The sequence below is a fragment of the Winslowiella arboricola genome, from assembly GCF_025527015.1.
Lineage (GTDB): Bacteria > Pseudomonadota > Gammaproteobacteria > Enterobacterales > Enterobacteriaceae > Erwinia > Erwinia arboricola.
The window spans coordinates 1-56062 of record NZ_JAODIM010000043.1 but is presented as its reverse complement, the minus strand read 5'-3'; the positions used below and the strand labels follow the sequence as shown (position 1 = coordinate 56062).

Sequence of the window (56062 nt, the reverse complement as noted above, 5' to 3'; positions counted from 1 at the left end):
CACCCCGCCGCAGGTGCTGATATCGCCATCGACGGTTTCGTTAGACCAGCCGCGCAGATGCACCAGATCGCTCATCGCCTGCACCGCCAGCTCACCGCCAGCCATCGACTGTTGCTCCAGACGCTCCAGGCACAGATAGTTGGAACGCCCTTTCAGCAGCGCCATCTGGCCTTTAAATTTCAGGGCGCGCGCCACGGTCGGCAGATCGCGGCTGTAAAGTTGATCCTGCAGCGCTTTTGAGCCGGTAGAAATAATCACTTTCTTACCGCTGCGCAGTGCCGGGGCTAAGTAGGCATAGGTTTTACCGGTGCCGGTACCTGCTTCCACCACCAGTTCACTGCGACTGCTAATCGCTTTGGTTACCGCTTCCGCCATTTGCCGCTGTGCTTCGCGCGGTTTAAAACCCGGTATTTCCCGCGCCAGTGCGCCTTCTGCTGCAAAATCGTCTGCCACACACCCTCACTGCCTGAGTAAAAACACTGTAATTATGTCAGTATTCTGCCACGCTCTCCACAACAGATGACAGCAGGATTATTTTTGTGTCAGGCTAATGTCCAAATTCGATCCCGAGAAGGAAAATGTGATGAGCATTACCCGTATTGATCCGGAACACCGCATGTCGGAAGCAGTGATCCATAACCAGACGGTGTATTACACCAGCGTACCAGAGAATCTGAACGAGGATGCCGAAGCGCAAACCGCCAATGCGCTGGCGGTTATCGATCGTATTCTGACGCGTGTCGGATCCGACAAGAGCCGCATTCTGGATGCCACTCTGTTTCTGGTCAATCTGGAGGATTTCCCGGCGATGAACCGCGCGTGGGATGCATGGGTATCACCGGGTAATGCGCCGGTGCGTTGCACCGTGCAGGCGAATCTGATGAATCCGCAGTATAAAGTTGAAATCAAAATTATCGCCGCACTCTGACCTGACGCGGCGCGTTACTCTTCGTACTCGTCGTCTTCGTCGTCGTAACGCGCCGTACTGCTCTCTTCTTCTTCGTCGTCCTCATCTTCAAAGCGCGCGGTGATCATCTCACCTGTATGGCTTTCGCGGATTTCTCGTGCGACCTGCTGAATCGCCTCACCGCTGCTCATCCCCTTCGACATCAAATCCTGAATGCGCCCGACAGCCTGTTCCTGCTGTGCATGTGACAGTGACGGTAAACCTGTACTCATAGTGACTCCTTACTCGATAGGTGAAAATTATTTCACGACTAACTAACAGATGCCAGCGAGAGAAAAATATGCCAGGCTTGCATCTTTATGCTGTGATGACCTGCTAAACACCATGTCGCCTGTTTACACCCCGATAGAATATACGCCTGACGCCCTGCATAATCTGTTTGCGCGCGTTGCCCACCAACCCTGGGCAATGCTGCTCAGTTCAGGATTTGCCGCGCATGCCGATAATCGCTTCGATATTATGGTCGCCGATCCTTGCACCACGCTGCAAACCCGTGGCGACATTACGCGCTGGCAACAAGGTGACGTTGTCACTGAGTCCACAGCCGACCCGCTTGCGCTGCTGCAACAGGCGCTTGAACAGTTAAATCTGCATGCCACACAGCATCCGGATTTCCCCTTCCAGGGCGGAGCATTAGGGTTGTTTGGCTATGATCTGGGTCGTCGTTTCGAAAAGTTGCCTGTGACCGCACTGGCCGAGCTGAAAACCCCGGATATGGCAGTCGGGCTGTATGACTGGGCACTGATTGCCGATCATCAGCGCCAGACGCTGACGCTGGTGACCCATCAGCCAGCCGCGACACGCCTGAACTGGCTGATGACATTGCCGTCTGATACCCGGCCGAAAAGTTTTGGCCTCACCAGCGAGTGGCACTCCAATATGACGCCAGAGCAGTATGGTGAGAAGTTCGACAGCATACAGCACTATTTGCAGGCAGGCGATTGTTATCAGGTCAATCTCGCCCAGCGCTTTAGCGCCAGCTATCAGGGCGATGAATGGCAGGCCTTCACCCGGCTGAATCAGCAGAACCGGGCGCCATTCAGCGCATTTTTGCGTCTGGAACAGAGCGCGATCCTCAGTCTGTCGCCGGAGCGTTTCCTTAAACTGCAACAGGGCGAAATTGAAACGCGGCCGATTAAAGGCACGTTACCGCGCCTTAAGGATGCAGTAGCCGATCGGCAGCAGGCGAAGAAGCTGGCCAGCTCGGCTAAAGATCGGGCGGAAAACCTGATGATTGTCGATCTGCTGCGTAATGATATTGGTCGTGTCGCACTACCCGGTTCCGTAAACGTGCCGGAACTGTTTGTGGTGGAGCCATTCCCGGCAGTACATCATCTGGTCAGCACTATTCGTGCGCAGCTGAAGCCAGGACTGAGCGCCAGCGATCTGTTGCGCGCCTGTTTTCCGGGTGGTTCGATTACCGGTGCGCCAAAAGTGCGGGCGATGGAAATTATTGAAGAGCTGGAGCCTCAGCGTCGTAACGCCTGGTGCGGCAGCATTGGCTACCTCAGCATCTGTGGCCGTATGGATACCAGCATTAGCATCCGCACCCTGATTGCCGAGCAGGGTAAACTGTTCTGCTGTGCCGGTGGCGGCATTGTCGCCGACAGTCAGCAGCAGGCGGAATATCAGGAAACGTTCGACAAGGTAAACCGTATCTTGCCCTGCCTGCAGGATATCAGTGATGACCGCTAATACACTGACGCTGGCGCAATTTCTCGCGCGCTTTACGCTCCAGCTGCCCGAACGCCCCGCTGTTACCCTGCCCACCCGGCATGCGGCGGTGCTGGTGCCGATTATCGCGCGTCCGCAGCCAACGCTGCTGTTAACCAAACGCGCCAGTTCGCTGCGCAAGCATGCCGGCCAGGTGGCCTTTCCCGGCGGCATGATGGACAGCAGCGATGACTCGCTGATATTTACCGCCCTGCGTGAAGCCGAAGAAGAGGTGGCAATTCCACCAGCGATGGTACAGGTGATCGGCGTGCTGCCTGCGGTGACCAGCAGTACTGGCTTTCAGGTTACCCCAGTGGTCGGCGTGATCCCTGATACCATTACTTATCGCGCCAGCGAAGATGAAGTGGCGGCGGTGTTTGAAATGCCGCTGCAGGAAGCTCTGCGTCTGGGTCGCTATACGCCACTGGATATTCATCGTCACGGCCTGCACCATCGCGTCTGGTTATCATGGTTTGAAGATTATTTTGTCTGGGGCATGACTGCCGGAATTATTCGCCAGCTTAGTCTGCAGATTGCGCCGGATTAGCGCCATTCCTTCCGCGTCTCTTAAGGCGTCTAATTATTGCTCATCACATTATTTTTCACTGGCAAGTTGCCAATTGGCGATCCAAATCACTGCATGATTTGCCCTTTTCATTTATATTCCACTTACTCGTAAAGTCAGTTATGCTATGCGTCCCGCTGCGGCGGCTGGCAATAGTTTTACTGCCGTTTTCGATAACTTTTTTTCATGCGATATGGCTGTCAATTTACCGCATGATGAAGATATAACCCTCTGCTCACCCGAGACCAGCAGCAGAGTGTCTCTATATTAAGGAGTCTGTAGCGTGATTAGCGTTTTCGACATGTTTAAGATCGGCATTGGCCCTTCCAGCTCGCATACGGTTGGCCCGATGAAAGCCGGCAAACAGTTTGTCGATGATCTGGTGACAAATGGCCAGCTTGCTGCGGTGACCCGTGTTGCTGTGGATGTCTACGGCTCACTGTCGCTGACCGGCAAAGGCCACCATACCGATATCGCCATTATTATGGGACTGGCGGGCGCTGCGCCGGATAGCGTCGATATCGACAGCATCCCGGGGTTTATTCGCGACGTTGAGCAGCGTCAGCGTCTGCTGCTGGCCAGCGGTCAGCATGAAGTCGATTTCCCACGTGAAGGCGGCATGGTGTTTCGTAGCGATAACCTGTCGCTGCATGAAAACGGTATGCGTATCCATGCCTTTGCCGGTGACCTGCCGATCTACAGCAAAACCTACTACTCTATCGGCGGCGGTTTTATTGTCGATGAAGAGCATTTTGGTCAGTCAACGCTGGCGGAAGTCAGCGTGCCATATCCGTTTAATTCCGCCAAAGAGATGCTGGCCCACTGCCATCAAACTGGTCTGTCACTCTCCGGCATGATTATGAAAAACGAACGGGCGCTGCACAGCTATCAGGAAATCGAGAGCTACTTTGGCGATATCTGGCAGGCTATGCGTGACTGTATCGATCGCGGCCTGAATACCGAAGGGGTATTACCGGGCCCACTGCGCGTACCGCGTCGCGCGTCGGCGCTGCGCCGCCTGCTGGTCTCGTCCGATAAGCTCTCCAGTGACCCGCTGAACGTGATTGACTGGATCAATATGTTTGCGCTGGCAGTCAATGAAGAGAACGCCGCCGGTGGCCGCGTGGTGACCGCCCCAACTAACGGCGCCTGCGGCATCGTTCCGGCCGTGCTGGCCTACTACGATCACTTTATCGAGCCTGTCAGTCCGGATATCTTTATCCGCTATTTCCTCGCCTCCGGCGCCATTGGTGTTCTGTACAAGATGAATGCATCGATTTCCGGTGCTGAAGTCGGTTGCCAGGGTGAAGTGGGTGTCGCCTGTTCGATGGCGGCGGCCGGGCTGGCTGAATTACTCGGCGCCAGCCCGGAGCAGGTCTGCGTGGCCGCTGAAATTGGGATGGAGCATAACCTCGGCCTGACCTGTGACCCGGTTGCCGGGCAGGTTCAGGTGCCCTGCATCGAACGTAACGCCATTGCTGCGGTAAAAGCGATTAACTCTGCGCGTATGGCGATGCGACGCACCAGCGAGCCGCGCGTCTCGCTGGATAAAGTCATCGAAACTATGTACGAAACTGGCAAAGATATGAACGCCAAATATCGTGAAACCTCACGAGGCGGACTGGCAATAAAAGTGCAGTGTGACTAATTTCCCAGCCGTGTAGTGCCACATCCAAAAATAGTTCATTAGCGGACTATCACCCGTCTGAGTAAACCGATACAGTGGTTTCGCGCGGCCTTATCACAGGCCGCGTTTTCATGTCCTGATTCCGGCGCTTTTTGTTCATTAGTACTAAACTAAGTTTTCCTTTTGTCGATAACTGGTATTCGAAATCTCATTTTGCGCTTTTTTATAGGATGGTTACTGATGCAAGTGTCCCAGCAAATTGTTGGACAGTTTCGTCGCAAGCGGTTGTTTATCGCTTCGATCGTCGCCGCGTTAGTGCTCATTCTTACCCTGACCTTTCGTTTTTTCGAAGAGAAAGGCCGTATTGAGCAGCAGTCGCATAGCTTCGCCAACAACGCCATACAACGTTTTGATCGGATGTTTTCGCCACTTGATGTGTCAGCCAATAATACGCTGGCGCTGGTTGGCTTAACTTGTAACGACGTGCGCTTTCCGCTGGTGGAGAAAATGGCCACCCTGCAAACCGTACGTGCAGTATTGCTGGTCGACAATGATACCGTCTACTGCTCAAGCATTTATGGCGAGCGCGCCCTTGTTTTCAGTGACAAATGGCCGGAACTGGCGGTTAACAATCAGCGCATGATGCTGACAACCGATGATTACCTGTTAAAAGGCTCGCCGGTATTACTGCTGTGGACACCAAAATCGCTGGATAACCGCGCCGGAATTGTGCAGATCATCAATATCGAATTGATGAGCAACTATCTGCTGGAACCGACCCTGCCGTGGGTTGAACGCGCCATTTTTAATGTCGGCGGCAAAAGCCTGGAATATGGCAATCCGATGATTGAGCACGCGCTGCCTTCTGAAGATGAAGTGAGCTACGAAGAGTCATCGCTGCGCTATCCTTTCTCGATTACCCTGTTTGGTCCTTCGCCTGCCCGCCTGGCGCTGATGACTGTTCCTTCTCAGCTGCCACTGGCGCTGCTGCTGAGCCTGCTGATGGGGTATATCGTCTGGCTGGCTACCGCCAACCGCATGAGTATTGCCTGGCAGATTAGCTACGGCTTATCGGCACAGGAGTTTATGGTCTACTGCCAGCCGCTGATTAATGGCCGTACCGGTGCCTGTGACGGGATCGAGCTGCTGCTGCGCTGGCACAACCCGCGTCAGGGTTGGATCCCGCCGGACGTCTTTATTCCGATGGCCGAGCGTCAGAATCTGATCGCGCCGTTGACGCGTTTTGTACTAAATGAGGCGGTCAGACACCTGCCGTTACTGCCAGACTGCCCCACTTTCCATATTGCGATTAATGTTGCGGCCAGCCATTTCCGCGATCGGGCGATTATTGACGATCTGCAACGCCTGTGGTGGCCCGCCAATCCGCGGCCGCAACTGGTGGTGGAGTTAACCGAGCGTGATGCGCTGCCGGTAGTGGATCAACGGGTGGTCTCCCATCTGCATAAGATTGGCGTAAAACTGGCGATTGATGATTTCGGAACCGGCCACAGTTCGCTGGCCTATCTGAAAACTCTCAGTCCTGATGTACTGAAAATCGATAAGATCTTTACCGCCGCCATTGGCACCGATGCGATTAATGCGACGGTGACGGATATGGTGATATCGCTGGCCCAGCGCCTGAATATCGCGCTGGTGGCTGAAGGGGTGGAGACTGCCGAACAGGCGGCTTATCTGCGTGAACGCGGCGTGGATACGTTACAGGGCTATTTCTATGCCCGTCCGATGCCGATTGCCGATTTCCCGGCATGGCTGAATGCCCATCAGCCTGGTTTGAATGCATAAAAAAAGGGCGGCATATCAATGCCGCCCTTTTCTCTGTCCTGAATAAATCAGGCCTCTTCTTCATCCATCCGATCACGGTCTTTGGTTACACGCACCAGGTCGACACGGTAATCTGTCGCTTCAATAATCTGGAAGCGCAATGGCAACAGCTCAATCACTTCGCCCGGTAACGGCAACTGCCCTTTCTGCGCAATCAGCAGTCCGGCCAGTGAAGCGTGGTCATCCTCGGCTTTTACCAGCTGCTGGGTATCCAGCAGTTGCTGCAGCGAGTGCAGATCGGTACCGCCTTTCACCAGCCAGCCATCGCCATCGGCAATAATATCCGGTGTTTCATCCTCATCTGGGAACTCACCGGCAATCGCTTCCAGCACATCCAGCGGGGTAATCAGCCCCTGCACCACACCAAACTCACTGGTGACCACCACAAAGCTGCCCTTGGCGCGACGCAATACACCCAGCAGATTAATTGGGTCAAGCGTCTCAGGCACAATAATCGGCGGTGTCGCCGCGGCGAAGGTCGCCACATCGATCCCATGATCCAGCGCCACCAGCAGCTCTTTGGCGCGCACCACACCGATAATCTCATCCAGTTCACCGCGACAAACCGGGAACAGGCTGTGCGGCGTATCCAGCAGCTGAATGCGCACTTCATCCAGCGGACGTTCGGCATCTACCCAGGAGATCTCGCCACGCGGCGTCATAATGCTGCGTACCGAACGCGATGCCAGCGTCAGTACGCCGTTAATCATAAAGCGCTCTTCATCTTTAAAGGCTTCCTGCGGCATCACTGACGCCACTTCGCTACTGCTTTCACTGCTGGTCTGCTGCGAGCCGCGGCGTCCACCCATCAGACGCAAAATCGCTTCTGCGGTACGTTCACGCATCGGGCGATGGGACTGATGGCGAATAAAGTTGCGCCGGGCAATCTGGTTAAACAGCTCGATCAGAATCGAGAAACCAATCGCCGCGTACAGGTAACCTTTCGGAATATGGAAGCCAAAGCCTTCAGCCACCAGACTCAGACCGATCATTAACAGGAAGCTCAGACAGAGCACCACTACGGTGGGATGTGCGTTAACAAAGTTGGTCAGCGGTTTCGACGCCAGCAACATTACGCCCATCGCAATCACTACCGCGGTCATCATAATCGCCAGATCGTTCACCATTCCGACGGCGGTAATCACCGCATCGAGTGAGAACACCGCATCCAGCACCACAATCTGGATTACTACCGCCCAGAAACTGGCGTAGGCGCGATTGCCATCAGTTTCAAGCTGACGGTTTTCCAGCCGTTCATGCAACTCCATGGTCGCCTTAAACAGCAAGAATACTCCGCCAAACAGCAAAATCAGGTCGCGGCCAGAAAAACTAAAGTCAGCAACGCTGAACAGCGGACGCGTGAGCGTCACCATCCACGAGATCAATGACAGCAGTCCCAGACGCATTAATAACGCCAGCGATAAACCAATCAGGCGCGCTTTGTCACGCTGCTTCGGCGGCAGTTTGTCGGCAAGGATGGCGATAAACACCAGATTATCGATACCCAATACGATCTCAAGAACGATAAGCGTCAGCAGACCGGCCCAAATTGAGGGGTCCAGAAGAAATTCCATTACAGACTCCGGAAAAAGGAACAGGACAACGCCACGACCGGTTTAGCGGACGCGCGACGAGGATAACGACAGGCAATAGTGCGTGATACGCCGAACGGCGTTAGTAAACAAGCCGGATGACCCGGTGGCATGGATAAACTACTTCGGTGACAGTCCATAGGGGGGCTGAAGCCCGTTACTCCGGTAACAAAAAAGGAATCATTACTCTACCAGCAGAAACATTGTCGTCAAAATATTTTCTTACAGTTAACCCTGGTCTTGAGTAAGTAATGCCGTTTTCGTGAGCAGAAAGGTAAATCAGCAGGTTATACCTCACAATTACGGAGCGTCGTCACATAATTTATTTTTTCACAGACTAAAATAATTCGCGGCATGACAGCTTTATAACCTGACACTGCACGAAATCTTATCAGACCCGCGCAGCGTTTAATTTGGGTAAGTTCATTTGAGTTGAGTTGAGCTGAAATGACATCGTTGGCGCATCAGTGCACCCGCCTGAAACGCTCAATATTGTAAAAGGAGGTAGCAAGTGACTATTGCTATTGTAATCGGCACGCACGGTTGGGCAGCGGAGCAGCTTCTTAAGACCGCCGAAATGCTATTAGGTGAACAGCAAAACGTCGGGTGGATCGATTTCGTTCCTGGCGAAAATGCTGAAACTTTAATAGAGAAATACAATGCGCGCCTGACGGAACTGAATACCGCTGATGGCGTGCTCTTCCTCGTTGATACCTGGGGTGGAAGTCCGTTTAATGCCGCCAGCCGAATTGTGGTTGATAAGCAAAACTATGAAGTGGTTGCTGGCGTTAATATTCCGATGCTGGTTGAAACCCTGATGGCACGCGACGATAACCCGTCTTTTGACGAGCTGGTGGCGGTGGCAGTTGAAACCGGTCGTGAAGGGGTCAAGGCGCTGAAGGCGAAGGAGCCGGAAGCGGCGCCGGTTGTCGCCATTAAGCCGGTTGCAGCGGCGGCGCCGTTAAAACCGATGAGCCCTGAAGACCATATGAAGATTGGCCTGGCGCGGATTGATGACCGTCTGATTCATGGCCAGGTTGCAACCCGCTGGACGAAAGAAACCAATGTTACGCGTATTATTGTCGTCAGTGATGAAGTTGCTGCTGACAATGTGCGTAAAACGTTACTTACCCAGGTGGCCCCGCCCGGCGTGACCGCACATGTGGTCGATGTCGCCAAAATGATTCGCGTCTATAACAATCCGAAATATGGTCAGGATAAGGTGATGCTGTTATTCACTAACCCAACCGATGTCGAGCGTGTTGTGGCTGAAGGGGTCAATATTAAATCCGTCAATATCGGTGGTATGGCATTCCGTCAGGGGAAAACTCAGGTCAATAATGCCGTTTCGGTTGATGAAACAGATATTGCAGCCTTTAAAAAACTCAATCAGCGCGGTATTGAACTGGAAGTCAGAAAAGTGTCATCCGACCAGAAGCTTAAAATGATGGACCTGATTGCCAAAGTAAATCAATAAGTTGCTATGTCCACAGGACATAATCTAATTCATTGCCTGACGCGTCAGGTTTAACTCAGATTGCAAATGTCAGAAGGAGTTGTGCAATGGAGATTACCACTCTTCAAATTGTACTGATATTTATAGTGGCCTGTATTGCAGGTATGGGATCGATTCTTGATGAGTTTCAGTTTCACCGTCCGCTGGTGGCCTGTACGTTAATCGGTTTTGTGCTGGGAGATGTTAAAACCGGGATTATCATCGGCGGTACGCTGGAGATGATCGCGCTGGGCTGGATGAACATCGGCGCCGCCGTTGCGCCCGACGCCGCCCTCGCCTCAATTATCTCCACCATTCTGGTTATTGCCGGTGGACAGAGCGTCGGCGCCGGTATTGCGCTGGCTATTCCCCTGGCTGCCGCCGGTCAGGTGCTGACCATTATTGTGCGTACCATTACCGTTGCTTTCCAGCACGCTGCCGATAAGGCCGCCGAGAAAGGCAATTTAAGCGCTATCAGCTGGATCCACGTTTCGGCGTTAGTTCTGCAGGCGATGCGTATTGCTATCCCGGCAGTGATTGTCGCGGTTTCGGTCGGTACCAGCGTGGTGCATAACCTGCTGAGTTCCATCCCGGAAGTGGTCACCAACGGTCTGAATATCGCCGGTGGCATGATTGTGGTGGTAGGTTATGCGATGGTCATTAATATGATGCGTGCCGGTTATCTGATGCCATTCTTCTACCTTGGTTTCGTTACCGCTGCATTTACCAACTTTAACCTGGTTGCCCTTGGCGTGATTGGCGTGGTGATGGCGGTGCTCTATATCCAGCTGAGTCCAAAATACAACCGCGTTGCGGGTGCGCAGGCCGGCCCGTCCAATAACGATCTCGACAACGAATTAGACTAGGAAAAGGTGAGAGAAATGGTTGATACCACTACCACTACTACGACTAACACGGCCGTGCACGCGCATAAAAAACTGACTCCGGCGGATATCCGCGCGGTATTTCTGCGCTCGAACCTTTTCCAGGGGTCGTGGAACTTCGAACGTATGCAGGCGCTGGGTTTCTGTTTTTCGATGGTGCCGGTGATCCGCCGTCTGTACCCGGAAAATAACGAAGACCGTAAGCAGGCGATTAAGCGTCACCTCGAGTTCTTTAATACCCAGCCTTTCGTTGCCGCACCGGTTCTGGGTGTCACGATGGCGATGGAAGAGCAGCGTGCGAACGGCGCGCCGATCGATGATGCCGCCATTAACGGCATCAAAGTCGGTCTGATGGGGCCGCTGGCCGGTGTTGGCGATCCCATCTTCTGGGGCACAGCTCGTCCGGTGTTTGCCGCACTGGGCGCAGGTATCGCGATGAGCGGCAGCCTGCTCGGCCCGATTCTGTTCTTTGTGCTGTTTAACCTGATACGTCTGCTGACCCGCTACTATGGCGTGGCTTATGGCTACAAAAAAGGTGTCGATATCGTTAATGATATGGGCGGCGGCTTCCTGCAGAAAATGACGGAAGGGGCGTCAATCCTCGGCCTGTTTGTGATGGGGGCGCTGGTTAACAAGTGGACGCACGTCAATATCCCGCTGGTGGTGTCAAGGATTACCGACCAGACTGGCGCGACCCACGTCACCACTGTTCAGACCATCCTCGATCAGCTGATGCCGGGACTGGTGCCGTTACTGCTGACCTTTGGTTGTATGTGGCTGCTACGTCGCAAAGTGAATGCGCTGTGGATTATCATGGGCTTCTTTGCCATTGGTATCTTCGGCTACTGGATTGGTTTACTCGGACTGTAATGTGTCAGACCGGGAGCGCAGGCTCCCGGTTTTACTTCAGAGTCGCCTCTTCAGCGCTTATCCTGAGCGCTGACGAAACGACTTTCAGGGAGCTGTAGTATGTCTTTAACCGATTACGTGATCCTCGCCCTTCTCGCCCTTTTCCTGCTGTATGCAATCTATGATGAATTTTTGATGGAGCGTCGGCGTGGCGAAACCCGGCTGAAAGTGCTGCTGCAACGCCGCAACAAACTGGATAGTCTGATCTTTATCGGCCTGATTGCCATTCTGATTTACCACAATATCACCGCCCAGGGTCCGAAAATTACCACACTGCTATTAATGGTACTGGCTTTTATTGCCATCTATACCTTCTGGATTCGTCGGCCAAAATTGATCTTCAAAGTGGAGGGCTTTTTCTTCGCTAACGTCTGGGTTGATTATTCGCGTATTAAGGGCATGAACTTATCCGAAGATGGCGTCCTGGTGCTGCAATTAGAGCACCGCCGGCTGCTTATTCATGTCAAAGAATTAGACGATCTGGAAAAAATTTATAAAGTTATGATTGAAAATCAATGAGATAAAATATAGCACAGGGTATATTAACCACTCATTCTATACATCCACTTATTGTCAGGATATTATTTTCCAACAAAACCATAACAACATTATGCTTAATATTTACGGCTCGTTAAAAATCACATAATTAATGTAAATCGTTATCATTCCCGGCCTGAAATAACGATTTTAATTTTGTCTTAATTTCCTGTTGTGATAATGTAGCCTGCGTCATTAGGGTTGGGGTGGCGCGCAGTTCAATAGATGTCCCGGCCGAGGTTTACGACTTCGATGAACATTTCCGCAACGCTTATTCTGGCCTTAGGTATGTCGATGGACGCTTTTGCCGCGGCTGTCGGAAAAGGCGCTGCCCTGCATAAACCGCGCTTTTCTGAAGCCCTGCGCACCGGGCTGATCTTTGGCGTCATCGAAGCCATTACTCCGCTGATCGGCTGGGGTTTAGGTCAGCTTGCCAGTCAGTATGTGGTGCGCTGGGATCACTGGATCGCCTTTATATTACTGGCGTTCCTTGGTGGCCGGATGGTGCTGGAAGGGCTGCGCGGCGCAAAAGTCGATTGCCCGCCGGTCTACCGTCATGGCTTCTGGTTACTGGTGATGACTGCCATCGCCACCAGCCTTGATGCGATGGCGATCGGCGTCAGTCTGGCTTTCCTGCAGGTGAATATTATTCAGACTGCGCTGATGATCGGTAGCGCGACTTTAGTGATGTCGACCACAGGCATTATGATTGGCCGCTTTATTGGCCCGATGCTCGGCAAACGCGCCGAAATCCTCGGCGGCGTAGTGCTGATCGGCATCGGCTGCAATATTCTCTATTCCGGTCTGCCTTAATCCCGCTGCCACAACGTCAGCACAAAATCGGTCTCACAGACAAAAGCCGTCTCCGCCGCCAGCTGCTGCCACACCTCTTCACGCGCCCGCCAGGCAAATGGCGTCATCTGCAACAATGCCGTTGCCTGTTCACCGTTTAAGGTCATCGGATAACCGAGGCTGCTCTGCTCCACCCGGGTGAAACCCTGCGGATGTTCCTCGCTCTCGTCATGCAATTTTGCCTGCTGATAAATCAGCGCCTTAAATTGCAGTAAATGACGTGGTCCCGGCGCGACAGTTAGCAGATAGCCGCCCTGGCGGATCACGCGCGCCAGTTCGGCGGCTTTGCAGGGAGCATAGATGCGCAGCACAGCGTCCATTGACGCGTCGGCGAAAGGCAAACGATGGCTGGAAGCGACACAGAACGCAATCTGCGGGTAGCGTCTGGCGGCATAGCGGATAGCCACCTTCGCGACGTCAAGACCGTGAACTTCCGTCTCAGCGCGTTGCGATAAGCGCTGATTAACGGCTTCAGTGTAGTAGCCCTCACCACAACCGATATCCAGCAGACGAATGCGCTGCTGCGGCAGCATCCTGTCCAGTAGTTCCGCCACCCGTTGTTGCAGGGGTTGATAGTGACCGGCATCCAGAAACTGACGGCGCGCCTGCATCATATCGACGCTGTCGCCCGGCTGTTTAGAACGTTTATGCTGTACCGGCAGCAGGTTGACGTAACCCTCTTTGGCGCAATCAAACTGATGCTGATTATTGCAGCGCCAGTTGCGCTCGATAAGGGTCAGCGGCTGCTGGCAAAGTGGACAAAGGTACGGCATGCAGGCTCTCCGGCAAAAAATCAGGGCGGCAGTTTACACCTTTCATGCGTGTGACGCGTCAGGAATCCATCAACAATTTTGTATTACGCTGCAGCAGCGGACAAAGAAAAAGCCCCATCACAGCGTGACGGGGCTTTCACTATTCAGATTCAGCGGCGTTATGTATCGCAACATAACGCTGAGGCTGAGATCAAAATCAGATTGCAGTTACGTTAACTGCAGCTGGGCCTTTCTGGCCGTCCTGAATTTCGAACTCAACGTTCTGGCCTTCAGCCAGAGTCTTGAAGCCATTGCCCTGAATTGCAGAGAAGTGTACGAATACATCTTTGCTGCCGTCAGCAGGAGTAATGAAACCAAAACCTTTAGACTCGTTGAACCACTTAACCTGACCTTTAATCTTTGCCATTTTGCAAATTCCTTAGAGTGTTTTATTCGCCCGTAGGCTTACTTACTGAGAAACCAGAGACATTACTGAATGAGGCACTAATTTAAGGTTCGGCAAGGAAGCGGTATTCAACGTCAACGTTTTTACTCAGAACTTCATTACTGAAAATGCCACACATAAACAGAACTGTACCTCGTTTTGCCCAGAAAGCGTTATCACATATCCGTAAATTAATGGCAAGCCATTTTTAAACAGTGATAGACGTGTCGCACATTATTGAAACGACTAATGGCACACTTTGCACATATATGCAGACTTTCGGCTAACGATGACATACAACTATGGCAGCACAGGCTCATCCAGCATCTCTCTAACATCAGGATTACTTTAACCTAAAGAACAGGCTACGTCTAACCCGGCGTTAGCTGAACTCATTACTAATGAGCATAATTATTGCATAAATATTGCAAAAGAAAGGTCATTTTTTTGATTGAGCTCAATACAACATTTGTTAAATGGTTGTGGTGCTAACTTGTACACTAAATGCAGCTCGGTACACATTAGTCATTAAATTGCACCAAAATCAGGAGACTATATTGGCCCTTGCCCCAATTAAATGCAGGAGCCTCAGATTACGTTTTTATTCGATCCATTTGAACTTATCGTTATAAAAAAATATCTTCTCTGAACCGTATCAGATTTTATCTTTCTGTTTAGGATTATTCCTGGTCGATATTATTAATTAACTTTCTGGCGCCTATTCTCCAGGCCTGAAAACGCCGCGCTTCAAGCCCGGCGGCCTGCATCGATTGCGCCAGTTCCCCAGGTGGCGCATCCAGCGATTCATCAGCCAGTTCAAATACGCCCCAGTGGATCGGAATTGATAGCGGACAGCCCAAATCACGATGCAAAGAAACCGCCTGTTGTGGGTCCATGTGTTGTCCGTGCATGAACCATTTTGGTGCATAAGCGCCCACCGGCAACGCCGCTACATTAAACGGCCCCAGCCGGCGCGGAATATCCAACAGATTTTCTGTATAGCCGCTGTCGCCGGTAAACCAAAAACTCAGATTTCCCGCATTAATTGTCCAGCCACACCAAAGTGAGCGGTTACGATCCTGCAAGGAACGCATACTCCAGTGACGTGCAGGCACCGCATGGACTTTCATATCCGCCAGCGATGCGGCTTCCCACCAGTCCAGCTGAATAATATGCCTTGCGCCCTGCTGTTCAAACCACGGCTTCAGGCCAAGTGGCACCACAAACTGCACCGCCGGGAAACGGCGGAGAATCTTTCTGATCGTCGGGCGGTCAAGATGGTCATAGTGATTATGTGAGATCAGCACCGTATCCAGCGCGGGTAAGGCATTGATATCGAGAGGCGCTGGCGTCTTGCGCGCCGGGCCATAAAAGCGCAGCGGTGACGCGCGTTGCGACAGAGCCGGATCGATTAGCGTATAGCGCTGATTAATGCGCAGCATCATGCAGGCATGACCGAGCCACCAGATAGCATCATCACTACCGGAAAGATCGGCAGGCTGCCACCATTGTGCAATAAACGCCTGATAACCGCCTGCTGGCGGAAACGGCAATCCCTGCGCCTTACGTTCCTTTTGCCAGCGTCTTAAATCACCCTGCTGACGCAAATCGGCTTCCGGGTTGCGGAAGCCTTCTGGCGTGTGGTGGGCTTTGGCAGGGTCATACCAGGGGTTTTTCCAGACCATCGGTGAATCTCCTTCATTGCCCGCTGCCAGGTTTAGCGCTCGGGGATCAGACGGGTAAAATCTTTGTCATCGTCATTTTCAGCCGCCGCTTTGCTTTTCTCACCGCCGCTGACCGCGTCGGTCAGGCGACGCAGCATCGCATTTTGTTTTTTCTGCTCGTCCAGCAGTGCTTCCAGCAGACGGATCTGCTCACTGGCGCGTACACTGGCGCGATTGACAAAAAACCAAGCGATCAGGCCAACAATCACCAGCGCAGCAATAAATCCCATCGACGCCAAACCCATCGCGCCATTTGCCATCTCATTCATACATGCCTCAGTCTTGCGCTACTTTCAGTGGTCGCAGCAAAGTGCGCGACGCAACCTGCCAATTTTACCTGCTCAGGCGTGAATTGATAGATAGCTCACACAAATTGATCCCTGATTAGCGCGCCTTTCGGCATCCTCTGATCGACTGGAAGCTTGCTTAACGGCATTCTTCTATCCTCAGATGCGACGTCACACCGGGGAAGTCGTCTTACAAGGAGACAAAAATGAGAACTGTGATACGTATTGTTGCCGTACTGGCGATTATCTGGCTGGGAATGTTACTGACTGGCTATGGCGTACTAACAGGCAGTAGCAAAAATGCTGCCGGACTGGGTTTACAGTGTCAGTATCTGACCGCACGCGGCGTGGTTTCGGCGCAGTATCTGCACACCGACAGTGGCATTGTTGGCGTAACGGATTGTCCGATTCTGAAGAAAAGCAGTGAAGTGGTCGATAACTAAGCGACACAGAAATCAACGGCTGGCGGGTATGAAGACCCGCCAGCCGTATGAACGACATCAGAACGGGTAGTCGTGGAAGCCCATTTGTGATGACAGCTCACGCGCCGCACGGTGCAGCATGGCAACATAGTCGCTTTTACTCTCTTCCGAGAAGCGAATAGTCGGAAACGAGATACTGAGTCCGGCAATCACGACGCCAAAGCGGTCAAACACCGGCACGGCGATACAACGTAAGCCCTCTTCCTGCTCCTCATTGTCTTCACCAAAGCCCTGCGCTTTGACCTTATCCAGCACTGGCAAAAGCTCTTCGGCACTGCCAACGGTGCGTGAGGTGCTGCGCGTAAACTCAACATGCTGCAGGATCTCCTGCACTTCCGCCAGCTCGCGCCACGCCAGCAATACTTTGCCGATAGCGGTACTGTGCAGCGGGTTACGACGACCAATCCGCGAGTACATACGCAGGTTGTACATCGAATCGATCTTATGGATATAAACGATACTCTCTTCTTCCAGTGCGCCCAGGTGAATGGTCTCTTTGGTCAGACGCGACAGTTCACGCATCTGAATATCCGCGCTGCGAATCAGATCAACGTTTTGCAGGGCTTTGGCGCCCAGCTCAAACAATTTCAACGTCAGAGCATATTTTTCTGACTCACCTTCCTGGGAAACGTAGCCCAGGGATTTCATGGTCTGCAGAAAACGGTAAACGGTGCTTTTGGACATCATTACGCGCTGCGACAATTCGGTAATGCCGTGCTCGCGATCTTCGCCCAGCGCCTGCAAAATACCAAATACCTTTAGCACCGAAGAGACGGAGTCGGGCTGTTTATCAAGATCTGCATTGGCCATAAATCACAACCTTTCTGAAATTGTTTTACAAAAAATGGAACACCATTTCCAGTATACGTGTGCAATCACTATTCCCGCAATCAACCAGGCAACTTTTTGCTGAACCATTTGCACAGCATTAAGCGGCTAAATTCAGTGCATTAATGCGCAACAATCATTAGCATGGTCATATTCACACTTATGACTACTCGCCTGCTATGTCACCAACTGCTCAACTTGATGGCTTACCGCTACCGCAACGCTATGGGGCAATCCTTGCTATTGCCTTAGGGATCACTGTGGCGGTGCTGGATGGCGCGATTGCCAATGTCGCCCTGCCGACCATTGCCCACGACCTGCATGCCAGTCCGGCGCAATCAATCTGGATTGTTAACGCCTATCAGCTGGCGATTATAATTTCTCTCCTGTCGCTCTCTTTCCTTGGCGATATCCTCGGCTACCGGCGAGTTTATCAGTGTGGATTAGTGCTGTTTGGCTGCACTTCGCTGTTTTGCGCCCTTTCCGGCTCGCTGGAGATGCTGACCTTTGCCCGTGTGTTACAGGGTTTTGGCGGTGCGGCATTGATGAGCGTTAACACCGCGCTGATACGTATTATCTATCCGCAGCGCCATCTGGGGCGCGGCATGGGGATCAATTCAGTGATTGTCGCCGTCTCCACTGCTGCGGGTCCCACGGTGGCCGCCGCAGTGCTGTCGGTGGCTTCCTGGCAGTGGTTATTCTTTATCAACGTGCCGGTTGCAATCGCGGCACTCTGCCTGGCGATACGTTTTCTGCCGGATAACCAGCAGAAAGCCCAGGGACAACGTTTCGATTTCCCCAGTGCAGTAATGAATGCTCTGACCTTTGGTCTGCTGATATCCGCGCTGAGTGGTGCTGCGCAGGGCCAGCGCTGGGAGATTATTCTGGCGGAAGTGGCGGCGCTGCTGGTGGTTGGTTATCTGTTTATTCGCCGTCAGCTGAGGTTAACCTTTCCATTGTTGCCGGTGGATCTGTTGCGCATTCCGATTTTCTCGCTGTCGATCTGCACCTCAGTTTGCTCATTCTGCGCCCAGATGCTGGCGATGGTTTCGCTGCCGTTTTACTTACAAACGGTGCTGGGGCGGGATGAGGTGGCGACCGGGCTGTTATTAACGCCCTGGCCGCTGGCAACCATGGTGATGGCGCCGATCGCCGGACGGCTGATTGAGCGCTATCACGCCGGCTTGTTAGGTGGTATCGGGCTGGCGATGTTTGCCGCGGGACTGTTTGCACTGGCGTTGCTACCGTCATCACCGGGCAATGTCGATATTATCTGGCGCATGATGCTGTGCGGCGCCGGCTTTGGCCTGTTCCAGTCACCCAACAATCACACGATAATCTCCTCCGCGCCACGCAATCGCAGTGGCGGCGCCAGCGGTATGCTCGGCACGGCGCGCCTGCTGGGACAAACCAGCGGCGCAGCACTGGTGGCGCTGATGTTTAATCTGTTTGGCAGCCACGGCACCCATGCTGCGCTGATTATGGCCGGTTGCTTCTCCAGCATCGCCGCAGTGGTCAGTATGACGCGCATAACGCAGCCCGGCGCCAATAAAAAAGGGAGCCGATAAAAAAAAGGAGCCGATAACGGCTCCCCTACATGGACTCTGACCAGGGGCGGCGTTTTCGCCGCCCGTTGCCTTCGGCGATTACTTCAGATATTCACCGCTACGCAGCGCTTCAATACGTTTATCCAGCGGCGGATGCGACATAAACATCTCACTAAAGGATTTGTTTTTGCCATTGATGCAGAACGCCATCATGCTGCTGGCTTCCTGCGGCTCGTAGCTGGTTTTCAGACGCTGCAACGCGGCAATCATCTTCTCACGACCGACCAGACGCGCAGCGCCGGCGTCGGCGTGGAATTCGCGGTGACGCGAGAACCACATGGTGATAATGCTGGCAAGAATACCAAACACCAGTTCCAGCACCATCGACAGGGCAAAGTAAACCATCGGGTTACCGTTGCTCTCGCCTTCGCCGTCACGGTTGCCTGACAGGAAACCTGAAGCCACCTGCGCGATAATACGCGAGATAAAGATAACGAAGGTGTTCACAACACCCTGAATCAGCGTCATGGTCACCATATCACCGCTGGCGATATGACTGACTTCGTGCGCCAGCACTGCTTCGGCTTCATCGCGGCTCATGTTCTGCAACAGACCGGTGGAAACCGCAACCAGCGAGGCGTCACGACGTGCGCCAGTGGCAAAGGCGTTGATGTCCGGTGCGTGGTAGATAGCAACCTGCGGCATCGCAACGCCCGCCTGCTGAGCCTGACGGCTCACGGTTTCCATCAGCCAGCGTTCAGTCTCATTACGCGGCTGTTCAATCACTTCTCCACCCACCGAGCGCAGCGCCATCCATTTCGACATCAGCAGTGAAACAAACGCACCGCCGAAGCCAAACAGACCTGCCATAATCATCAGGCCCTGAACACTGCTTGACTGGATCCCTGTCAGGCTGAGAATCAGCCCGAAAACCAACATCACGCCAAGGTTGGTTAGCAGGAAAAGAGCAATACGCATCATAAAATTTAATCTTCCTCAGTTAACATAAGTACCGGTATACGGATATACATCGTATGGGTTGCCGGCAGCATTTCAAGCGACCTTAACGTTTAAGTGTCTAAAAAGACATAACTTTACATTTTGTCGCATTTGGCGCGCGGCAGGTGGATGCGGGGCGAGCAAAGCGGAATCAGCGCGACGGCCGGATACTGCGCTCCAAGAAAAAGGCACTGCCTGGGCAGTGCCTTATTGCTTACTTGCTGGCGGCGCTTCTGGCTGCCGGCTGCCCGCTTTCGAGCTTCGCCAAATCGTTGGCCACCTTCACCGTCTCATCGAGATAAGGGTCCGGCTCTTTATAGTCCTTCGGCAGATCTTCGATCTTCGCCAGCGGCTTTTTGCCTTCCAGTTTCAGACGCGCATTGACCCGCTCCAGACGAAGCGCATCTTCCTCATGGTTCTCTTTCTCGCGCTGAGCCAGATTGAGCGACATGCTGTTGCGCTTCTCTTTCATCGCGTTAAAACGGGCGATGTCTTTAATGATGTACTGGAATTCAGGATCGCTGTCGATACGTGTCTGATGGGCTTTCAGCAGCTGCGGTCCCAGCGGTTTGAGATCGCCGGTTTTCACATATGTGGCCGCATTGATGCTATCCCACGGCAGGGCGTTATCTTCGAACTTCTCACCGGTTTCCACTGCTTCCACACCGGTTGGCATCAGCAGATCCGGCGTTACGCCTTTACGCTGAGTACTGCCGCCGTTGATACGGTAGAACTTCTGAATGGTGTACTGGACGGAGCCCAGCGCTGGCCATTCCGGACGCAACATCTGATCGTAGATGCGGTTCAGCGAGCGATACTGCTGAACGGTGCCTTTGCCGAAGGTTGGTTCACCAACCACCAGCGCACGACCATAATCCTGCATCGCCGCCGCGAAGATCTCGGAAGCTGAAGCACTGAAGCGGTCGACCAGCACCACTAACGGGCCTTTGTAGTAAACAATGCCGTCGTTGTCGCTGTCTTCGCGCACTTTGCCGTTGTTATCACGCACCTGCACCACCGGACCGCTCGGAATAAACAGACCGGAAAGCGATACCGCTTCGGTCAGCGCGCCGCCACCGTTAGTACGCAGGTCAATAACAATGCTGTTAACGTTCTGCTTCTGCAGTTTTTGCAGCTGCGCTTTAACATCATCGGTCAGGCCAACATAGAAACCAGGAATATCCAGTACCCCCACTTTCTCTTTGCCAACCTCTTTGACCGACATTTTCACCGCGCGATCTTCCAGACGGATTTTTTCACGCGTCAGGGTGACAATGCGGGTTTTGGTGCCCTTACCTGCCGGCAGGATCTCCAGGCGCACTTTGCTGCCTTTCGGACCTTTAATCTGCGCGACCACGTCGTCCAGACGCCAGCCAATCACATCCACCATCGGCTTATTCGGCTGGCCAACACCAACAATGCGGTCACCGACGGTAATCGATTTGCTTTTCGCTGCCGGGCCACCCGCCACCATCGAGTTGATGACGGTGTAATCTTCATCCATCTGCAACACTGCGCCGATACCTTCCAGAGACAGGCTCATCTCGGTATTAAACTGTTCGGTATTGCGCGGAGAGAGATAGTTAGTGTGTGGATCAATCTCATGGGCGAAAGCGTTCATCGCCAGCTGGAAAACATCTTCACTGTTGCTTTGCGCCAGACGGCGAATCGCAAACTGATAGCGTTTGGTGAGGATCTCGCGAATCTCTTTCTCATCTTTGCCAGTGAGCTTCAGGCTCAGCTCGTCATATTTGACTTTGGCATCCCATAACGCGTTCAGCTCGGCAACGCTCTTCGGCCATGGCGCTTTGCCACGATCGAGATCGATAGTGTCGTTACCGCTAAAGTTCATTGGCTTATTCAGTACCGTGAGGGCGTACTGATAGCGCTCAAACCGACGTTTCTGCGCCAGGTTGTATAAATCGTAAAACACCGGCAACTGGCCGGACTTAAATTCTTCACCCAGGATGGTTTTTTTATCGGCGTATTGCGTCACATCTGAGGCCAGCAGCACGTTATGGCTGTAGTCCAGCATATTCAGATAGCGGTCAAAAATTTTGCCGGAAAAGTCTTTATCCAGATCGAACTGACGATAATGAGAACGGGTGAACCGCGAAGTCACACGCTCACTGACGGTGGCGTGTTGCGGTTCCTGATGGAGCTGTGGGATCTGCTCGGCGCGCGTAATATTCTCGGCGGCGAATGCATGGCCTGCAAAAAGCAGGCCCGCAATAATAGTCGTTCTAAAAATGTTGTTCATGCCCTGGTTGGCCTCCGTTTCAGAACTGCAAATGTTCTGCGCGTACGATCATTGCCAGGCCGGAAACCAGTTGCACACGAACGCCATCTTTGGAAATTTCCAAAATAGTGGCGTCCATAGCACTTTGACCTGCTTTGACTTTAATGTTCTGGCCGACTTGCAGTGCTGAGGTATCGGTAACGGGTTGAGTGCGCGGTTGGCTTTCAGCTGCTGGTGCAGATGCTGCACGCTCCTGAGCAGGGCGTGGCGCCTTCGGGCGCGCCTTACGCGGCTGCTCCCCTTCTGCTACGGGTTTACGTGGCGCAGGTTTACGCGGACGACGTGGTGCGGTCTCTTCACCGGCTTCACGTCTCTTCGCCTGCTGCGCCTCGCGCTGTGCCTGAACACGCGCTTTAGCTTCTTCAAGCTGCTTACGCGCATGCTCTACGTGCTGTTCATCAAGAACACCACAGGCATTGCCATCCAAATCGACACGTGCTGCACCAGCTTTAATACCGTAAAGGTAACGCCAGCTGGAGGTGTACAGGCGCAATGCTGAACGAAGCTGAGTTTTGCTCAGACCCATTTCGCCTTGCACGCGATCGACTAAATCCTGAAAGATACCGATTTTGAGCGGGCGTGCTTCGCCTTCGGCGCTAAAGCATTGTGGGAACCGCTCTGCCAAAAAGGCGATGACTTCTTTACTACTATTCAACTTAGGTTGATTTTCCATGAAATTTCCTGATTACAACGGGTTTGCCAACCAGCGCAGGCATGAACAGGCGACATTATAATGAGCCAGTCGGCAATTGCTACGTGATCCAGCGCTTTAGGTGCGTTTCATGTGAATAAATTTTTTCACATCAGTGTCCGCAAGGACCTCGCACAGCCCGTCAGTAAGGGTTTTCAGGCCAATTTCGTCGATGCTATCGAAACGGTTATAAACCGTGCTGTCGATATCAAGTACGCCGATAACTTCGCCATTTACCACCAGCGGCAGCACAATTTCAGCATTACTGGTGGCGTCACAGGCGATATGACCCGGAAACGCATGCACATCGTCAACACGCTGCACCTGATTATCCGCGACTGCCGTGCCGCATACGCCCTTCCCGACAGGAATGCGCACACAGGCGATTTTGCCCTGAAACGGACCCAGTACCAGCGTGTTCTCTTCCGTGAGCAAATAAAACCCTGCCCAGTTAACGCCATCAAGACGTTCATACAAAAGCGCGCTACAATTGCCCATTACAGCAAGAAAACTGCTCTCACCAGCAATTAATGCGCGCAAATCACGGTTCAGGTCCGCATAAAATTCTTGTTTGTTCATTTATTAACCATTGTAAAAACTATTGAGCGGCACCATTTTTGCGTATCACTCGTAAAATAAGCATTATTTGCCCAGGCCGACAAGATGAATCATGCTGTCAGTTCAGATAACCTTAGGATCTTGTGGACCTGTTTGCAGAACAATTTATTATTGCCAAGCCATTTAACACTGCGGTGACTGATAACATTTTCTGCTTATTATTTGCATTACATGGGCAACGCATCATCATAATATGAAAATACTCGCTATCAGCCATGCTCTGCCCCAAGAACGTTATCAGCGTTGTCCGCAATGCGATACCCTTTTTTCCTTACCAGATGTGAAATCCTCTCAGTCGGCGCACTGTCCGCGCTGTAATGCAAAAATTCTTAACGGTCGTGACTGGTCAATGACGCGCTTAACGGCGATGGCCATCACCATGATCCTGTTGATGCCCTTTGCCTTTGGTCAGTCGCTGGTGGATATCCGTCTGCTGGGCACCAATATCAGCGCCAGTCTTGCCGGTGGCATTCTGCAAATGGCGGAACAGGGTAATGTGATTAGCGCGTCGATGGTGGCGTTCTGCACGATAGGCGCGCCAGTGACCCTGGTCGCCTCGATTATCTATCTGTTTTTTGGTCAGCGCCTCGGCATGAACCTGCGCCCGGTGCTGCTGATGCTGGATCGCCTGAAAGAGTGGGTGATGCTGGATATCTACCTGGTGGGTATCGCCGTCGCCTGCATTAAGGTGCAGGATTATGCCGATCTGCAACCTGGCGCGGGGCTGGTGGCCTATCTGGCGTTAACCCTGTTGAGCCTGGTGACGCTGATTCATCTGAATGTCGAACAGCTGTGGCAGCGCTTCTATCCGCAGCCGCAGGCGCTGGTCGCCGATCACAGTTTGCAGGTCTGCCTCAACTGCCATCATACTGGCTCCGCCGATGAGCGCGGCCGCTGCCCGCGTTGCCATACGCCGCTGCGTCTGCGCCGCCGCCATAGCCTGCAAAAATCCTGGGCGGCGCTGATTGCGTCGATCGTGTTGCTGCTGCCCGCCAATCTGCTGCCGATATCGATCATTTATCTCAATGGCTCGCGCCAGGAAGACACTATCTTTTCCGGTATTCTTTCTCTGGCTTCCGGCAATATCCCGGTAGCAGCGGTAGTATTTATCGCCAGTATTCTGGTGCCTTTTACCAAAGTAATTGTGCTGCTGACGTTACTGCTCAGCATCCATTTCAAGTGCCAGCAGGGTCTGAAGACCCGCATACGCTTATTACGTGTCGTTACCTGGGTCGGGCGCTGGTCGATGCTCGATCTGTTCGTGATTGCGTTGACCATGTCACTGGTTAATCGCGATCAACTGTTAGCTTTTACTATGGGACCGGCAGCCTTCTATTTTGGCTCGGCGGTTGTTCTCACTATTCTTGCCGTCGAGTGGCTGGATAGCCGTTTACTTTGGGATGCACATGCAACAGGAAACGCCGATTATACCGACTAAAGCCCAGGTCAGGACTAAGCGCCGCATATCGCCCTTCTGGCTTCTGCCTTTAATCGCGCTGCTTATTGCCTGCTGGCTGCTCTGGACTAACTATCAGGAGCGTGGCACCACCATCACTATCGATTTCGTATCAGCGGACGGCATTGTGCCCGGCAGAACGCCGATTCGCTATCAGGGAGTCGAGGTGGGACTGGTGCAGGGCATCAGCATGACGGACGATCTGCGCACCATCAAGATCAAAGCCAGTATCAAAAGCGATATGAAAGATGCGTTGCGACAGGATACGCAATTCTGGCTGGTCACGCCGAAAGCGTCACTGGCCGGGGTATCCGGCCTTGATGCGCTGGTTGGCGGTAACTATATCGGCATGATGCCGGGCAAAGGTGAACCGCGCGAGAACTTCGCCGCGCTGGATACCCAGCCGAAATACCGTGTTAATACCGGCGAGATGCTGATTCATCTGCAAACCCCGGATCTTGGCGCACTGAATACAGGTTCGCTGGTCTATTACCGCAAAATTCCGGTCGGCCGCGTTTATGACTACAGCATTAACCCGAATAACCAGGGCGTAACAGTCGATGTGCTGATTGAACGCCGCTTTACCAATCTGGTGAAAAAACAGAGCCGTTTCTGGAACGTCTCCGGAATGAAAGCCGATGTCGGCCTCAGCGGCGCCAAAGTGCAGCTGGAAAGCCTGGCGGCGTTGGTGAATGGCGCGATCGCCTTTGACTCACCGGGCGCCTCCGGGCAGGCATCTTCAGAAGAGAACTACAGGCTCTATCCCGATCTGGCGCACAGCCAGCGCGGCGTGGTGATTGGCCTGGATTTACCCAATGGCAAAAACCTGAAGCAAGGCTCCACGCCGCTGATGTATCAGGGGCTGGAAGTCGGCACCCTGACCGCCATGACCCTGCAACAGGGCGGCAAAGTCAGCGGTGAGCTGACGGTCGATCCTTCAGTGGTCGGTCTGATGCGTCAGGGCACGCGCATTGAAATGCGCAGTCCGAAGGTCAGCCTGACCGATACCAGTCTCAGCAGCCTGCTGACCGGCAATACGCTGGAACTGATTCCGGGTGAAGGCGAGCCGCAGGACCACTTCCAGGTACTGGAAAGCAATCAGTCACTGTTACAACAGCCGGATGTGCTGACGCTGAAACTGAACGCGCCGGAAAGCTACGGTATTGATGGCGGCCAGCCGATTGTGTTGCACGGTATGAAAATTGGTCAGGTCATCGGCCGCAAGCTGGATGCTAAAGGGGTTAACTTTGAAGTGGCTATCGCCCCGGAATATCGTCAGCTGGTGCATGGCGACAGCAAATTTATTATCAACAGTCGCCTGAATGTCAAACTCGGTATCGACGGCATGCAGGTCCTGGGCGCCAGCGCCCGCGAATGGGTGGATGGCGGCATCCGACTGGACCCGGGAAGTAAGGGCAGCGTGAAAACTCACTATCCGCTGTATGCCGATAGCGAAAAAGCCGAGGAAGGCATTACCAGCGATCGTCCACCGACTACCGTAATGCTGACCGCCAACAGCCTTCCGGATATTCAGGCGGGTTCAGTGGTGCTGTATCGCAAATTCCAGGTAGGTGAGATTGTTGATGTGATACCTAAAGCCAATGAATTTGATGTGGCGGTGCATATCAAACCGGAATACCGCAAATTGCTCAGCGACAATAGCGTGTTCTGGGCGGAAGGCGGTGCGCGGGTACAGTTGAATGGCAGCGGACTGACGGTACAGGCTTCGCCGCTTAATCGAGCCTTAAAAGGGGCGATCAGCTTTGATAACCTCAGTGGCGCCGGTATTAGCCGTGATCAGAAACGGGTGTTGTACGCCTCGGAAACCGCCGCACGCGCGGTTGGCAGCCAGATTGCGCTGCATACCTTTGACGCCAGCAAGCTGTCAGCCGGTATGCCAATCCGTTATCTCGGCATTAATGTCGGCCAGGTTGAATCACTGGCGCTGAGCCCGGATAAAAACCAGGTCATCGCTAAAGCGGTACTCTATCCGGAATATGTTAACGATTTTGCCCGCGCAGACAGCCGTTTCTCGGTGGTATCACCGGAAATTTCCGCCACTGGCGTCAACCATCTGGAAACGCTGTTGCAGCCCTATATCAACGTCGACCCGGGTAAAGGCCGCGCCGCGCGCCGCTTTGAGTTACAGGAATCGACCATTACCGACTCGCGCTATCTTGATGGCCTCAGTGTGGTGGTTGATACCCCTGAGGGTGGTTCACTGACCGTCGGCACACCGGTGCTGTTCCGTGGTATTGAGGTCGGCACAGTAACCGGCACCTCGTTAGGCAGCATGGCGGATCGCGTGCAGGTCACACTGCGTATCAGCAAGAAATACCAGCATCTGGTGCGGAATAACTCGGTATTCTGGCTGGCTTCCGGCTACAACCTGGAGTTCGGTCTGATTGGTGGCGTGGTGAAAACCGGTACTTTCCAGCAGTTTATTCGCGGTGGCATTCAGTTTGCCACGCCGCCGACGGTGCCGCTGGCGCCACAGGCGACCTCCAACAAGCATTTCCTGCTGCTTGATGAAGAACCAAAAGAGTGGCGTACATGGGGAACGGCGATCCCACGCTGACCCTGATTGCGGGCGGCGCGCGTCGCCCGCAGCTTTTTCGTGTGATAAACTCCCGGCTTCACTTTTTGTAACGGAACCCTTCAGTGGCTCACTCTTCCCGCGTCTATTTTCCTGAATCCTTTCTCTCTGTCATGCGCGACATGCTGCCTGACAGCGCTGACTTTGATGCCTTTATCGCTATCAGCCAGCAGCCGCTGCGTCGCAGCCTGCGGGTAAATACGCTAAAGATCAGCGTGGCGGATTTTCTCCTGCAAGTGGCGCCCTATAACTGGGCGCTGACGCCGATTCTCTGGTGTGAAGAGGGATTCTGGATCACGCGTGATGACGCCGATACCCTGCCGCTCGGCAGCACCGCCGAACATCTCAGCGGCCTGTTTTATATTCAGGAAGCCAGTTCGATGCTGCCGGTGAGTGCGCTGTTCGATTCAGTGCCGCAACCACAGCGAGTGATGGATGTCGCCGCAGCCCCCGGCTCCAAGACTACCCAGATGGCTGCGCGCATGAATAATCAGGGCGCGATTCTGGCCAATGAATATTCCGCCAGCCGCGTCAAAGTGCTGCATGCCAATCTCAGCCGCTGCGGCGTCAGTAATACCGCCATGACCCATTTTGACGGCCGGGTATTTGGTCCGGCGCTGCCGGAGTGCTTCGATGCCATCCTGCTTGATGCACCCTGTTCCGGCGAAGGCGTTATCCGTAAAGATGCCGATGCGCTGCGTAACTGGTCGCCAGAGAGTACACAACAGATTGCCGCTACCCAGTGCGACCTGATTGACAGCGCCTTCCATGCGCTGAAGCCGGGCGGCACGCTAATTTACTCCACCTGCACGCTAAACCAGACAGAGAATCAGCAGGTGGTAGCCTGGTTGCGGGATCGCTATCCCGATGCCGTTGAAGTGCTGCCGCTAAACGGCCTGTTTGCGGGCGCCGATCAGGCGCTGACCGCGGAAGGATATCTGCACGTCTTTCCGCAACTGTTCGACAGTGAAGGGTTCTTTGTGGCGCGCCTGCGCAAAACCGACTCAGTACCGGCGATGGCCAAGCCTGGCTATAAAGTCGGTAAACTGCCCTTCTCGCCGCTCAGCCGCAAGCTAACTGAAGAAGTGATGGCGGCAGCCAATAAATCCGGGCTGCAGTGGGACAGCTCGCTGGCGTTGTGGCAGCGCGATAAAGAGTTGTGGCTGTTCCCGACCGAAATTGAACCGTTACTTGGCCGCGTGCGTTTTTCGCGTATTGGTCTGAAGCTGGCGGAAACCTTCCCGAAAGGCTATCGCTGGCAGCATGAAGCCACCGTTGCGCTGGCGCGTCCGACGGCGGCTAACAGTGTCGGGCTGACAGAGGATGAAGCCGAAGAGTGGTATCGCGGTCGCGACATCTATCCGGAAGCTGAATTACCGCGTGATGAAGTGATTGTCACCTGGAAGCAACAACCCATTGGACTGGCGAAGAAAGTCAGTAACCGGCTGAAGAACAATTACCCGCGCGATCTGGTGCGCGATGGGAAACTCTTTAAGGCATGAGCAGCGGGAGCCGGTAACGGCTCCCGTCTGACAATTACTGCAACTGTACCAGGGTTAACCGGTTACCGAATACCGCGCCGGTATCAATAAAGTGCTGGTTCCACGCATGTAACGGATTTTTTAGCGGCGTATGACCAAAGTAGAAATCATCGGCGCCGCTGATAACCGCCCCTCTGCCGCGCTGCAACTGATTGATGCGGTCACGACTCCAGACCACTTTATCCGCATCAACCTGCTGCTCCCAGGCGTAATGCTCTGCGGGATAGTCGGCATGGGCCACCACCGCTATGCGATCTTCCAGCGTCAGATGCAGGATCAGCGGTAAATCGCGACACTGGTTCAATGCATGCCGCGCCGTCACCAGTGCGGCACCACTCAGCCGGTAGAACCAGTTGCCACCATTCATTTCCCACAGGTCGCGTTCGCCAGTGGTTATCGCCGCCAGCGCCATCGCCTCATGATTTCCCAGCACGCAACGGAACCATGGCTCATTTAACAATGCCAGGCAAGCCAGACTGTCCGGCCCGCGATCAATCATATCGCCGACAGAAACCAGTAAATCCTGCTCCGTGTCGAAGTGATTTGCGATTAACTGTTGATCTAACAGCCCCCGGCAGCCGTGCAGATCGCCAACAATATAAATATGTCGCCAGTTTTCACCATTAAGATACTGATACATCATGACAACAACCCATACAGCAATATCTGCGATATTGATGCTCCGTTTAAGTGAATGCACTTAAAGTATAGCAATCGCAGGTATACAGCAGAAGGTTTCAGTAATAATGGATGCGCGTATGCAATTTATTCTGACATTGGTATTATTATTTACTGGCAGCCTGCTACTCCTCGAAGTTTTAGCCCGCCTGGTACATTTCATTATTGTTGGTTAATTATTTAGTCAGCATTCGGCTCATATTATAGCCGGTAATCTGGAACTGACAGGCTTCATATAGCGCCTTCGCACGGGGGTTATTTGCCGCCACACGTAACCGGATTTCCACCACTCCCTGCTGCTGCAACGACACCTCAAGATCGCGCAACGCCTGCCGGCCATAGCCTGCACCGCGAAAGGCTGGCAGCACCAGAAAATCCTGAATGTATGCACTCTGCTCATCACGCTGATACCACAAATAACCGACGACCTGCTGCTGCGCTTCAATACACAGCAACACCTGCCGCGCGGTTTCCAGTCCCTGCTCCAGATAATTATCGAGGGTCTGCTGCGCGCGCTGGCGGGCAAACAGATCGCTGTAGCCAGAGTTAGCGCGCAGATCCCCGGCATACTCCTCGATAAACAGTTGTTGCCAGACGGCAAATTCCGCTGGCTGCATCTCCCTTAACATAACAACATCTCCTGATTACTTATTGAATAATCAGTATATTAATCCTCAATTCTGATGATGGACAGCGAATAATCAGAAATGCGTTTCCAGCTGTTCCGCCAGATTATCCATTAACGCATAGCGGCGACGATATTCGGCACGCTTTTTACTGGCAATATCGTCCAGTGATTTACGCCCGATGCTTGCAGGTAACAGGAAATGGTTATCATCCGTCAGCCGGCCATGGAGCGACAGCCAGAACTCATCATAATCCGCAAACAGCTGGCGCTTTTTCTTATGGCGATAGCGCCAGTGTTGATAGATATGGGTCTGATTTCCGGCTGCCAGTATCTGTTCCACCGCCAGATGCGATGCCAGGTGACAGAGTGCTTCAATCAGTAAGCGTTTAGGAAACAGGCCGTGACAGCCTTTGCTTGCACCCTGAATTGCTTCATGTGGTGTCTCCGGACGCGCCCCTTGAACGCCGCCGATAAACAGTGTTCGCCGGTTCTGCCAGTTAAATACGCTGAAAGTAATAATTGCCAGCCGCTCACCATTTGGGCTCTCAAACAACAGCGTCGCCTCACCTTCTTTATCGAGTTGATCCATTGTCAGCAACTTAATCCGATAATGCTCGCCATTTTTGCCTTCCAGCACCGCCAGCGTTGCCCCCGTAGCGGTTAAATAACTTTCAAACAGCATGGCAGGCAGATGCTTTTCCAGCAGAAAATAGTGCTGACTGAGCGCCGTCAACACCGTCTGATGATCAAAGTTGGCTGCAAGATATGGCCGGTAAAGTTTAGCCGGTAAGGATGGCTGCGCCCGCAGGATCATCGCCAGCCGCGCATTCTGCGCCAGACAATTCAGCAATGAATAACTTAATAGCGGTGCTGACAATGCACGTAGCATATATTTAACGCGATAAGCGCCCCTGCTCCAGGCCATGCCCGGTTTCAGCTCACCATTGATCAGGGACGAAAAAAGCTTAAGGCCAGTGGCAGGCGCGGAAAATCCGTACGCCAGAGTTGATTGCGACATAATTGAATCGGTAATTCCTGCTTTTAATCTTGCTGTTATTTAAGCAGACCCAAATTAAACCACGCCTGAATGGTAAAAGAGATTAAAGTCTATTTAAGATGTGTTGTCATAATGTTTAAGTGCGTAAATGGCGACAGCAGATAATGCATGCCATACTAATTATCAGAATAATTTAACAAACCAGGATGAGCGGGGTTAGTCGATTTAAACATATAAACAGACAGGGTAACTAACTAAGACATTGATCAACCCCCACTCCAGTCCATTTTTAGTCATTATTTCCAGGCCGGAGAGACCCGCATTATCATTTTTTTGCGATTTTTTGCAAAAAACACTTAAGTTCGGTGGGTTTCAGCCGTTATCCATAGAAAGGCCGCAGTTAGCTCAGCGCTGGCCCGCTATGCTGCGGATGAAAATATCGACTAAAAAATAGGGAGAATGTCATGCTTACAAAACGCGCCGCATGGAGTCTGGTGTTTATCTGTTGCGCCATCTTCTGGCTGCTGGTGGCCGTCGCATGGATAATGTATGTGTGATTGTTCTGCTTGAGGGTCCCTGTGAGGCGTATTGCACAATAACGGGCGACTGCGGCACAAGAGACATTGCATGCTCCCGGCGCAACTGACACCGGGAGCCTGTTCAGTACCAGCCAGACTAAAGCTAAAACCACCTCAGATATAAGATTTTTTCTTCACACCAAACCGCGGTCTGTTGAACAGGAAATCGGCTTTCCAGCGCTTCAACAGATAAAAAGCAATGACGGGTACAACAATTCCAGCCAGCGTGCCAAATAGCACGTGAATGCTCCAGCTATTGGTGTGCAGCACTTTATTCAGCACAATCCTCATGCCACTCCCTGCCAGAATATGCATTAAATAAATATACATACTCAGCTCACCAAGGACGCGAAATAATTTTATATCCATTTTTGACAGCATCAATGCCAGCACTACAATAAAACCTATCGATATTATCGCCAGCAGCACACTTAAAACGCCGGCATTGGTGTAGGTATATCCCATCCCCCAGTGAAAAAGATACTGAGATAACCCAAACAGCACCGCAACCACGCCTGATATTACCTGATTTGGGCTGGCAGTAATTTTACCTGATACTTTCTGAAAAAGAACGCCGAGCATAAAAAAGAACAGATAATGAGTAATGAAATCCAGATGGAAATTATTGGTCAGTTCCTCCTGGTATACATTAATCACCAGTGACAATATCAGCAGAACAGGGAGATATCGGTTAAAATATTTTCGATGCCACAGCATGGCGGCAACCGCAAAAATCATAAAAAGCGCATAGAGGAACCAGAACTGGGCGCGTGGATAGATCAGAAAAGCCAGCACTTCACCCATGCCAGTTTTACTGTTGGTGTAGTTCGACAGCACAACTTCAATCCCGCCCTGAATCAGTGACCAGACCACATAGGGATAGACGATGGTATCTACCTTACTGACAATAAATTCTTTTTTGCCTTTTCTTTCGATGGACTGCAGGAAAAACAATCCGGCAAGAAAAAAGAATAATGGCATATGAAAACTATAAATAATGCTATCGAGTAATTTGTAAGATCCTTCAGAAAGATAAACTCCGGAACTGTACAGTCCTCTGTTAACATGACCAAAAACCACCAGAGCAATACCAATGCCCTTTGCATAGTCCACCCAGAGATCTCTCATATATCACCTGTAAGATTTGATTGGAATTGTTTTAAAAGGAAAAATAATGATTTCAATCCATGAAAAAAAATAAATTATAAATTTTATAATTTGAAGCTAGCACAATGAAATCGGATTAAAAAGTGATATGAATCACTTCATTCAGCCCTGGGCAAGACCATTATTTAAGACAGAAGATAGCGAATATAAAAACCGAAATGGAAATAGAGTTCAACGTCTCTTTACTGAATCTTATTGATATTCATTCAGAAAGCAATCGAAACTACAGCGGTATGGCAGTATGAAAAATTGAGAAAAGTAGTGTAAATCTTCTGTAAGTTGCGCCCACCACAGGATTGTATGGTTCGCAAACTAACTAAATTGGCGGCAATTTTCAGATTATCGCCATAGACGTGTGCTGAGTCTGGAAGTGACTGGCACTAAATCCTGGGCGTTCGTATGAGCGATGGGCCTGAATTTGCGCTACTGCGCCCGGTTTTCGCTCTCTGCCGGCTTCAGCGGGATTACAGCAGCGATCGGCTGTTATACACCTCATGTAATGCTTACCACCCAGACAAAAAGACCGGCCACAAGGTCCGGTCTTTCATTCATCGGGAAAAGTGTCCCGATGACCCAACACTGCCACAGCGATATTGCGATAGTAGACTTTTAGTTAAATACGCAGCTTCTGCCGGATGGAGAACCAATCTCTCGTGACATACGCTCACAAACAATCACCACCTGCTTGCCTTTTTTAAGCGTCAGAGCGGTGCTTTTTTTAAGGGATTACTTCTACGGCAGATGACTCAAAGATCATACTCAGCAAGTATCTTTTCTAACTGCTGATTACCAGGGTACTTCTCCTTTAACATCTTTTGTTGCTGGAGTGCTAACCCACAGTACCTGTCGACTGCAGCTTCAATTTCTTTTTGGCGATGGTGTGAAATTGAGCTATCCCATTCACCGCTGAAATGCTGACAATTCTCAGCATTCTCCTGGAAGGCTTTGACCTCAGGTTGTAATGCCTTCGCTGGCGCCGCAGCGCAATTTAGGGTTAGCAGTAGCGATACCAGTGCAGGAAGGGTTTTGTGCATTTGATCTCTTATCAGCCAGGATTATTCTTTTTAACAGGATGACACGATGCCGCTTCTGTGTGCCGGACAGACCTCAGTACTCGCTTCATTTTTCGTGATGTTAGATCATCACTCAAAAGAAGAAAAATACGCCAGTATCATACTCTATCGCTTTATCTACCATAGTTAACAACTGGACTATATTATTATCCTCACCCAGCCCCTCCGCCTCAAGGCTAATAATTTCTCTGGCTACTCTCAAATTAGCGGCTTCAGTGATCCTCTCATCTTCGTAATCATCAATATTAATATCAAGTGCACCATTCAGACGTTCAAATATTCCACGATGACACATTTCGTCAAAGGATTCGCTATCTAAAATAGCCTCAATCAAATCCCCCTCAATAGTGCGTTCTAAATCAAGACGAGACATAGCATCCGTGCTGACAGGTACAATAATTTTTTTCATTATTACTCTCCTTTGATCCTGAAGTATGTTACCTGAGTGTATTCACTCTGACCGCGACCAGCCAGAGCGCCACTTTCCAAAATTTTATTATCAGGAGTATTACCAAAGTGTTGTTTGCAGACCTTGTGTTTCTTTCAGAATATTTCTGTTGCTGCTTTAAGCATACCCATAAGCACAGAAGATACTATAATAGCAGCACCAGTCATCTGCTCATTTAACACCTGGTTAAAGCATTATCCCGCTTCGCGCCCAGCTTTAGCGCGGTCTCTGCAAATATTTCCGCGTTCTGGTTATACACTCCTCCAGCTACGAGCAGATTCTCCGCCATTTACTCTTTATCGCTCTGAAGGCTTCCGTTTCGTAACTTCGCGAGCAAACAGATCTGACGTATTCAGCTGATCGGAACCAAATCTGATAACCTTGGTTGCCCGCGGTTTGCCGCCAAGCTGCCGATAATCACGACAGGCCACATAATTTCGGTATTCCCGGCCACTATTCGCCCGTCCATTGAATCTGAAGCGAATATATGTCGACAGGCCGAACTATAAGCTCAAAGGGTTCAGGTTAAGTGCTATCGCCTGATAAGTTAAAACAGGTCAAAGCCTCGCAGGCTGAAACTGATTGCTGTTCTCTCAGTAAAGTTTTCTGAAGCAGACTTTACATCAATCACGCACCATAAGTAATCCTGTTTTTTTTCACAGTATTAATAAATAAAAATCAATAAATTAGCTCGATAATAAAGTATATGGAAGTAATAAGAATACGAGCGAATAAAGGAAGTTTGCTTGCGGAGTTGGCAGCAGGGATGAAATGAAACGCAAAGTGCTCTATGAGCTTTTTTTGGTGGCTGAAAAATAATTTCAGGAATTTTAATAACAAAAAAAGACCGAATACTTTTATCGGCCTTTAAAATCAGCAAGTTACATTAATAATGGCGACAAGATGACTACAGTCTTTGTTAACAAATTTTGGTATCAGTCACTCGCTCTATCTGGATGACCAATACTTGGTTTAACAGAGGAACTATCTATAGATATACCAGGGGAATTAACTACAAACTCAGCATATTTTTTGTTTGCTTTCCTGTATTGCTTCAATATATACCACGCCCCATATATTGAAATCACATATGGTATGGCACGAATCAAATCTATGTTTTCTAGTTTTAATTCAACTGAAAAACCTGGCACAATTCTGGTATAAAAATGATAACCTATGATTAAAATACCTAAAACCACTCCTAAATTTCTTTGAATTTTTAAATGAGTGAGCATTTTATTATCGGCACGATGAGTACCAAAATAGGAATGAATATCATTCAAATCTGTTACTTTTAGAAATTGTCTTTCAATATTAGCTATTATAACTAGATTCCTGTTATACCAATAACCAGAATCGATTAGATGATCAAACAACCAAACAATCAAAAGAATTATTATTCCCATAGCCAAGTCAACATTGAGAAGATTTTTTTCAGCCAATGAGAGTAATGTAAAAGCACCAATAACCACACTTATGCTTTGCCAAACAATAGTTATATGCCTACTAATCTCATTATTCAAAGTCTCATACATCTTTATAAGTAAATCATCTCTTTTATTATTACTCATACAAGTACCTCTTGAGATAGCATACTAGGTAAATTAATTGGATTCAGATATCCATCCCAAATCCTGTTGATATTAAATAAAGATTTCTCTAAGCATTTTTCATATGTTCCATTTGAATCCTTAACAAATCGTTCACCATTGAAGTAATACCCATACTTCGCGTCTAGCGTAAATCGATTACAGTCAAAAGACATTACATCTAATTTATCAGCTAATTTCCGTTGCACATCAGGCCTCCCCCCCAGAAGATGGACTTTTCTATCAAAACTTTCAATTGAAACTTCTGTGCCGCCATACCTCGTAGGCACGCTGTAAGCTAAAATGAATTGTTTTGGTATAAGTTCATGCAAGCGATTATTTAGTCGTGTATCTTTAGGGATTATAGCAACATGGATGCTATATTTACTTAGGGCTTCAGCCTCATTCAATATTGCGTCTAGCTCATCGATAGACTCAACATCTCTAGCCATAGTTATAAATGGTTTTTTTTCCTGAACAGCAGCTAAATGTCGAGAAAAATTGTATTTTTTCCAGTCAACATCCATAAACCCTTTAGCTTCAAAATCTATCCCTTTCAAATCTCTTAGGTTGGTATATTTTGCACCAGGAAGCCAACCATAAGATTCCGATATGTTAATTACCTTTTGGCTATGCGCTACAAACTTCAACACCCCCATACATATCCTTATATATCTTATTTTAGTAACGCAATTTAACGTAGCACAAAAAAAACAAACCTAATGACTTATAATCTATGAATTATAATCCATTGTTAATATCACTTTTCCTGCACTATTTACCTCATCAGCGCCACAAGTGAAGTTAGTTCCCTTACTCGTCACGCTAATCTTACGTCCCGGAAGTAGAGCTATATCATAGACATCGTATTTATCATCAATACCGAGCAACCAGCGTCCATTACTGATCCCGGACACACTCGCGTCAACAATCCAAGACTCCGTATTACTTGAAATAAAAACAGGCTCAATGAGAGTGTGTGGAATAAAGCTCAAATCTACCGTCCAGCTTCCGGCATCCTGCAACACGCCTGCTGCAAGATTCTTGCGTGAGATGGACGTACCAGTGCTTTCTTTGGAGCTATCACCTGGCTGTGCCCCCTTCCCTGTTGCCAACCACTGCAAAGAAGCACCAGTTTCAAGCGCGCAAGTCACAACTACATCACCGGGAAAGTAATTTCTACGAACCCAAGTACTGACCGTGCCGGATGAAATGCCAAGCAACTCACAAAGTTGTTTTTGCAGAGTAAAGCCGTACGCATCCATGATGCGACGCAACACTGGCTTGCCGCCGTTTGAAGTGATCTCGTTGTAGAGGGCTTCCCCTTTAGGGGACTCTGGCGAAACTTCAAATTTTGCATTTGCAAGTTTACCGGTAGTAAGCCAATGGAGGTCACTGCCAGTATCTAATGCACATTTCACGAAAGCGCTGCCAGGTACGCTATCGCGCTGCACCCAGTTACTGACGTTAGCCGCAGGAACGCCAAGGCATTCTGCCAAGGATTTCTGTGTTGCAACGCCATATGCAGAGGACAAACGCCCAACAATTTCCAACGCCGTCCCTTCGCTAAAATCCATAAGCCACCAAATAAATAAACATTTGTTGTTTACTAAACGCCATTTGTTGATCTAGGATGTAGCACACCACATGAAACACCGTAGAACAAAACGACCCAAAGGAGATATTGCTTTATGCATACTGAAAATGCAAACAGCCAGAACGCTTTTGACCTGCTTCAGACGCCAGAACTGATCGCGAACATCGCATCAGTCCTGATGCCAGCGCTTAGCACTGCTGTTAACGCCGCAGTAGAAAAGGCACTGGCGATAAACACCTCTGCAACCATGTCTAAAGAGGACTTCGCTGCCGCTAACGGTATCAGTAAGTCGGTGTTAGAAAAGTGGATTGCTAACGGCGTTGTGCTTCTCGCCCCTACCCCAACCAGCACAGTTACCCGCACCATTGAATGTAAAAAGACCGGCCAGACTCGTACAGACGTGATGGAAAAACACGGTAACGCACTGGTCAATGTTGCCGCATGGCGTGAGAAAAACCTGCAGCATGCAATCAACTGTCGCTATATCAAACGCTAATTTGATTTTGCAAGTTTTGAGGATCCGAATCATGTTTGATTTTCAGGTTTCTAAACACCCTCATCTCGATAACGCCTGCCGTCAGTTTTCGCAAAAGCACAACCTGAAAGAGCTGGCATGCAACATCGATATGAAAGCGCAGGTACTGCGTAACAAGCTGAACCCGGAGCAGCCACACCAGTTAACGGTCACTGAGATTCTGCTGCTAACCGATGCATCCGAAGATGCTGCTCTGATTGACGGGCTGCTGGCACAACTTAACTGCCTGCCCTCTGTACCGGTTAATGAGCTGGCCTCTGAGAAACTGGCTTCCTATGTGCTGAACGCTACCGCCGCAGTAGGCCAGGTCGCTGCCGGTGCAGTTTCTTCCGAGCGTATGACTCAGTCACGTAAAAATGCTTTCGTCGATAGCGTCAATTCAGGTATTCGCTGCCTGACGCTGGCAGCAATGGCAGTCCACACGCGGATCCACAGTAACCCGGCGATGTCCTCCACTCTCGATGCTGTCAGCGGTCTTGGCGCATCCATTGGTTTGAGCTGAGGTGACGATGACGTTTTCAATTGCACCGCTGTTAAAGCGCCAGAGTCCGTCACCGTCATACGGTCATGGCTGGATCATGGGTGACGACGGTAAACGCTGGCATCCATGCAATGACCAGAAAGCGCTTTTACGTGGCTTGTCGACCAACAGGCCGAGCCGATTTAAACCTTTTCGCATTCTGTTGGGGAAATAATATGGCCCGCCTCGCACAAGCTGCACCGGCTACCAGCAAAGCGCCTTTCAGTCATATTCGTTTGATTCATGCCCGTACCGATCAGGTTGAATCAATGACGTTTGAAGAGTTTCAGCAGCGCTGGCGCCAGATGCGTAAGAACAATGAGAACCCAGCCCTGCGCTATTTCAACCGCCAGAGCGATGATTTTAAGTTCTGCGTACTGACACTGGCTAACCGCGAACAACCTGCCGCTTTTAAGCAGGATGAAATCGGCAAGCCGTTCGAATACTTCGATAAATATCACCGCGAACTGATCATTAAGGCCATGAACAAAATGTCGCGCTGGGGCGAACTGCTACCGCGTCGATTCTCAATCTCAGACTGTTTTCTGTCTGAATAACTGACTTAACCCAAACACAATGGCGTCAACTCGCCGGGCATTCTTATGCCTGAAACAAGGAAATATCTATGCGTAACGTAGAAGTAAAACAGATGGTAATTGGTGCTGACTTTAACACTGAGACACTGCTGAATGCCGCCCGCAACGACGAGCGTAAAAACAAAGCACTGGCCGTATCAATCCGTATGGAAGCACTGGCCATTTTTATCACCCGTAACGAAATGAGCGGCGCGGATGCGGCTGAACTGTTACGTCAGGAAGCGAAGCGATTTGAGCATGAAGCGCTGGAGTTTCACTGATGGCTGACTCAATCGATATCGCACAGCAGCGTGAAGCTGAAAATCTTGCACGTTGCCTGGCTAATACCCTCCACCGTCCTGTCGGTGTCAGCGCTACATTCTGCGAAGCCTGTGATGTCCCGATCCCGGAAGCCCGTCGTAAAGCGCTGCCGGGTGTGATGACCTGCGTACACTGCCAAACCATCCAGGAGCTTAAAAGCGCTCATTTCGGTAAGCGTCAGTGATAATTGAATATGCCTACCCGTGGAACAAGCCACGGGCGGCCATTGCCAGCCCCTACCTCACCTATAAAGAAATCCATCACCGCGATCAACTGATTGCGGCTGAGGCACATCTTGCGCGCCAGCCTTCACTTGTCCGTCAAAATGTTAATCGTCGCGTCAATGAACTTAAAAAAAGTCATGGTGTTCTGCGAGGCAATGCCTATCTGACGAAGTCTTTCTTCGGGCGGGCATTGCCGCGTCTTGAACTGGTGGCAGATAAATACCGCCTGCAAATTACAGCATCCCCTTCTACTGAGGAGCTGCTACCTGATGTTCCCCGCGACCTGTCAGCTATTCATGATGTGCAGTTAGTTATTCTGATGCATCGCTTTAACCGCCTGCCCGATATGTCGCGCAGTGATATTGATTTGCTCGCCGGTGATATCAGCAACTTTATTACCAGCGAGTTGATTCAGGTTAACAGCGAGATCGGCGAAGTATCGGAGTACCGCGCACTATGGTGCCTGTATCGTACTGCAGCCAAAATCACCCGCGTCTTAGGTCAGGCTGCACCTGCCTGGGACAAAGTAACCACGCGTTTTTTTAGTGAAGACGATGCCGCGCCGGCGATCCACAAAATGAAAGCCGAACGGTGGTGGAAAAATCTTTTACGCCGTATTGCCGCTGAATGGCGTGAGCATTTGCATATCGCTCTGGCTAACGTCAGCAAAAAGCATACTCCCTATGCCAGCAACATGGCCGTATATGAATGGCGCGAACAGAAGCGACGCACACGCGAGTTTCTGAAAGGTATGGAACTGGAAGATGAAGATGGCAACCGCATCAGTCTGATTGATAAGTTTGATGGCAGCATTGCCAATCCGGCGATTCGCCGCTGTGAGCTGATGACGCGTATTCGCGGCTTTGAAAACATCTGCAACCAGCTCGGGTACGTCGGCCAGTTCTATACCCTCACCACGCCCTCGAAATATCATGCGACGACCAAATCCGGCTACCATAACCGAAAGTGGAATGGCGCCAGTCCTGCGGTGACACAGGCATATCTTTGCGGTGTCTGGCAGAAGATACGCGCCAAACTGCATCGTGAAGAATTGCGCATTTTCGGCATTCGTGTTGCCGAGCCACACCACGACGGGACACCTCACTGGCATATGCTGATGTTTATGCGTCCTGAAGATGCCGCGCGCGTGACCGCGATCATCCGCAGTTATGCCTACAAAGAGGATGCCGCAGAGCTGAAATCGGATAAGGCAAAGAAAGCGCGTTTTCACGCTGAAGCCATTGACCCGGATAAAGGCAGCGCTACCGGCTATGTGGCGAAGTACATTTCCAAAAATATCGACGGCTATGCACTCGATGGCGAGCTGGACGATGAAACCAACAAACCGATTAAAGAAACAGCGGGCGCGGTGTCAGCATGGGCGGCACGCTGGCGCATTCGTCAGTTTCAGTTTGTCGGCGGTGCGCCGGTAACAGTTTATCGAGAGCTGCGCCGTATGGCCGACAGCGAAACCGCTCAGGGGCTTAGCGTTGAGTTTGCAGCAGCACATGATGCCGCTGATATCGGTGACTGGGCTGCATATGTTAACGCGCAGGGCGGCCCGTTTGTCCGTCGTGACGAGCTTGCAGTACGCACGTGGTATCAGCCCGCTGCTCAATTTAATGAGTACACCGAAGAAACATTCAAGATTCAGGGTGTTTATGCCACTGCCGTTGGCGCAGATACGCCAATTCTGACCCGCCTCAAGCAGTGGAAGATTGTCGCAAAACGCGCTGTTGATTTGGCCGTTGACCTTCAGGACGCGTCTGCGTCCTCTCGGAGTTCTGTCAATAACTGTACGGGGCAGCAAACTGAGCCGCAGGAAATTGACTTCAATAAACCACCGAGCCGGGCAGAACGACGCCGAATGCTTACACGGATCCGCAATAAAGACACAGTTAAGTCGGGCGAACCGCCACTGACCCACCCAGGCAACAGCGATTCGAGGCTTAAGCTACGTGAAATGGTCAAAGACATATCCGATATCGTGCTGACTGAGTCTGAGATAACCAGAATGATGGGCGGTGACAAAGTGATGGTGAACGGCCAGCCATATTTTAGCGGCCCGGCGGGCAATCTGTATCAAGCGGCCAGATCATCAGAAAATCCGCTTAAGAACTTCCGACTACTGGCTAAAAAGGTTACTGATAAAGCTAACCGTATGAAAAACAGGCACTCGGACTAATCTCATTGATACGAATCTTTACGCTTCCTTTACGCCATGATACTGTTTATGCATACAGTAAAATGAATTATGCAGGAGATAAAGGACTGATGGAGTTGGATAAATTGAATGAGGCAATCGCACGTATACAGTTCATAGCGGATGTAGCGCTTATCGCACAGTGCAAACCTGATGAACTAAAGCTGGCTATGTCTTTGGTTGGTGACCTTGCTCGCGAGATTGATACTTCCAGACTGCAGGACGCGATTTTTTACCAGGCTGAGTAACTAATCTGCAAGGTTGTACCTGCCATAAACGAGACATAACCCAGCCGCCAAATCAGGCGGCTTTTTGCTGTCTGTAAAACGCATTTTCACGCATTAGATCGCATGATCCGAAATGGATCCCCTGCCCCGGTGAGAGCCAGTACAGGCGCGGTTTAAGGACTGGCATGCAACTGCATGAAAAGCGATGCATAAAGCGGGCAGGCGTGGCGGGGAAAGCATTGCGCGCTGAGGGGTAAAAAGCTGTGCCTGAGCGTTCACCGGAGCCACTCAGACGCGATTGCATCAAAAAGCCAAATCCTGAGCGCATGAGGACACCACAGGCCCGTAAAATGCCTCTGGTTTCGTTTAATGGTTGGCACTAAGATTTGCGTTATGTTTAGATAGTCGTAATCAATGGAGGGACTCTATGGACACGATTGAACAGCTTGACGGCACCTATTTCTATGGTGGACTGACCAACCTCTCTGCAGGTGAGCTTTTTTTCTGGATCATGATTGATGTTACTGCGGAGCATTTCACGGGTGTGAAGGAAGCCGGAAGGGATATCATGGCGGCAGCGGCGGTATATTCGGGGCAAAATAACATTGCTGTATCCGGCAAGCTCGCGAATGCAACGCCAGGAACATCACGTGCATCGGTTTTTGCCCGAAAACATCTGCAAAAATACAGGCTTCCTTTCCCCCTGCCTACCTTCATCAATACAAAAAAACCGCCTTACATTAAAACGATTATGACCCATAAGCTGGGAACTTTCGTCGGAAGAACAATACCTGTCATTGGCTGGGCTGTGCTTGCTGCGGATGTTAGCATTATCGCCTGGAAAGCGGTCAATCGGTACAATACGATTGCGAGTGAGGATGATCGGTTATGACAGCTGACGATATAGAACAGGCCGTTTTTGAACTGGTCGAAGGTTATAACGGTTACTGGTTCTGGCTGCGAAAGCGCTACCCCCTGAAAAAAGAGACTGATCTCAATGCTGACTTCAGGATGGCACCCGAGGATGCAGCTGAGTTGCTTGAGGAATATGCTGAAAGGTTCGCAATCAACCCAGGGGATATCGATTTCGGTAAATTTTTTCTCACAGATCCACATGAGCCACTTACCATCGCTATGCTGATTGAATCTGCTAAAGCCGGTCGCTGGCTTTATTAGCAAAACGCCTGCAATAGTGCAGGCGCTTAAGTTATTGCGGGTTCCCCTCTAACTGGTAAGGCCGGAAGGCCACCACCTCCACGCCCAGCCAGTGATTTAACTCCTTCATTCGCTCCTGCAATGGTGTCAGCTCATTCCTGACAAACACCTGAGAAGCCTTCACCGCATCACCAAATCCACCGCTGTTATCAGGAATAATCCCCATCATCTGCGGCGGTACCCGGTGCGCACTCAGCAGATCATCGCGGCTGGCCTTTTTGATATTAAAGAAATCATCCTTCGTCGCCACCTCGCTCAGCGGCACGATCTTAATCCCGTCCGGCTTACCGTTCGGCGCATACATAAACAGGTTGCGGAAATTCCCCAGCCCTTTTGTATCGCGCATCGCCTCACGCATGCGGTCAATGTCGGTACTGCTCTGCGCCGCATCGGTCATATACAGGATATAACCGGCATGGGCACCGTTCTGGTAATACTTGCGGCGGAACAACGTCGCCGCCTCATTCAGCCAGGCAGAGTTAAGCGCGCTAAGATATTCCGGCAGGCCGTAAAGCTCCTGGTTTATATCCGGCTCAACCAGATGAAACACGCTACCCGGTTCAAAGCGGTGCGCCTCTTTCCAGTTCTGCACAAACCAGTAAACGCCCTCCTCCACACCGCGCCGGGTGTACTTTGCCGGTACGCACTCCAGCCGCATCGGTTCGCCTAATGCATTCTTACGCAGCTCTAAAAACGCATTACCAAATACCAGATAATCCAGCGCAAACTTGCTGAATTCCTGCTGACTCAGCAGCGGATGCGGGACGAAAGTCGACGCCAGAATATTGCGTTTAACGTAAATCGGCGAGCTGTGATGCACCGCCGAGCGCAGGCTGCGCGCCAGCCCGTCAAAGCTGACCGGCGGCTCATACCAGCGCCCGTTGTGGATGCACTCGGCGTAATCCAGTATTTCACGCTTATCGAGTACCGGCGTCGCATCGCCAAAGCTGAACGCCTGCGCGGGCGCCGCTGACTGCTGCAGCGGTTCTGATTTGGTGGCGAATGCCTTGCGGCCCTTGCGCTTGCTCATTAATAAAACTCCACAAAGTTTGGACTCATACCACCGGCGGCGGCGGTAAGCGGTTCGTTAAGTAAGGCGTGCATAATCGCCCAGGCGACGTCGGCATGGCTGGCGTCCTCGCTGCGGCTGGCTTCATAGGTGGAACGGTTGCCGCTGGCGGTCATGGTTTTGCGGATCGCCATAAACGACTGCGTGATATCGGTGTGGCCCGCGTCGTATTCGAGGCGCCCGCTGCCAATGGTGTCTTTTGCCTTCAGCACCATCGCGGTTTTCACTTCCGGCGAGTAGCGGATTTCGCGAGCCGCCGGGAAAAACTGGCGTACCAGCTGAAAAACGCCCTGACCGATGCCGGTGGCATCCACACCGATATATTCAGTCTGATATTTCTCGGTCAGCTCTTTAATCGACTGCGCCTGCGCGGCAAAGTCCATACCGCGCCACTGATGGCGCTCCAGCACGCGGAACTTGCCACCGGCAACCAGCGGCGGCGCCAGTACGGCACAGCCTGCGCTGTCGCCGGTGTGCGACGGATCATAGCCAATCCACACGGGGCGATAATCGAACGGCCGCAGCGCGTACGGGTTGAAGTCTTCCCACTCTTCCAGACTGTCGATCATGCAGGTCTGCAGCTCAGCGAACGGGAACACGCTGGCCTCATCGTCAACGAACTCGCACATCAGCAGGTTCTGGTACTCCGACGGGCTGTATTCAAGCGCCAGCTGATTGATATCAAACAGGTTACAGCCGCCCGCCAGCGCATCATCCACGGTGACAATCTGGCGCCACTGACCATCACCGCACAGCGCACCGTCGGCCAGATGGCTGTGACTTAAATTCAGCTCGATGCGGTCATTTTTGTTGCGGCGTCCGCGGTTAAACAGGTCGCCTGACCAGAACGGGTACGCGCTGTGCGACAGGCTCGACGGCGTTGAAAAGTAGGTGGTGCGCCATTTCTTGTGCAGCGACATGCCGCTGGCAACCTTGCGCAGCTCCTGAAATTTAGGGATCCAGAAATATTCATCGAGATAGAGATTGCCGGTATAGCTCTGCGCGGTGCGGACGTTGGTGCCGAGGAATATCAGGCGCGCACCGTTCGGCAGCACAATCGGGTCGCCTTTCAGGTCAACATCCACCTGGCGGGCAAAGTCGATAATGTAGTTTTTAAACACATGCGCCTGCGCCTTACTGGCCGACAGGAAAATCTGGTTGCGCCCGGTGGTCAGCGCATCAATCAGCGCCTCACGGGCAAAGTAGAAGGTGGCGCCAATCTGGCGCGACTTGAGGATATTGCGGATGCGGTGCGCCAGACCTGCCCGGTGCCAGCCAAGCTGGTACTCAAAGCAGTTATCCATAAACAGGCCGCTCAGCTTTTCCGTGGCCTCATCGCTGAAGACATTTTTGATCACCGGCGCCCGCTCGCCCTTATTGCGGTTACGCACGCTGGGATTGAGATCGGCCTCGTTGCCGCTGTCCTTATAGCGGTTGACACGGGCGATGCGCTCAATCTGGCGGCCTAACAGGTCAATCTCCTTGTAATCCCCTCCGCTTTTCACCTCTTTGGTTATCAGCTGAATTAACCGCGCTTCCATGCTGAATTCCACACGACTGATGGGCGCAACGCTGTCCCACGCGTCGCGCAGTTTCCAGCTCTGCACGGTCGGCGTTTTGATCCTGAGCGAGTCCGCAATCTGGCGCACCGACCAGCCCTGCCAGTAAAGCAGTGCCGCCTGTCGCCGTGGGTCGCTGATGATGGTTGTCGGTGTCATGTTCATGGCGATAAGGCTACCGGTGCCACTGATACCGCGCCTGCACTCTCTGTTGTGCAGCGATTCACCAGACCGGCATTCATTGAGGGGAGTTGTAAAGGTGGCGAAACTGGCCCTGAACCGAATCAACCCCAAACGGAACCGATCACGAATGCCTAAATTATCGAAGTTTTTCCGCGTCGCTGTCGCTGGTGATACCTGTGATGGCCGCAACATCAGCGACGCCGATATTCAGCAGATGGCTGACTCTTTTGACCCGCGAGTTTACGGCTGCCGCGTCAACCTTGAACACTTTCGCGGCCTGTTCCCCGACGGTGATTTCCGCCGCCTCGGCGATGTGACCGCGCTGAAGGCTGAGAAGATTGATGATGACTCGGCGCTGAGCGGTAAGCTGGCGCTGTTTGCACAAATCAGCCCGACTGACGACCTGATCGCCATGACCGGCAAAAAACAGAAAATCTACACCTCCGTTGAAATCGGCACCAACTTTGCCAACACCGGTAAAGCCTATCTGGTCGGCCTGGCCGTGACCGATGACCCGGCCAGCCTCGGCACCGAAATGCTGGCCTTCAGCGCCCAGGCTGAACACAGCCCGCTGGCCAGCCGCAAAAAAGCCCCTGAAAACCTGTTCTCCGTCGCCACCGAAACCGAACTGAGCTTTGACGATGTTGCCGACCCGGCGCCGTCGGTACTGGCACGCGTTAAAGAGCTGTTTTCGGTGAAAAAGAAATCTGACGACGAACGTTTTACCGACGTTAACGCGGCGGTCACCGTGGTCGCCGAACAGGTGCAGGCCAACTTTGTTACCACCGCGCAGAAGTTCGACGCCCTTAACGACCGTCTTGCCGCACTGGAACAGGAAACCGGCAATGACCGCACCACCGTGCAGACGCTGACGCAGAAGCTGGAAACCACCGACGGCAGTTTCAGCCGCCGCCCACTGGCGAACGGTGGCGAGAGCAAAACGGCGGTACAGACCGACTGCTGATTGATTTTGCCTGCGTAACCAAACCAAAAAAACTGATAACAGGAAGACCAATGCGCCCGAACACCCGTTTTAAATTTAATGCTTTCCTGACCCGCGTCGCCGAACTGAACAACGTCGATACCGGCGATATGAACAAAAAATTCACCGTTGAGCCGTCGGTCAGCCAGACGCTGATGACCCGCGTGCAGGAGTCCTCGGACTTTCTGACCCGCATCAATATCGTGCCGGTGTCTGAAATGAAGGGTGAGAAAATCGGCGTCGGTGTGACCGGCTCGATTGCCAGCACCACCGACACCGCCGGTGGCGATGAGCGTGAAACCGCCGACTTTGCCACGCTGGACGTAGAAGGCTATGAATGCGCGCAGGTTAACTACGATTTCCATATCCGCTATAACACCCTCGACCTGTGGGCGCGCTATGAAGATTTTCAGGCGCGTCTGCGTGACGCCATCGTTAAGCGCCAGGCGCTGGATCGCATTATGGTCGGCTTTAACGGCGTGGCCCGTGCGAAAACCTCCAACCGCGCCGCGAATCCGTTGCTGCAGGATGTCGCAACCGGCTGGCTGCAGAAGTACCGCAAAAACGCACCGGCACGCGTGATGAGCAAGATTGTTGCTGAAGACGGCACGGTGGAGTCAGAAACCGTGCTGGTCGGCAAAGGCCGTTTCTACGCCAACCTTGACGCACTGGTGATGGATGCGACCAACACCATGATCGAGCCGTGGTTCCAGGAAGACCCGGAACTTGTGGTTATCTGCGGTCGCCAGCTGCTGGCCGACAAGTATTTCCCGCTGATTAACCAGAACCAGGCGAATACTGAAACGCTGGCCGCTGACCTGATTGTCAGTCAGAAACGCATCGGTAACCTGCCTGCGGTACGCGTGCCGTACTTCCCGAAAAACGCGCTGCTGATCACCCGCCTCGATAACCTGTCGATTTACTGGCAGGAAGGTACACACCGCCGTCTGCTGGATGAAGTGGCGAAGCGTGACCGCATCGAGAACTACGAATCGATTAACGAGGACTACGTGATCGAGGATTACGCGGCGGGTTGCATGGTGGAAAACATCGAACTGTCAGATGTGCCGGAAGAAAAGAAAGATGAGGCCGCCACTGTAACCGGTGATACACCGGAAGCCGGAGAGTAACGCATGTTAAGCCCTGCCCAACGTCACATGATGCGCCAGCAGGCGGTCGAAGCCGCACAGCAGCGGGATAACCCGCTGCGCCATGCCAACGGTTATGAGCTGATGCTGATGAAGCTCAACGAGGATAAACGGCAGCTGAAAAAGGTGCGCTCCATTGAGCGTAAAGCCGAGCTGAAACGCCAGCTGCTGCCCGCTTATCTGCCGTGGGTGTCGGGCGTGCTGGAAAGCGGCAAAGGCGCACAGGATGCCATCCTGATGACGGTAATGATCTGGCGTCTTGATGCCGGTGACATTCCCGGTGCGCTGGAAATTGCCCGCTATGCGCTGCAGTTCGGCCTGGTGCCGCCTGATACGTATAAGCGCAACAGCACCGCCTATCTGCTCGCCGAAGACGTTGCCGAAGCGGCGACGCGGGCATGGACGGCAAAGGAGGCGGTCGCTATCGACCCGCTGCTGGCAACGCTGGAACTGACGAAATCCGAAGATATGCCGGATATGGTGCGCGCAAAGCTGCACAAAATTACCGGTTATACCCTTCGTGATGCGGGCAGGGCTCTGGATGCGATGGAGCACCTGAAACGTGCGCTGCAGCTCGATGGCCGCTGCGGCGTCAAAAAGGACATTGAACGGCTGGCGAATGCCATGAAAAAGCAGGCTCTCGCCAGCCGCTAACGAACGCGCCCCGCGCCGGGCGGCACGGCTGCTGCGATCCGTTTTACGGTATCAATGCCGCCGTCCACCGCCCACCTATTCAGAGGTCACTATGAGCACGGTTGTTATTCCCGCACCGCGACCGGCAGACACTGCCGAGCCGCCGATCACTAACACCTTTTTCTGGCCGGACGTTGACCTGCAGACCCTGCGCGACAACCTGCGCTATGAAGGAACGGTGACCGCCGTGCGCCTGCGTCTGGCAATCAAAACGGCAATGTCAGAGGTCAACGCCGAGCTGTATGACTTCCGCGAACGCCAGATGATGGCCGGTTATAAAACCCTGGCTGACGTACCGGCGGAAACCATCGGCGGTGTAAGCATTAAACTGTCGCACTACTTCGCGGCCGTCAGCGCACTGACCGCCGCGACCATCGTAGAACGCTATCGCGGCTATGACGCCAGCGGCACGCGGACGGCCAGCGAAATCGAATCCGGCGCCGACGAATACTGGCGCGATGCCCGCTTTATGATTGCGAAAATTGCCGGTCAGCGCCCCTGCATTATCGGGCTGCTCTGATGCAGGTCTGTGCGCAGCAGGGCGACACGGTAGACGACATCTGTTTTCGCCATTACGGGCGCACGCAGCAGGTGGTCGAAATGGTTTACGCAGCAAACACCGGCCTCGCCGCACAGGGGCCGGTGCTGCCCCACGGCTACCCGGTTGAGCTGCCCGACCTGCCGGAGTCCTCCACGCGCGACACCCTTCAACTGTGGGACTGAGCCATGGAAAAAAACAGCTCCATTATCAGCTATCTGATCGGCCTGCTTATGATGTGGGCCAGCAGGCATTCGGTGCAGGACATCGCCTTTATGACCGGTACCGTGGTTGCGCTGGTGACGCTGGTCATTAACGTGGCGAACTTTTTTATCAACTGGCATTACCGCCGTAAAACCTACCGGCTGCTGAAACAGCAGCAGATGCCTGATGAGGTGGCCGATGAGTTCCTTCGCTAAACGCTGCTCGGTGGCGGCAGTGCTGGCAATCGCCGTGCTGCTGCCGCAGTTCAAGCCCCTGAAAACTTCTGAGGCCGGGCTTGCCCTGATTGCCAATCTCGAAGGCTGTCGCACGTCGCCGTACCAGTGCAGCGCGGGCGTCTGGACTAACGGCATCGGCCATACCGCAGGCGTGACGGCGGCCAGCGTGATCGGCGAGCGCACGGCGGCGGTTAACCTGGTGTATGACGTGATGCGCGTTGAGCGCGCGATTGATCTCTGTATGCCGGTCGCGATGCCGCAGGGGATTTACGACGTGGTGGTTTCCTTCGCTTTCAACGTCGGCACCACCGCCGCCTGTGGTTCCACGCTGGCGACATTTGTCAAGCAGAAACAGTGGCCGAAAGCCTGTGGTCAGCTCAGCCGCTGGGTGTATGTGAAGGGGGTGATTATCACCGGGCTGGTTAATCGACGTGCCACCGAGACGGCTTACTGCCTGAAGGCGGCAGCATGAACCGGCTGCTGCTGTCACTGACCGGGGTGCTGATTGCGGCGCTGGCCTTTACCGGCTGGCGCGCTTCGCATCTGGACGGCGAACTTGCTGCCGCCCGGCGGGTTATCGGCACGCTGTCAGCCGGTATTGAAAGCCGGGATAACGCCATCAGCCGCCTGCAGAGTGAAGCCAGTGACCGGGAGCAAAGCGAGCTGGCCCTGCGCACCGATTTGGGTAAAGCCAGCGCGCTGACGCTGACCCGTCAGTTTAACGATCAGAAGGTGACTGATTCCGATGAAGCACTGCAAAAGTGGAGCCGTACTCCTCTGCCTGATGCTGTTATCAGGCTGCACCAGCGTCCGGCCTTCGCCAGCGCCGCAGATTATTTACGTTGGCTGTCCGAGGGTGACAAGCTGCCCGATACCGGGCAATGAGCTGAAAACCGAAGGTGATCTGCGCGCCGACAATCGCCAGCTCGAAATCGCGCTGCTGATGTGCGGTCTGCAGGTTGAAACCATCAAAACATGCCAGGAACAACACGATGCTAAAACCGGCACAACTCCGCAAAGCGTTAACCGACAGCGTGACGATACTGGCGCGCAGCCCTGACAGCCTGAATGTATTTATCGATAACGGGCGCATTGTCTCCACGCTGGCGCCGTCGCTGTCGTTTGAATACCAGTACCGGCTGAATCTGGTGATCACCGATTACGCCGGTGACGTTGATTTGCTGATGGTGCCGGTGCTGGCCTGGCTGCGTGAGAACCAGCCCGATATTATGGCGACTGAAGAAAAGCGCCGCACCGGCTTTATCTTTCAGGCTGATGTCATCAGTGATGCGCTGAGTGATATCAGTATTGAACTGCAGCTGACGGAACGTGTAATCGTCAGGGATATCGACGGCGCTCTGCACATTAACCATGTTGGCGAGCCGCCGCTGCCGGAAGGCGCTGAACGTCCGACGCAGATGTATGCTGGCGGTGAGCTGGTCAGCGGGTTACAGCTATGAACGAGCTGCAACCCTTTATTGACCGGCTTTCTGCACTGATTAATAACCTGTCACCACAGGCCCGTAAGCAAATGGCGACGGCTGTTGCGCGTAAACTGCGCGCCAGCCAGCAGCAGAATATTAAACGTCAGCAGGCGCCGGACGGCACACCATTTAAGCCGCGTAAGACGCAGCCCATCCGCAAAAAGAAAGGCCGTATCAGACGTGAGATGTTCGCCAAACTGCGCACGGCGAAGTATATGAAAGCAAAAGGCACCGCGAACGATGCCACCGTGGAGTTTGCAGGCAGGGTGCAGCGTATGGCACGGGTGCATCATTACGGGCTGCGTGATCGTCCGGGAAGGGGGGCGGAAGATGTGCAGTATGAGGCCAGGCAACTACTGGGATTTAATAAAGCAGAAATAGAAGATATAGAACAATTCATTTTAGTAAATTTTATCAATTGACCGATTTAAATCGAGACTAGCAATAGTTAGAAACTTACTATAGATTTAACATAGAAGCTTCAAGAACCACATCGTCTAAGTAAAATGTTAATCCATTGAAGGTGAACTCATGTCTGAGAATGATGAAAGTCTTAATGAAGAAGATAACCAGCCAACTGCTCCCATTAAAAAAAGCACCAGAAAAAAAAGATCACCACAAGCGGCAAAGCCAAAACGTGAATTTCCTCTTTACTCACTCGACGAATGTCGAAAAATCGCAGATGCCTTGAAAGAATTCAATGCTGGAAACCCATGGAGTCCGGCAGAAATAGCTAAGGCATTAAACCTCGGAACAGGAAAGAGCACCAGTTTTTATTATTTAACTGCAGCAGCCAGAGATTATGGATTAACAACAGGAACCAGAGACAGTCAAAAAATTGACTTAACAGACTTAGGCCGAAGTGTTGTTTATCCTAAATCTCCTTTAGAGCAGGCCGGAGGAGTATTAAGTAGCTTCTTAAATGTTGAATTATTTAAAAAAGTATATGAATACTACCAAGGGAAAAATTTACCAGAAATTGAGTATCTAAAAAACACACTCAAGACTGAGTTTGGGATTGATGACAGCCTTCAGGATGATTTTTATAAGATATATCAAAAAAACCTGAATTACGTAAGAACAAATCAAGGAGACACTAGCGAAGCCGTTTCAAATAACTTACCACATTATCAATCAGACAGCTCTATAGTTCTTGGTGAGTCTAAAACCCCCGGTAAACTAGTAGCTTTTGTAGCTATGCCATTTTCTGAAAAAACATCTTCTTATGCCAATGGGTATTTTGATGAAGTATTAAAACATCTTATAACACCTGCTGCTGTGAAAGCAGGATTTACGGCTAAAACAGCAAAAAAAGCAGGCAGCGAGGTAATACAATCTACGATTGTGAATGATTTAGATGCTGCCGACTTAGTCATCGTTGACTTAACAGAGCACAATCCAAATGTCTTATTCGAATTGGGGATGAGGATAGCATTCAATAAACCAGTCTGTCTTATCAGAGCCAAGGGCACTGCTCCTATATTTGACATAGATCATATGCTTCGTGTTTATGACTACAACCCTTGCCTTTGGACATCAACAATTGAAATAGATATCCCCAACCTAAGCGAGCACATTAGAGAAACCTGGGCCAACAAAAGCGAACGCTCTTACTTAACCATTTTAAGAGAAAACAAAAACTAACCCCACATAAATCTTTAGAAAAATACAACCTACTATCAAACTAGCATGTCATAAATGGCATGCTAGAAATAAACTAAAAACCAATAACTTTTTTTAAAAAGAGACAAAAATAATTCCAGACTTATTGTAAATGTAATTAAACGAACTTATATCTAGTCATAAAGACTCCCTGTTGTTGTTCTGCCTTCTAACAAACCATATTACTTTGGTACATGGCAACGAATAATCGCACAATTGCTGTATGAAAATATTAGACAACCTCAGCGAAACACAGCGCCTGCTGCGCAACCTAATCCGCATCGGAACCGTAACAGACCTCGATCTGGATAACGGCCTTTGCCGCGTACTGACTGGCGCTAACACTACCGACTGGCTGCACTGGATTACCGGCAGCGCTGGCAATGTTCGCTCATGGCGGGCGCCATCCATTGGTGAACAGGTGCTAATCCTGTCGCTTGGCGGTGAGCTGGATTCCGCCGTTGTACTGACCGGCATTTTCTCTGATGACTTCCCTGCCCCGTCAGCCTCTGCCGATGCGGTTCACTTCACCTTTCCCGATGGCGCGGTGATCGAGTACGAACCGGCAACCGGCGCGCTGACCGCTACCGGCATAAAAACCGCCACCATTGAGGCAGCTGATTCCGTCAGCGTCACAACTAAAGTGGTGCTGGTGAATGCCAGTGAAAAAATCACCCTCGATACGCCGCTGGTTGAATGCACGCAGAAACTGAAAGCGGCCAGCTTTGAGCTGACCGGCGGCGGAAGTATGCGCGGTGATATCAGCCACAGCGGCGGCAGCTTTACCTCTAACGGCGTTGTCGCCCATACCCATCAGCACGGCGGTATTGAACGCGGCGGCAGTCAGTCGGATGGCCCGCAATGAGTAATGAAAAATACCTCGGCATGAACCGCGACAGCGGCAGGCAGATTGCGGATATCGACCATATCCGCCAGTCGGTCAGCGACATTCTGATGACGCCGGTTGGCACGCGCGTTATGCGCCGCACCTATGGCTCGCTGCTGTCCGCGCTGACTGACCAGCCGCAGAATGCTGCGTTGCAGCTGCAAATTATGTCGGCCTGCTATATGGCGATCCTGCAGTGGGAGCCGCGCGTACAGCTGACGGCTATCGCTTATGAATCTGCCGCCGACGGCAGCATGGTTGTCGAAATCACCGGCAACCGCGCTGACTCCGGTGCAGGCTTTTCCCTGACCATTCCCGTGAGCTGACACTATGGCAACCATTGACCTGAGCCAGTTGCCCGCGCCGAGCGTGGTTGAAGCGCTGGACTATGAAACCCTGCTGGCCGAACGCAAAGCCACGCTGATATCGCTTTACCCTGCATCACAGCAGGACGCCATCGCCCGCACGCTGACGCTGGAATCTGAACCCATCGTTAAGCTGCTGGAAGAAAACGCCTACCGCGAGGTTATTCTGCGCCAGCGCGTCAACGAAGCGGCGCAGGCGGTGATGGTGGCCTATGCGATGAATGGCGATCTGGATCAGCTGGCGGCAAACAATAACGTGCAGCGACTGGTGATCACCCCTGCCGATGATGAAGCCGTGCCGCCGGTCGCCGCCGTGATGGAAAGCAACACCGACCTGCGCCAGCGTATTCCTGCCGCCTTTGAAGGGATGAGCGTAGCCGGGCCTGCCGGTGCCTATGAATTCCACGCCCTCAGCGCTGACGGCAACGTGGCCGACGCCTCGGTTATCAGTCCGGCACCGGCAGAAGTCACCGTCAGCGTGCTGTCACGCACCGGCGACGGCACCGCATCAGCTGAACTGCTGGCCGCCGTCAGCGCAGCCCTGAACGACGAAACCGTCAGGCCGGTGGCCGACCGCGTCACGGTGCAGTCGGCGCAAATCGTCGATTACCGGATTGATGCCGTGCTCTATGTTTATCCCGGCCCGGCGGTCGAGCCGATACGCGCTGCCGCTGAACTGCGCCTGACCAGCTATATCAACGAGCAGCGCCGCCTCGGTCGCGATATCCGCCGGTCGGCCATCTATGCGGCGCTGCATGCCGAGGGGGTGCAACGCGTCGAGCTGGCATCCCCGTCTGATGATGTGGTGCTGGATAAAACCCAGGCGGCCAACTGCACCGCCTGGCAAATCAGCATCGGCGGTTCGGATGACTAGCCTGCTGCCGCCGGGGTCCACGCCGCTGGAGCGCCGCGCGGCTGCAGCCTGCGCCGGTATCAGCGATTTGAATGTGCCGCTGCGTGACCTGTGGAACCCGGACGCATGCCCGGTGAAGTTCCTGCCCTATCTGGCCTGGGCGTTTTCCGTTGACCGCTGGGATGAGAAGTGGTCTGAGGCGGAGAAGCGCAGGACGGTTAAGGATGCGTTTTACATCCACCGGCGAAAAGGCACCGTTGCCGCCATCCGCCGCGTGACTGAAAACATGGGCTACACCATGACGCTGGCGGAGTGGTGGCAGGTTGCCGACCCCGCCGGAACGTTCCGCCTGACCATCGACCTGATGGACGTCGGCA

The 56062-nt window shown here is 52.1% G+C and carries 64 protein-coding genes and 1 pseudogene (1 of these 65 cut by a window edge); 41 read left to right on the top strand and 24 right to left on the bottom strand.

Going from position 1 to position 56062, the window contains the following annotated elements; translation table 11 throughout:
* Positions 1-453: the 5' end (the start) of an ATP-dependent DNA helicase gene (locus N5923_RS17855; RefSeq protein WP_267145017.1), read on the bottom strand. The gene continues 1458 nt to the left of window position 1, outside the view; only the first 453 of its 1911 coding nucleotides appear in the window; it begins with the start codon at positions 451-453; its stop codon lies beyond the left edge, outside the window.
* Positions 454-583: 130 nt separating this feature from the next.
* Here N5923_RS17855 and N5923_RS17850 point away from each other — a divergent pair, with 130 nt between their 5' ends.
* Entirely contained in the window at positions 584-928 is a 345-nt protein-coding gene (locus tag N5923_RS17850; RefSeq protein ID WP_267145018.1) for a RidA family protein, read from the top strand.
* A gap of 14 nt (positions 929-942) precedes the next feature.
* Here the strand turns inward: N5923_RS17850 and N5923_RS17845 are convergent, their stop codons facing one another.
* Entirely contained in the window at positions 943-1179 is a 237-nt protein-coding gene (locus N5923_RS17845; RefSeq protein ID WP_267145019.1) for a YoaH family protein, read from the bottom strand.
* A 112-nt stretch (positions 1180-1291) separates the two neighbouring features.
* Here N5923_RS17845 and pabB point away from each other — a divergent pair, with 112 nt between their 5' ends.
* The 4 genes from pabB (at position 1292) to N5923_RS17825 (ending at position 6675) form a co-directional block, all read left to right on the top strand.
* A complete protein-coding gene (gene pabB / locus N5923_RS17840; RefSeq protein ID WP_267145020.1) occupies positions 1292-2662 on the top strand; it encodes an aminodeoxychorismate synthase component 1 in 1371 nt (456 codons plus the stop codon).
* On the top strand, positions 2652-3227 hold the full coding sequence (locus tag N5923_RS17835) for a CoA pyrophosphatase (protein WP_267145021.1): 576 nt from the start codon (positions 2652-2654) through the stop codon (positions 3225-3227). Before pabB ends, N5923_RS17835 begins: the two co-directional genes overlap by 11 nt.
* A gap of 301 nt (positions 3228-3528) precedes the next feature.
* Positions 3529-4893 (top strand): L-serine ammonia-lyase, encoded by a 1365-nt coding sequence (gene sdaA / locus N5923_RS17830; RefSeq protein ID WP_267145022.1) that lies wholly within the window; start codon positions 3529-3531, stop codon positions 4891-4893.
* A 219-nt stretch (positions 4894-5112) separates the two neighbouring features.
* Complete coding sequence (locus N5923_RS17825; protein ID WP_267145023.1) at positions 5113-6675, top strand: EAL domain-containing protein; 1563 nt, start codon at positions 5113-5115, stop codon at positions 6673-6675.
* A 47-nt stretch (positions 6676-6722) separates the two neighbouring features.
* Here N5923_RS17825 and N5923_RS17820 read toward each other — a convergent pair whose 3' ends face one another.
* Positions 6723-8288, bottom strand: coding sequence for a TerC family protein (locus tag N5923_RS17820; protein ID WP_267145024.1), 1566 nt, complete (start codon positions 8286-8288; stop codon positions 6723-6725).
* A gap of 529 nt (positions 8289-8817) precedes the next feature.
* Here N5923_RS17820 and manX point away from each other — a divergent pair.
* The 5 genes from manX (at position 8818) to mntP (ending at position 12944) form a co-directional block, all read left to right on the top strand.
* Complete coding sequence (gene manX, locus N5923_RS17815) at positions 8818-9783, top strand: PTS mannose transporter subunit IIAB (RefSeq protein WP_267145025.1); 966 nt, start codon at positions 8818-8820, stop codon at positions 9781-9783.
* Between the two features lie 86 nt (positions 9784-9869).
* The gene (locus N5923_RS17810) at positions 9870-10667 is read left to right on the top strand and encodes a PTS mannose/fructose/sorbose transporter subunit IIC (RefSeq protein WP_267145026.1); all 798 of its coding nucleotides are present in this window, start codon (positions 9870-9872) and stop codon (positions 10665-10667) included.
* A 15-nt stretch (positions 10668-10682) separates the two neighbouring features.
* Complete coding sequence (locus N5923_RS17805) at positions 10683-11555, top strand: PTS mannose transporter subunit IID (protein WP_267145027.1); 873 nt, start codon at positions 10683-10685, stop codon at positions 11553-11555.
* Between the two features lie 99 nt (positions 11556-11654).
* Positions 11655-12113: a DUF986 family protein gene (locus N5923_RS17800; protein WP_267145028.1), complete on the top strand. Its 459-nt coding sequence runs from the start codon at positions 11655-11657 to the stop codon at positions 12111-12113.
* 270 nt (positions 12114-12383) lie between these two features.
* Entirely contained in the window at positions 12384-12944 is a 561-nt protein-coding gene (gene mntP, locus N5923_RS17795; protein ID WP_267145029.1) for a manganese efflux pump MntP, read from the top strand.
* Here the strand turns inward: mntP and rlmA are convergent.
* The 5 genes and pseudogenes from rlmA to N5923_RS17770 form a co-directional block, all read right to left on the bottom strand.
* Positions 12941-13756, bottom strand: a complete 816-nt coding sequence (gene rlmA / locus N5923_RS17790) for a 23S rRNA (guanine(745)-N(1))-methyltransferase (protein WP_267145030.1) — start codon at positions 13754-13756, stop codon at positions 12941-12943. The two genes, mntP and rlmA, sit on opposite strands and share 4 nt — an antisense overlap.
* 196 nt (positions 13757-13952) lie before the next feature.
* Positions 13953-14162 carry a transcription antiterminator/RNA stability regulator CspE gene (gene cspE / locus N5923_RS17785; RefSeq protein WP_001062678.1) on the bottom strand — a complete coding sequence of 70 codons (210 nt, stop codon included), beginning with the start codon at positions 14160-14162 and terminating at the stop codon, positions 13953-13955.
* A 12-nt stretch (positions 14163-14174) separates the two neighbouring features.
* Positions 14175-14319 (bottom strand): annotated as a pseudogene (locus N5923_RS17780) (DUF2627 domain-containing protein).
* A 541-nt stretch (positions 14320-14860) separates the two neighbouring features.
* A complete protein-coding gene (locus N5923_RS17775) occupies positions 14861-15865 on the bottom strand; it encodes an MBL fold metallo-hydrolase (RefSeq protein ID WP_267145031.1) in 1005 nt (334 codons plus the stop codon).
* Between the two features lie 32 nt (positions 15866-15897).
* Entirely contained in the window at positions 15898-16173 is a 276-nt protein-coding gene (locus tag N5923_RS17770; RefSeq protein ID WP_267145032.1) for a YebO family protein, read from the bottom strand.
* A gap of 224 nt (positions 16174-16397) precedes the next feature.
* On the opposite strand from N5923_RS17770, the gene N5923_RS17765 reads away from it, so the two are divergent.
* On the top strand, positions 16398-16634 hold the full coding sequence (locus N5923_RS17765) for a YobH family protein (protein ID WP_267145033.1): 237 nt from the start codon (positions 16398-16400) through the stop codon (positions 16632-16634).
* Positions 16635-16691: 57 nt separating this feature from the next.
* Here N5923_RS17765 and kdgR read toward each other — a convergent pair whose 3' ends face one another.
* The gene (gene kdgR, locus N5923_RS17760) at positions 16692-17483 is read right to left on the bottom strand and encodes a DNA-binding transcriptional regulator KdgR (RefSeq protein WP_267145034.1); all 792 of its coding nucleotides are present in this window, start codon (positions 17481-17483) and stop codon (positions 16692-16694) included.
* Between the two features lie 197 nt (positions 17484-17680).
* Here kdgR and N5923_RS17755 point away from each other — a divergent pair, with 197 nt between their 5' ends.
* Positions 17681-19069, top strand: a complete 1389-nt coding sequence (locus N5923_RS17755; RefSeq protein ID WP_267145035.1) for an MFS transporter — start codon at positions 17681-17683, stop codon at positions 19067-19069.
* 78 nt (positions 19070-19147) lie between these two features.
* On the opposite strand, the gene htpX is transcribed toward N5923_RS17755, so the two are convergent.
* From htpX to N5923_RS17735, 4 genes are all read right to left on the bottom strand, one after another.
* Positions 19148-20029 (bottom strand): protease HtpX, encoded by an 882-nt coding sequence (gene htpX, locus N5923_RS17750; protein WP_267145036.1) that lies wholly within the window; start codon positions 20027-20029, stop codon positions 19148-19150.
* A gap of 232 nt (positions 20030-20261) precedes the next feature.
* Positions 20262-22307 (bottom strand): carboxy terminal-processing peptidase, encoded by a 2046-nt coding sequence (gene prc / locus N5923_RS17745; RefSeq protein WP_267145037.1) that lies wholly within the window; start codon positions 22305-22307, stop codon positions 20262-20264.
* Between the two features lie 19 nt (positions 22308-22326).
* Positions 22327-23019, bottom strand: a complete 693-nt coding sequence (proQ, locus tag N5923_RS17740) for an RNA chaperone ProQ (protein WP_267145038.1) — start codon at positions 23017-23019, stop codon at positions 22327-22329.
* Positions 23020-23115: 96 nt separating this feature from the next.
* On the bottom strand, positions 23116-23616 hold the full coding sequence (locus N5923_RS17735; RefSeq protein WP_267145039.1) for a GAF domain-containing protein: 501 nt from the start codon (positions 23614-23616) through the stop codon (positions 23116-23118).
* Between the two features lie 232 nt (positions 23617-23848).
* Here N5923_RS17735 and yebS point away from each other — a divergent pair, with 232 nt between their 5' ends.
* From yebS to rsmF, 3 genes are all read left to right on the top strand, one after another.
* Complete coding sequence (gene yebS / locus N5923_RS17730; protein ID WP_267145040.1) at positions 23849-25093, top strand: membrane integrity lipid transport subunit YebS; 1245 nt, start codon at positions 23849-23851, stop codon at positions 25091-25093.
* Positions 25062-27689 (top strand): PqiB family protein, encoded by a 2628-nt coding sequence (locus N5923_RS17725; protein ID WP_267145041.1) that lies wholly within the window; start codon positions 25062-25064, stop codon positions 27687-27689. Before yebS ends, N5923_RS17725 begins: the two co-directional genes overlap by 32 nt.
* An 83-nt stretch (positions 27690-27772) precedes the next feature.
* Entirely contained in the window at positions 27773-29209 is a 1437-nt protein-coding gene (rsmF, locus tag N5923_RS17720; RefSeq protein ID WP_267145254.1) for a 16S rRNA (cytosine(1407)-C(5))-methyltransferase RsmF, read from the top strand.
* A 34-nt stretch (positions 29210-29243) separates the two neighbouring features.
* On the opposite strand, the gene N5923_RS17715 is transcribed toward rsmF, so the two are convergent.
* The 9 genes from N5923_RS17715 to N5923_RS17675 form a co-directional block, all read right to left on the bottom strand.
* Positions 29244-29891: a metallophosphoesterase gene (locus tag N5923_RS17715; protein ID WP_267145043.1), complete on the bottom strand. Its 648-nt coding sequence runs from the start codon at positions 29889-29891 to the stop codon at positions 29244-29246.
* A gap of 211 nt (positions 29892-30102) precedes the next feature.
* The gene (locus tag N5923_RS17710) at positions 30103-30555 is read right to left on the bottom strand and encodes a GNAT family N-acetyltransferase (RefSeq protein WP_267145044.1); all 453 of its coding nucleotides are present in this window, start codon (positions 30553-30555) and stop codon (positions 30103-30105) included.
* 72 nt (positions 30556-30627) lie between these two features.
* The gene (locus tag N5923_RS17705; protein WP_267145045.1) at positions 30628-31572 is read right to left on the bottom strand and encodes a VirK/YbjX family protein; all 945 of its coding nucleotides are present in this window, start codon (positions 31570-31572) and stop codon (positions 30628-30630) included.
* A gap of 671 nt (positions 31573-32243) precedes the next feature.
* Positions 32244-33257 carry an acyltransferase family protein gene (locus N5923_RS17700; protein WP_267145046.1) on the bottom strand — a complete coding sequence of 338 codons (1014 nt, stop codon included), beginning with the start codon at positions 33255-33257 and terminating at the stop codon, positions 32244-32246.
* 785 nt (positions 33258-34042) lie between these two features.
* On the bottom strand, positions 34043-34330 hold the full coding sequence (locus tag N5923_RS17695; RefSeq protein WP_267145047.1) for a hypothetical protein: 288 nt from the start codon (positions 34328-34330) through the stop codon (positions 34043-34045).
* Between the two features lie 112 nt (positions 34331-34442).
* Positions 34443-34778, bottom strand: a complete 336-nt coding sequence (locus N5923_RS17690) for a hypothetical protein (protein ID WP_267145048.1) — start codon at positions 34776-34778, stop codon at positions 34443-34445.
* A gap of 974 nt (positions 34779-35752) precedes the next feature.
* Positions 35753-36388 (bottom strand): hypothetical protein, encoded by a 636-nt coding sequence (locus N5923_RS17685; protein WP_267145049.1) that lies wholly within the window; start codon positions 36386-36388, stop codon positions 35753-35755.
* Positions 36385-37059, bottom strand: a complete 675-nt coding sequence (locus tag N5923_RS17680; protein ID WP_267145050.1) for a DUF6610 family protein — start codon at positions 37057-37059, stop codon at positions 36385-36387. Before N5923_RS17680 ends, N5923_RS17685 begins: the two co-directional genes overlap by 4 nt.
* Positions 37060-37140: 81 nt before the next feature.
* Positions 37141-37983 (bottom strand): phage repressor protein CI, encoded by an 843-nt coding sequence (locus N5923_RS17675; RefSeq protein WP_267145051.1) that lies wholly within the window; start codon positions 37981-37983, stop codon positions 37141-37143.
* Positions 37984-38097: 114 nt separating this feature from the next.
* Between N5923_RS17675 and N5923_RS17670 the strand changes: the two genes are divergently transcribed.
* The 10 genes from N5923_RS17670 to N5923_RS17625 all read left to right on the top strand — a co-directional run bounded on the left by N5923_RS17670 (position 38098) and on the right by N5923_RS17625 (position 43784).
* Entirely contained in the window at positions 38098-38499 is a 402-nt protein-coding gene (locus tag N5923_RS17670; RefSeq protein WP_267145052.1) for a hypothetical protein, read from the top strand.
* A gap of 31 nt (positions 38500-38530) precedes the next feature.
* A complete protein-coding gene (locus tag N5923_RS17665) occupies positions 38531-39040 on the top strand; it encodes a phage regulatory CII family protein (protein ID WP_267145053.1) in 510 nt (169 codons plus the stop codon).
* Between the two features lie 7 nt (positions 39041-39047).
* Positions 39048-39233, top strand: a complete 186-nt coding sequence (locus tag N5923_RS17660; RefSeq protein ID WP_267145054.1) for a phage filamentation protein Fil family protein — start codon at positions 39048-39050, stop codon at positions 39231-39233.
* Positions 39151-39615, top strand: a complete 465-nt coding sequence (locus N5923_RS17655; RefSeq protein ID WP_267145253.1) for a hypothetical protein — start codon at positions 39151-39153, stop codon at positions 39613-39615. The genes N5923_RS17660 and N5923_RS17655 overlap by 83 nt, the downstream gene beginning before the upstream one ends.
* Positions 39616-39683: 68 nt before the next feature.
* A complete protein-coding gene (locus tag N5923_RS17650) occupies positions 39684-39914 on the top strand; it encodes a DUF2732 family protein (RefSeq protein WP_267145055.1) in 231 nt (76 codons plus the stop codon).
* On the top strand, positions 39914-40138 hold the full coding sequence (locus tag N5923_RS17645; RefSeq protein ID WP_267145056.1) for a TraR/DksA family transcriptional regulator: 225 nt from the start codon (positions 39914-39916) through the stop codon (positions 40136-40138). Before N5923_RS17650 ends, N5923_RS17645 begins: the two co-directional genes overlap by 1 nt.
* The gene (locus N5923_RS17640; protein ID WP_267145057.1) at positions 40135-42363 is read left to right on the top strand and encodes a replication endonuclease; all 2229 of its coding nucleotides are present in this window, start codon (positions 40135-40137) and stop codon (positions 42361-42363) included. The genes N5923_RS17645 and N5923_RS17640 overlap by 4 nt, the downstream gene beginning before the upstream one ends.
* Before the next feature lie 89 nt (positions 42364-42452).
* Positions 42453-42629 (top strand): hypothetical protein, encoded by a 177-nt coding sequence (locus N5923_RS17635; protein ID WP_267145058.1) that lies wholly within the window; start codon positions 42453-42455, stop codon positions 42627-42629.
* A 406-nt stretch (positions 42630-43035) separates the two neighbouring features.
* Positions 43036-43500: an STM2901 family protein gene (locus N5923_RS17630; protein ID WP_267145059.1), complete on the top strand. Its 465-nt coding sequence runs from the start codon at positions 43036-43038 to the stop codon at positions 43498-43500.
* Entirely contained in the window at positions 43497-43784 is a 288-nt protein-coding gene (locus N5923_RS17625; protein ID WP_267145060.1) for a DUF1493 family protein, read from the top strand. The genes N5923_RS17630 and N5923_RS17625 overlap by 4 nt, the downstream gene beginning before the upstream one ends.
* 31 nt (positions 43785-43815) lie before the next feature.
* Here the strand turns inward: N5923_RS17625 and N5923_RS17620 are convergent, their stop codons facing one another.
* Together N5923_RS17620 and N5923_RS17615 are read right to left on the bottom strand one after the other, a co-directional pair.
* Positions 43816-44853: a phage portal protein gene (locus N5923_RS17620; protein WP_267145061.1), complete on the bottom strand. Its 1038-nt coding sequence runs from the start codon at positions 44851-44853 to the stop codon at positions 43816-43818.
* The gene (locus tag N5923_RS17615; RefSeq protein ID WP_267145062.1) at positions 44853-46616 is read right to left on the bottom strand and encodes a terminase ATPase subunit family protein; all 1764 of its coding nucleotides are present in this window, start codon (positions 46614-46616) and stop codon (positions 44853-44855) included. Before N5923_RS17615 ends, N5923_RS17620 begins: the two co-directional genes overlap by 1 nt.
* A 145-nt stretch (positions 46617-46761) precedes the next feature.
* Here N5923_RS17615 and N5923_RS17610 point away from each other — a divergent pair, with 145 nt between their 5' ends.
* The 16 genes from N5923_RS17610 to N5923_RS17535 form a co-directional block, all read left to right on the top strand.
* On the top strand, positions 46762-47598 hold the full coding sequence (locus N5923_RS17610) for a GPO family capsid scaffolding protein (protein WP_267145063.1): 837 nt from the start codon (positions 46762-46764) through the stop codon (positions 47596-47598).
* A 50-nt stretch (positions 47599-47648) separates the two neighbouring features.
* Positions 47649-48746 (top strand): phage major capsid protein, P2 family, encoded by a 1098-nt coding sequence (locus tag N5923_RS17605; protein ID WP_267145064.1) that lies wholly within the window; start codon positions 47649-47651, stop codon positions 48744-48746.
* Positions 48747-48749: 3 nt separating this feature from the next.
* Positions 48750-49418, top strand: a complete 669-nt coding sequence (locus N5923_RS17600; protein ID WP_267145065.1) for a phage terminase small subunit — start codon at positions 48750-48752, stop codon at positions 49416-49418.
* A gap of 91 nt (positions 49419-49509) precedes the next feature.
* Complete coding sequence (locus N5923_RS17595; protein WP_267145066.1) at positions 49510-49977, top strand: head completion/stabilization protein; 468 nt, start codon at positions 49510-49512, stop codon at positions 49975-49977.
* Positions 49977-50180 carry a tail protein X gene (locus N5923_RS17590; RefSeq protein ID WP_267145067.1) on the top strand — a complete coding sequence of 68 codons (204 nt, stop codon included), beginning with the start codon at positions 49977-49979 and terminating at the stop codon, positions 50178-50180. Before N5923_RS17595 ends, N5923_RS17590 begins: the two co-directional genes overlap by 1 nt.
* A gap of 3 nt (positions 50181-50183) precedes the next feature.
* Positions 50184-50414, top strand: a complete 231-nt coding sequence (locus N5923_RS17585; protein ID WP_017802838.1) for a phage holin family protein — start codon at positions 50184-50186, stop codon at positions 50412-50414.
* Complete coding sequence (locus tag N5923_RS17580) at positions 50398-50907, top strand: lysozyme (RefSeq protein WP_267145068.1); 510 nt, start codon at positions 50398-50400, stop codon at positions 50905-50907. Before N5923_RS17585 ends, N5923_RS17580 begins: the two co-directional genes overlap by 17 nt.
* Complete coding sequence (gene lysB / locus N5923_RS17575) at positions 50904-51320, top strand: Rz-like lysis system protein LysB (RefSeq protein WP_267145069.1); 417 nt, start codon at positions 50904-50906, stop codon at positions 51318-51320. The genes N5923_RS17580 and lysB overlap by 4 nt, the downstream gene beginning before the upstream one ends.
* The gene (gene lysC, locus N5923_RS17570) at positions 51220-51495 is read left to right on the top strand and encodes an Rz1-like lysis system protein LysC (RefSeq protein ID WP_267145070.1); all 276 of its coding nucleotides are present in this window, start codon (positions 51220-51222) and stop codon (positions 51493-51495) included. Before lysB ends, lysC begins: the two co-directional genes overlap by 101 nt.
* Positions 51428-51895, top strand: coding sequence for a phage tail protein (locus N5923_RS17565; protein WP_267145071.1), 468 nt, complete (start codon positions 51428-51430; stop codon positions 51893-51895). Before lysC ends, N5923_RS17565 begins: the two co-directional genes overlap by 68 nt.
* Positions 51892-52341: a phage virion morphogenesis protein gene (locus N5923_RS17560; RefSeq protein WP_267145072.1), complete on the top strand. Its 450-nt coding sequence runs from the start codon at positions 51892-51894 to the stop codon at positions 52339-52341. The genes N5923_RS17565 and N5923_RS17560 overlap by 4 nt, the downstream gene beginning before the upstream one ends.
* A 109-nt stretch (positions 52342-52450) precedes the next feature.
* Positions 52451-53563 carry a TIR domain-containing protein gene (locus N5923_RS17555; protein ID WP_267145073.1) on the top strand — a complete coding sequence of 371 codons (1113 nt, stop codon included), beginning with the start codon at positions 52451-52453 and terminating at the stop codon, positions 53561-53563.
* 241 nt (positions 53564-53804) lie between these two features.
* Positions 53805-54446 (top strand): phage baseplate assembly protein V, encoded by a 642-nt coding sequence (locus tag N5923_RS17550; RefSeq protein ID WP_267145074.1) that lies wholly within the window; start codon positions 53805-53807, stop codon positions 54444-54446.
* Positions 54443-54793: a GPW/gp25 family protein gene (locus N5923_RS17545; protein ID WP_267145075.1), complete on the top strand. Its 351-nt coding sequence runs from the start codon at positions 54443-54445 to the stop codon at positions 54791-54793. The genes N5923_RS17550 and N5923_RS17545 overlap by 4 nt, the downstream gene beginning before the upstream one ends.
* 4 nt (positions 54794-54797) lie before the next feature.
* On the top strand, positions 54798-55706 hold the full coding sequence (locus N5923_RS17540) for a baseplate assembly protein (protein WP_267145076.1): 909 nt from the start codon (positions 54798-54800) through the stop codon (positions 55704-55706).
* Positions 55699-56062, top strand: a 364-nt coding sequence (locus tag N5923_RS17535; protein WP_267145252.1) for a phage tail protein I, incomplete at its 3' end; no start/stop codon positions are given. The genes N5923_RS17540 and N5923_RS17535, both read left to right, overlap by 8 nt.

What these genes read in the sequence shown, in the direction of transcription:
- N5923_RS17655 (WP_267145253.1), top strand. Translation starts at nt 39,151, where the DNA reads ATGACCAGAAAGCGCTTTTACGTGGCTTGTCGACCAACAGGCCGAGCC.
- N5923_RS17690 (WP_267145048.1), bottom strand. Translation starts at nt 34,778, where the DNA reads ATGAAAAAAATTATTGTACCTGTCAGCACGGATGCTATGTCTCGTCTT.
- N5923_RS17580 (WP_267145068.1), top strand. Translation starts at nt 50,398, where the DNA reads ATGAGTTCCTTCGCTAAACGCTGCTCGGTGGCGGCAGTGCTGGCAATC.
- htpX (WP_267145036.1), bottom strand. Translation starts at nt 20,029, where the DNA reads ATGATGCGTATTGCTCTTTTCCTGCTAACCAACCTTGGCGTGATGTTG.
- N5923_RS17765 (WP_267145033.1), top strand. Translation starts at nt 16,398, where the DNA reads ATGAGAACTGTGATACGTATTGTTGCCGTACTGGCGATTATCTGGCTG.
- N5923_RS17620 (WP_267145061.1), bottom strand. Translation starts at nt 44,853, where the DNA reads ATGAGCAAGCGCAAGGGCCGCAAGGCATTCGCCACCAAATCAGAACCG.
- N5923_RS17660 (WP_267145054.1), top strand. Translation starts at nt 39,048, where the DNA reads ATGACGTTTTCAATTGCACCGCTGTTAAAGCGCCAGAGTCCGTCACCG.
- N5923_RS17615 (WP_267145062.1), bottom strand. Translation starts at nt 46,616, where the DNA reads ATGAACATGACACCGACAACCATCATCAGCGACCCACGGCGACAGGCG.
- N5923_RS17545 (WP_267145075.1), top strand. Translation starts at nt 54,443, where the DNA reads ATGAGTAATGAAAAATACCTCGGCATGAACCGCGACAGCGGCAGGCAG.
- N5923_RS17630 (WP_267145059.1), top strand. Translation starts at nt 43,036, where the DNA reads ATGGACACGATTGAACAGCTTGACGGCACCTATTTCTATGGTGGACTG.
- N5923_RS17625 (WP_267145060.1), top strand. Translation starts at nt 43,497, where the DNA reads ATGACAGCTGACGATATAGAACAGGCCGTTTTTGAACTGGTCGAAGGT.
- lysB (WP_267145069.1), top strand. Translation starts at nt 50,904, where the DNA reads ATGAACCGGCTGCTGCTGTCACTGACCGGGGTGCTGATTGCGGCGCTG.
- N5923_RS17835 (WP_267145021.1), top strand. Translation starts at nt 2,652, where the DNA reads ATGACCGCTAATACACTGACGCTGGCGCAATTTCTCGCGCGCTTTACG.
- N5923_RS17590 (WP_267145067.1), top strand. Translation starts at nt 49,977, where the DNA reads ATGCAGGTCTGTGCGCAGCAGGGCGACACGGTAGACGACATCTGTTTT.
- N5923_RS17715 (WP_267145043.1), bottom strand. Translation starts at nt 29,891, where the DNA reads ATGATGTATCAGTATCTTAATGGTGAAAACTGGCGACATATTTATATT.
- N5923_RS17605 (WP_267145064.1), top strand. Translation starts at nt 47,649, where the DNA reads ATGCGCCCGAACACCCGTTTTAAATTTAATGCTTTCCTGACCCGCGTC.
- N5923_RS17560 (WP_267145072.1), top strand. Translation starts at nt 51,892, where the DNA reads ATGAACGAGCTGCAACCCTTTATTGACCGGCTTTCTGCACTGATTAAT.
- N5923_RS17550 (WP_267145074.1), top strand. Translation starts at nt 53,805, where the DNA reads ATGAAAATATTAGACAACCTCAGCGAAACACAGCGCCTGCTGCGCAAC.
- N5923_RS17555 (WP_267145073.1), top strand. Translation starts at nt 52,451, where the DNA reads ATGTCTGAGAATGATGAAAGTCTTAATGAAGAAGATAACCAGCCAACT.
- yebS (WP_267145040.1), top strand. Translation starts at nt 23,849, where the DNA reads ATGAAAATACTCGCTATCAGCCATGCTCTGCCCCAAGAACGTTATCAG.
- N5923_RS17675 (WP_267145051.1), bottom strand. Translation starts at nt 37,983, where the DNA reads ATGGATTTTAGCGAAGGGACGGCGTTGGAAATTGTTGGGCGTTTGTCC.
- N5923_RS17685 (WP_267145049.1), bottom strand. Translation starts at nt 36,388, where the DNA reads ATGAGTAATAATAAAAGAGATGATTTACTTATAAAGATGTATGAGACT.
- N5923_RS17705 (WP_267145045.1), bottom strand. Translation starts at nt 31,572, where the DNA reads ATGTCGCAATCAACTCTGGCGTACGGATTTTCCGCGCCTGCCACTGGC.
- kdgR (WP_267145034.1), bottom strand. Translation starts at nt 17,483, where the DNA reads ATGGCCAATGCAGATCTTGATAAACAGCCCGACTCCGTCTCTTCGGTG.
- N5923_RS17565 (WP_267145071.1), top strand. Translation starts at nt 51,428, where the DNA reads ATGCTAAAACCGGCACAACTCCGCAAAGCGTTAACCGACAGCGTGACG.
- N5923_RS17820 (WP_267145024.1), bottom strand. Translation starts at nt 8,288, where the DNA reads ATGGAATTTCTTCTGGACCCCTCAATTTGGGCCGGTCTGCTGACGCTT.
- N5923_RS17775 (WP_267145031.1), bottom strand. Translation starts at nt 15,865, where the DNA reads ATGGTCTGGAAAAACCCCTGGTATGACCCTGCCAAAGCCCACCACACG.
- N5923_RS17700 (WP_267145046.1), bottom strand. Translation starts at nt 33,257, where the DNA reads ATGAGAGATCTCTGGGTGGACTATGCAAAGGGCATTGGTATTGCTCTG.
- N5923_RS17850 (WP_267145018.1), top strand. Translation starts at nt 584, where the DNA reads ATGAGCATTACCCGTATTGATCCGGAACACCGCATGTCGGAAGCAGTG.
- N5923_RS17845 (WP_267145019.1), bottom strand. Translation starts at nt 1,179, where the DNA reads ATGAGTACAGGTTTACCGTCACTGTCACATGCACAGCAGGAACAGGCT.
- N5923_RS17710 (WP_267145044.1), bottom strand. Translation starts at nt 30,555, where the DNA reads ATGTTAAGGGAGATGCAGCCAGCGGAATTTGCCGTCTGGCAACAACTG.
- rlmA (WP_267145030.1), bottom strand. Translation starts at nt 13,756, where the DNA reads ATGCCGTACCTTTGTCCACTTTGCCAGCAGCCGCTGACCCTTATCGAG.
- N5923_RS17825 (WP_267145023.1), top strand. Translation starts at nt 5,113, where the DNA reads ATGCAAGTGTCCCAGCAAATTGTTGGACAGTTTCGTCGCAAGCGGTTG.
- N5923_RS17610 (WP_267145063.1), top strand. Translation starts at nt 46,762, where the DNA reads ATGCCTAAATTATCGAAGTTTTTCCGCGTCGCTGTCGCTGGTGATACC.
- N5923_RS17800 (WP_267145028.1), top strand. Translation starts at nt 11,655, where the DNA reads ATGTCTTTAACCGATTACGTGATCCTCGCCCTTCTCGCCCTTTTCCTG.
- N5923_RS17650 (WP_267145055.1), top strand. Translation starts at nt 39,684, where the DNA reads ATGCGTAACGTAGAAGTAAAACAGATGGTAATTGGTGCTGACTTTAAC.
- N5923_RS17645 (WP_267145056.1), top strand. Translation starts at nt 39,914, where the DNA reads ATGGCTGACTCAATCGATATCGCACAGCAGCGTGAAGCTGAAAATCTT.
- mntP (WP_267145029.1), top strand. Translation starts at nt 12,384, where the DNA reads ATGAACATTTCCGCAACGCTTATTCTGGCCTTAGGTATGTCGATGGAC.
- N5923_RS17670 (WP_267145052.1), top strand. Translation starts at nt 38,098, where the DNA reads ATGCATACTGAAAATGCAAACAGCCAGAACGCTTTTGACCTGCTTCAG.
- N5923_RS17600 (WP_267145065.1), top strand. Translation starts at nt 48,750, where the DNA reads ATGTTAAGCCCTGCCCAACGTCACATGATGCGCCAGCAGGCGGTCGAA.
- N5923_RS17725 (WP_267145041.1), top strand. Translation starts at nt 25,062, where the DNA reads ATGCAACAGGAAACGCCGATTATACCGACTAAAGCCCAGGTCAGGACT.
- N5923_RS17770 (WP_267145032.1), bottom strand. Translation starts at nt 16,173, where the DNA reads ATGAATGAGATGGCAAATGGCGCGATGGGTTTGGCGTCGATGGGATTT.
- cspE (WP_001062678.1), bottom strand. Translation starts at nt 14,162, where the DNA reads ATGGCAAAGATTAAAGGTCAGGTTAAGTGGTTCAACGAGTCTAAAGGT.
- pabB (WP_267145020.1), top strand. Translation starts at nt 1,292, where the DNA reads ATGTCGCCTGTTTACACCCCGATAGAATATACGCCTGACGCCCTGCAT.
- N5923_RS17635 (WP_267145058.1), top strand. Translation starts at nt 42,453, where the DNA reads ATGGAGTTGGATAAATTGAATGAGGCAATCGCACGTATACAGTTCATA.
- N5923_RS17810 (WP_267145026.1), top strand. Translation starts at nt 9,870, where the DNA reads ATGGAGATTACCACTCTTCAAATTGTACTGATATTTATAGTGGCCTGT.
- N5923_RS17735 (WP_267145039.1), bottom strand. Translation starts at nt 23,616, where the DNA reads ATGAACAAACAAGAATTTTATGCGGACCTGAACCGTGATTTGCGCGCA.
- N5923_RS17595 (WP_267145066.1), top strand. Translation starts at nt 49,510, where the DNA reads ATGAGCACGGTTGTTATTCCCGCACCGCGACCGGCAGACACTGCCGAG.
- N5923_RS17540 (WP_267145076.1), top strand. Translation starts at nt 54,798, where the DNA reads ATGGCAACCATTGACCTGAGCCAGTTGCCCGCGCCGAGCGTGGTTGAA.
- N5923_RS17805 (WP_267145027.1), top strand. Translation starts at nt 10,683, where the DNA reads ATGGTTGATACCACTACCACTACTACGACTAACACGGCCGTGCACGCG.
- prc (WP_267145037.1), bottom strand. Translation starts at nt 22,307, where the DNA reads ATGAACAACATTTTTAGAACGACTATTATTGCGGGCCTGCTTTTTGCA.
- proQ (WP_267145038.1), bottom strand. Translation starts at nt 23,019, where the DNA reads ATGGAAAATCAACCTAAGTTGAATAGTAGTAAAGAAGTCATCGCCTTT.
- N5923_RS17585 (WP_017802838.1), top strand. Translation starts at nt 50,184, where the DNA reads ATGGAAAAAAACAGCTCCATTATCAGCTATCTGATCGGCCTGCTTATG.
- N5923_RS17755 (WP_267145035.1), top strand. Translation starts at nt 17,681, where the DNA reads ATGTCACCAACTGCTCAACTTGATGGCTTACCGCTACCGCAACGCTAT.
- N5923_RS17695 (WP_267145047.1), bottom strand. Translation starts at nt 34,330, where the DNA reads ATGCACAAAACCCTTCCTGCACTGGTATCGCTACTGCTAACCCTAAAT.
- lysC (WP_267145070.1), top strand. Translation starts at nt 51,220, where the DNA reads ATGCTGTTATCAGGCTGCACCAGCGTCCGGCCTTCGCCAGCGCCGCAG.
- N5923_RS17665 (WP_267145053.1), top strand. Translation starts at nt 38,531, where the DNA reads ATGTTTGATTTTCAGGTTTCTAAACACCCTCATCTCGATAACGCCTGC.